This is a genomic window from Henriciella litoralis (genome assembly GCF_002088935.1).
GTDB classification, from domain to species: domain Bacteria; phylum Pseudomonadota; class Alphaproteobacteria; order Caulobacterales; family Hyphomonadaceae; genus Henriciella; species Henriciella litoralis.
On record NZ_NCSS01000006.1, the window covers coordinates 1112635 to 1169354 of the forward strand.

The following is a 56720-nucleotide window of genomic DNA, read 5'->3' on the forward strand; positions in this document are numbered from 1 at the left end:
CAGAAGCAGGCAAAGCGCAAGCGAGACGTCACCTGCCCGCAAACGGCGCAGCGCGCCTCCAAGCCCTTCTGTCGAAAAGCTGATCTGCAATTGCGGATAGGTCTCGTGCAGCGCGCGAAGACTTTCGATGAGGGGTGCGGTAGGGACCAGCGGATCGATGGCCAGCGCCAGTTCCGCCTCCATTCCTTGACGGGATCCTGCGGCCACGGCTTCAAATCTGGCAGCGCTCGCCAGCACCATTCGCGCTTGCTGCACCAGGATCCGGCCCGTGTCCGTGAGCTGCGGGCGGTGACCGCTCCGGTCGAAGAGCGTAACCCCCTGGGTCGCTTCCAGCGTGGCGACGGTCTGGCTGATGGCCGATTGCACCCGTGTCAGTTTGCGGCCAGCAGCGGAAAAACTGCCGGTGTCGGCAATCGTGACCAGCACACGCAGCTGATCAAGGCTCAGTGATGAAATCACAGCTATCACCTGATGTGATGGAAATCATCGGCATTATATCACTCCCGCTGGATAGTCGGAAGCCATATTCTCTTTCTCATGCTCCTATCAGGAAAAGGAATGTGGCATGACCAGACTTCTCGTTGTTGAAACCAGCCCGCGCGGCAACGCCTCGGTGTCGCGCAACATGACGCAACGCTATCTTGCGGAATGGCAGGCGCTGAACCCGAACGGCAAGATCATCCGTCGCGACCTTGCCGAAGAGGCACTCCCCCACGTCACGATGCCGTGGCTTGCGGCCTATTTCACACCGCCCGACGCACAGACACCGGAGATGAAGGCACAGTTGGGGCTTTCCGATACACTTGCTCAGCAACTTCTGGACTGTGACGAACTCGTTATCGCCACGCCGGTCTACAACTACAACATCCCCGCCGCGCTCAAGGCGTGGGTAGATCATATCGTGCGCAAAGGCTTGACGCTCGGCTTCGATGGCAGCGGCCTGGTCACCGGGAAAAAGGCCACGTTGCTGATCGCCTCGGGCGGCGAATATGGTGAGAGCTCCCCAATCAGGAACCGCGACATCGCCACGCAATATCTCAGAATGATCCTGAATGTGCTCGGAATCGAGGATGTCACGGTCGTTGCCGGCGGCGGTGCCAAAAATGTCGATCTAGGCGAAATCAGCATGGAAGACTTTGTCGGCAAACTCGATCTGCAGCTCAGAGAAGAAACTCTCGCCTGAGACGACGGCAAAACCCGCGCGGGCCAGCATCAATCGGTGCTTTCAGTCAAATGCGAGCCCGTCTCCAGCATCGTTAGGGTGCACCCTACCCTATCCAGCCAAATAGCTGACGCCATTCGCGGCAAGCGGCACCTCGTTGTGATTTGAAAGTCTGGCGATGATCTCGGGCGACGTTTTGAAGTTGCGGAACGGGTTTCGACGCACCCAATAACGCTAGAAGGTCGGGAACATCCGCTCAATTAGCAAATTGCGCTAACAATGCCGTCTCGATTGCGGGGATTTTCGCAAGACTGGCTGGCGGAGAGGAAGGGATTCGAACCCTCGATACGCGTAAACGTATACGCCCTTAGCAGGGGCGCGCCTTCAGCCACTCGGCCACCTCTCCCAAGCCAGATTGCCTGTCTAGTCAGAGACGTGCCCCCCCGCAAGAGGGCAAACGAGCTGACTGCAGTGCATGTTACGGCGTGACGACCGGGAACCAGAAATCCGGCGTCTCGAGCGCGCCAAGAAATGCCGCCGCCGCGCTCGCATCGCCCTCAATGCTCAGCCCGCCAGACTGCATCAGGCCCGGCACGGTCACCTCCTGCAGAATAAGGCGGTTGAAGTCCGCCCGGTCGAGCGTCAGGCGGGCAGCGCCCTCTTCATCGACCATGCGCGGCACCACAACATCCTTGCCGACGGAGACGCTGATCGTTTCGCTGACGTCAGGAAACTCGAAGACGATCGTGAAAGGCTCACGGGTCAGCTTTTCGGGATTGTAGCGCGTGGCGAGAGAATCAAAGAGATCAGGCGTCGGAACTGCCGCGAGAAACTCCGCATTGGCTGCCGTTGCGCGGCCTGTCTCTGGCAGGCCGTTGCGCAGTTCGGAGGCGGCGGTGAGGTAATAGCTGCGCCAAGCCCCGCTCTCGGCCTGGAACCCCTGCTGCTCATAGCTGGCCGCGAGCCACGCTTTCGCCGCTTCATTTTCTGGTTCAGCGAACACTGCATGGTTGAAAACCTCGCTCGCCCAGCGATAGTCGCCCGCTTCGAACGCCTCAATGCCTCGCTCGATCACGGCGTCAATGCCGCCCATCGCGTCAACATAACGGGCTGCACTCTCTTCATGTGGCAGGGCATTGAAGTCAGCGGGCACACCGCCCCACCAGCCAAAATAGAACTGGTAGACCGCTTTGGCATTGTGATTGATCGTGCCGTAATAATCGCGCACGGAGAAATTATCCTGGCTGAATTCAGGCTCCGGTATGGATTCGGCCGCTTCTGTAATCGTTGCCCCTGCATTGGCGCGGCGCATCGTTTGATCATGGACATAGCGATAGATATCGCGCTGCCCTTTCAGAAAATCCGAGACATTCTGCTGCTGCCAGGTTGGCCAGTGATGGGAGGCAAAGACGAGATCGGACTTGTCGCCATAGTCGATTAGCGCCCGGTCAATCACCCGGCTCCATTTCAACGCGTCCCGCGCCTTCGCGCCGCGCATCGTCAGCACATTGTGGAAGGTCGCTGTTGCGACTTCAGCGGTACACAATGCGCGCTTTTCCGGAAGGTAGAACATGAATTCGGCAGGCGCCTCAGTGCCGCTAGCGTCCATGAACTCAAAGGTCACCCCATCAATCACGCGCTCGGTGCCCCAGCCGCCGATCTCTTCGGTTGGCAGAACCAGTGTCGTCGTCCCTTGCGGCAGGGCCGGACCAAGGCCCGTCCCGACATTGCCGGTCGCCGACCGCCCAATCGAGCGGCCAAACATGAGGACCGCCCGGCGTGACATCTGATTGCCGGCGATAAGGTTCTCGGCGACGGCGCTTTCGGTAAATCCGGCCGGGGCCAGCACAGGCACGCCGCGCGCTTCGATCTCTTCCTCGGAGATGACCCCGCGGGCCCCGCCAAAATGGTCCGCATGCGAATGGGTATAGATCACGCCCGTCACGGGCCTCTCACCCAACGTGTCATTGACCAGCTTCAGGGCGGCCGCTGCGGTTTCTTTCACCGTCAGCGGGTCAACAATGATCCAGCCTGTCTCGCCTTCGATGACGCTCATCACCGAGAGGTCATAGCCGCGCACCTGCCAGATGCCGTCGGCGACCTCAAACAGGCCGTGCTTAGCGGCCAGGCCAGACTGGCGCCAGAGAGATGGATTAACCGTCGCAGGCGACTCGCCCTCTAGGAAGTCGAATTGTGGGATCGACCAGACAACGCTGCCATCCTCTGCAAGGATCGCATCATCCTCGATCGCGGCCAGAAACCCCCGGGAGGCGTCTTCAAAATCGCTGGCATCATCCAGCGGCAGGCGTTCGGCGACGGCGCGATTGGCGGCAGTGGTTGCTTCACTCGCCTCGCCGGCAGGTGGCGGAGCAGGAACGGCAGAGTCCGCGCCGCCTGTCTGTGCGAATGAGGGGGCTGTAATCAAGGCAAGTGCGAGCGCCGATACGGCCAGTCTGGATGTCATGCGTTTTCCTCCCGGATATGTTTTGGCGCCAGCCTATGCCTACGGCCGGAGTTGCGGAAGGTAGTTTTTGAAAAAGCGTCCCGGTTTTGAGTGGACCAAGCGGACGTGAACGCTCCTATCCCCACGCTTTCGGGGCGTCAGATCACCGTCAGGCTGAGGATTGTGAAGCCTGTCACGATCAGGGTCGGCACAAGGAGGGCGAGGACGCCCTTTGTCCAGTACGGCCCCTGCCTTACCCAGCGATCATAGAGAACATAGCCAAGTATGGGCGGCAGAGAGAAGGCAAGGACGATCACGCTAATTGTCGGCCATGATGCCGTCAGGCCGGTCAGCGCCTCAAGGCTCGCATGGATTTCGGCATAGATCCATTTGAAAAAGGCGAAGACAGCGCCAATCAGGAGGATAATGGCAAAGAATTTGAGGACTCCTTCGGCATCATCACCGTTCGAGGAGGTGCCAGACGCGGCCATTGAAGGCATTTTCGACGTAAAGCTACCACTCACCGGCGCGCCGACGCCGCCTGCAGACTTTCCGCCAGAAAAGGTGGACTTGCCACCGAATGTCTTGTTCTCGCGTTTGCTGCGAGCATGAGCCTCTTTTTCGGCCTTTCTGTCGCGCAGCGCTTGCTTACGGTCCAGTTTCTGCTGGCGTTTCTGTTCGCGCAGCCGCTTTTCGGCGCGTTTGAGGTCTTTTTTGGAAACGTGCGGCGTGGCGATGCCTTGCTGGCGCTGGCGGGCAGCTTCGTCTCCTAGTCGTTTGGTAAGCCCTTTCTGACCTTCCATCGTCGGGATGAAGGCGCCCTGCTCTCCCAGCATTTTCTGGGTCTCATTCCACTTTACCATGAGCCTTTCCCCAACCGCCTACGCCGCGTAACACACCAAAGCGTACCATGTGCGAGCCGAATGGCAAAGCACGCGCAAAAACGCGGTCCTGCAGTCAACATTACAGTTTCGCTTCATGGAGCCTGGCGAATGAAGCCGAGGGATTTGAAATGACCGCACCCGGAAAAGGTCATCTATGTCCCGGAAATGGCCAATCATGTTTTACGCAGCGTCCTGATTTCGACGAGCGGGAAAGCTGGCGCGCGGTCTCTGCGGTCACCCCGTAATCGACCGAACGCAAGCGGCCTCTTCAAAATCCGCGTCGACAGCAAATCTCATGTCTTCGCCGGTCCCCTGCACCGTCAGACAAGCGGGAAGTGCCAGCTCATCAGGCCAGATCACCGCGCCCTCCACGATGTGGCGCTGATATTGATCGTCGAACCGGTCTGCGAGCACAGCGCGCAGCGCGCCCTGGATTTCATCGTCGTCGAGCGTTTCGTCTGCATGGTCAATCAAGCCGGACAATACATCCGACAAATCCCCGCGGTTTGAAGCGGTAAGCTCACTGTTCCAGTTCAGCGCGAGAAGAAGTCCTTGCTGATAGGGCAGTTTTTGCAGCTCATCACTGTCCCAGATCCCGGCGGCTAGTGCTTCTTGGCTTGTCTCACGCACGGGAGAGTTCAGATAGGCTTCGACCATGTCATTCAGGTTCGAGACAAAGCTGTCGAGGTCAATCAAACCCGACTTCAGCAGCACGATCTGGGTGTAGTATTCGGTAAATCCCTCTGTAAACCACATCCGCTCTGGATCGGTGTCTTCATCCGTCTCGCCCATGCGCCGCGTGATCCATTCGTGCAGTATTTCATGCACGATCGTGTGGGTCAGGTTTTCTGCCTCGGCATTCTGGGTCGCAAGCAGCAGGAATGAGCGTGTCAGGCCGGTCCCGATAACGGCGGATCCGTCGGGCAGGTCAGGCAGTGGAAGCAACGCGACGAAGTAATCCTTAAACACATCGTCTTCGAAGAGCGCGGCCGCTTCGGACAGCACGGCCAGCGCCGTCAGCCCGATTTTCTGGTCGGAGAGCGCCCAGTCCCCCCGCACGCCGACCCTGACCTCATGTCCCGTCTCGCTGACCACAGACGTTCTGTAGTCGCCGATCAGAATGACCGAGCCTCTGATGTCGTCCAGTGCCACCGGTTCGCTGACGCCATCCTCAAGCTTGAGGCTGGACGCCATCGCGCCCTCGAACCCGGAAATGGACAGTCGGAACGGGCCTGAAACATCCACGTCTGGAACGAACGTATACCCGATCAGGCTGGCATGACCCGGCAGCGCGATTGGCCGCATGCCGGGAAGCCCCGCCTCGCCCCATTGCGGTTCGCCATCATAATCCTGTTTCAGCGCGAAACTCAGCTCAAACGGCTCAACAGCGTCATGCTCTACCCGAACGGCGCGGCCTTCTCGCTCGAGCGTCGCGCCAGTGCCTGCAGCGGAAACCTGGAAGTCGGACAAAAGGCCCGTGAGGTCTGTTTCAGGCCCCCACTGATCGGGAAAGAGAAACTCCACAACCCCGTCATCGTCAGAAGTGATCTCCACGCCGACGCGAATGGCACCGTCCTGTCCTGCCGCCGCGGGCTTCAGGCTGATCATGTTGCCCGGCAGGCGAGGCGCTTCGGCGGTCGATGCGCACCCCGCAAGCGAGGTTACGGCGACGGCGAACATCCAGGACAGCTTCAAGGCGTATTCTCCAGCGCAACTTGATGCCTGATTAACGGACGTGTCGTCGGTCAGGTCAAGTCAGCCCGCTGGTTCAGCTTTCTTCAGCGATCTTCTCGTGTAGCCAGGCTGCGTGGCGCGGCGCTTTCTTGGTCGCGCTCCATTCGGCCAGCATATCCTCTGCAACCGATTTCAGCTCACTCATCTGTTCGGGCGTGCCGATATCGCAGGCAAGCTCGAGGCGGTGGCCGTTCGGGTCGAAGAAGTAGATCGACTTGAAGATGCCGTGATGGGTCGGGCCCACCACGTCGAGGCCGCGGCTTTCGGCGCGCGCCTTGGCGTTCATCAGGTCTTCCATCGTGGCGACCTTGAAGGCGATATGCTGCACCCATTCCGGTGTGTTCTGGTCCCGGCCCATTTCAGGTCTGGTCGGCAGTTCGAAGAAGGCGAGCACATTGCCATTCCCCGCATCGAGGAAGACGTGCATGTACGGATCGGCTGCGCCGGTGGACGGCACCTTGTCTTCTGCAATGGCGAGCTGGAAATCCATGCCCAGCACGTCCTTGTAGAAATCCACCGTTTCTTTCGCGTCCTTACAGCGATAGGCGACGTGATGGACGCCATTTAGTTTGGGAGCATCGGCCATCTAGGCATCCTCCTCGACCTTCAGCGAACCGCGCTTGATCTGGTCGCGTTCCATGGACTCAAAGAGCGCCTTGAAATTGCCCTCGCCGAAGCCTTGCTTATAGTCACCCTTGCGCTGGATGAACTCGAAGAAGACCGGGCCGATCTGCGGCTCTGCAAAAATCTGGAAGAGAAGGCGTGGTTCGCCGCCTTCAGTCGTGCCATCAAGCAGCAGACCACGCGTTTTCAGCGCATTCTCGTCCTCTCCATGGCCGGGCAGGCGTTCGCCCAGCATCTCGTAATAAGTATCCGGCGGAGGCGTCATCATCGGAACGCCGCGCGCTTTCAGCCGGTCATAGGCCTCGACAAGGTTGTCGCAGATAAGGGCGATGTGCTGGATGCCTTCGCCATTATATTCTTTCAGGAATTCCTCGATCTGGCCTTTGCCGCCTTCAGCTTCCTCATTCAGCGGAATGCGGATCTTGCCGTCCGGCGCCGTCAGCGCCTGTGAGGTGAGGCCGGTATACTCACCCTTGATGTCGAAATAGCGGATTTCGCGGAAGTTGAAGAGCTTCTCATAGAAGTCCGCCCAGTACTTCATCCGGCCCTTATAGACATTGTGGGTCAGGTGATCGACCAGCTTGAAGCCAGCGCCTTCCGGGAATTTTTCGACGCCGGGCAGATATTCAAAGTCGATGTCATAGATCGACAAACCCTCTTCACCCTCATCAGCATAGCGATCGATGAGATAGATCAGCGAGTGGCCGATACCGCGGATAGCAGGCAGTTTCAGTTCCATCGGCCCCGCATGTACGTCGCATGGCTCAGCATCATTGGCGAGCAGGTGATCATAGGCCGCTTTGGCGTCACGCACACGGAACCCCATGCCGCACGCGCTCGGCCCGTGCTCTTTGGCGAAGTAATAGGCTGGTGAGCCTTTTTCGTAATTGGTGATCAGATTGATGCCGCCCTGGCGCCAGAGTTCGACATCCTTGGAGCGGTGGCGGGCCACCTTTGTGAAGCCCATGACTTCGAAGACCGGCTCAAGCTGGCCTTTCTCCGGTGCGGAAAACTCGATGAATTCGAAGCCGTTCAGGCCGGCTGGATTTTCAAACAGGTCTGCCATGTGCTTTACCTCCAATGATTGTGCTGAATCGATAATAGTTGCATTTGCAACTAATGCAAGTTTTGGAGCGTATACATCGAATGAATGAGGCCACCCGAAGTTCCGCGAATGAGCCCACGCAGACCCTTCAGCTGGACGGTTTTCTGCCCTATCGGCTATCGGTTCTGTCTAACGCCGTCTCACGCAAGATCGCGGATATGTATGAACGCGACTTCGATATCTCCATCTGGCAATGGCGCATTCTGGCCGTGCTCGGCGAGAGCGATGGACTGACCTCAACCGAGGTCGCCACCAAGACGTTGATGGACAAACCCGCAGTCAGCCGCGCCACTGCTGCGCTGCTTCAGCGCGGACTTCTCTCACGCAAGTCAGACAACAAGGATCGCCGCAAGGCAGAGCTTCGCCTCAGCGAGGACGGACGGAAGATCTATGATGCGATCATCCCGCGCGCCTTGTCTTATGAGCGCGACCTGCTCGCCTCGCTGAGTGACGAAGATGCCGCAACGCTTCACCGCTTGCTAACAAAGCTTTCGCATATAGCATCGCCTGAGCGCGAACTTTGGTCACAGCGCGGCGGGACAGATGACTAGCGACCAGGTCTTGAGGGGGACATGACATGACAATCCAGACAATGCTCGACGCCCAGTTTGAGCGGATGCGCAGCCAGCGGCCGGAATATGACACCGCCATCATTATCTGGCGCGACAAGCTGGAGCCTGTATTGGCTGACCTTGAAGTGCGCCGTAAGGCCACCGTGTCGAAGGCCTACAAGCACACCATCATCACGAGCCTCGTAATGCTCGCGATTGTGGTCGGTGTCGGCTATTTCGCCGGGTTTGGTTACATTTTTCCTTTTGGTATTTTCGCCGGCATCGTGCTGACGGTGCTGATCTCCGCTGTGGTGTGGATCCAGGTCTTCGCGGTCAAATCCCAGACCAAGCAGATCGTCGTCGGCGCAGCCTGCCAACCGTTCGGCTTTCAATACGAAACGCTGCATCCAGATATGGAGGGCGTTAAGGATTATCGCAGCTTCGGCTCGTGGCTGAAATCCAATGCCAAGCCGTTGAACCATGCAGACGAGCCACCAACGCCCGCTTTTGACGGATTGAAAAATGCAGGCCTGATGCCGTCCTACGACAAACGTAAATTTGAGGACCTCATCACCGGCAAACGCGCCGAAGCCAATTTCAGTCTTGTGGAATGTAAGCTCACCCAGGAACAGGGCTCCGGCAAGAACAGGCGCACGGTGACCAAATTTCAGGGCCTGTTGCTCGATGTCGAATATCCAGAGCGATTTCTTGGACGGACCATTCTCGCGCGCGATGGCTGGTGGAAGCGAGGCAAGGGTGCGGGCGACCTTCAGAAGGTCCAGCTTGTCTCTGTTGAGCTCGACAGGGCTTTCACCGTCTATTCAAACGATCAGGTCGAGGCCCGCGCCTTGCTCACGCCGGACCGAATGGAGCGCCTCATCGCGCTTGAACGTCATTTCAAGGGCGGCAAGATCCGCGGCGTCTTTGAAGAAGGCCACCTCACCATCGCCCTGGAAGCCAAGGACCAGTTCGAAGCCGGCTCTGTCTTCAAGCCTCTGGTTGATCCGCGCCGTTTCATCGAAACGCTGACGGAGATCGGCCTTGTCTGCGACCTGATCGACGGATTCCTGACCCGCGAATGGTATAAGGATAAGATCTAGCCAGCGTCCTGGCCCGGTTTAAGAACCGTTTCAAAATCACCTCAATTAACGCCCGAGCCGTCGGCTCAGAGGGCGGCCCATAACTTGCATTCTGTTTTAACCATAACAGCTGACAGGAATTGGGTTTCTTCGTGACCCACTGAATTTGTTTCAATTTCACCTATCTGCCTAAGGGGATATTGATCCTGTTCTGGCACAAGGCGATCTACGAAGAAGCAAGAGACAGACGCTATGGCCGACGGACTGACCAAATTGGGTGTTCCGGCAGAACAAAAGCCGCGAATGGGTCGACGGGACGTATCTCCGGCGCTGACCAATCCCGTGGTGGACCTGTCCGCGGGCGAAGCGCGTATCATTCAGCGCAGCCATGCGATCAACAGGAAATTCCTGAATGAGCTCTGCAAGATCGCCGACCTTGTCCTCATAAGCTGCGTCTCATGGTTCACGCTGACAATCGCTGGCTTCAGCGTCCTGCATTCGAGCGTCGCCGCGGTCCTGCCATTTGCGTTTCTGCCGCTTGTTTTACACTGGGGCTTGAAGGGCAGTGAGGCCTATACGCTCTCCTATGCACGTCCGGTAACGGAACACATGATCCGCGTCTGCATTGGGGCCGGTCTTCCCTTGGCAGCGCTTACATTTACGACAGCCCTGCTCTACTCCGGTGACCATACTCGATGGGTGATGGGGGCCTGCTATCTCTCATTTTGCGTTATCATGGTGGTGCACGCCCACATGATCGTCGCCTTCAAGATGCTGACCCGAAACGGCGTCCTGTCGGAAAACGTTGTACTGGTCGGCGCCACGCCAAACGCCCAGCGCCTGCTTGAGCGCAACAGCGAAACGCGCGAACTCAACATCGTCGGTGTTTTCGACGACCGCCTCTCACGCGCGCCCAAGAAGATAGGCGACGCGCCCGTTCTCGGCCGTCTCGAAGACCTGATGAACTGGGACCGCCTGCCTGATATTGATCGCATCGTCGTGACGGTGACGTCAGACGCACGCGCTCGGGTTCGCCAGCTCATTGATCGTCTGCGAGTGTTGCCGCAGCGCGTTGTGCTCCTGCTGGACCTTGACGGCTTCGACCCGGAATCGGAAAGCCTTGCCGAGATTGCCCGCTCGCCAGCCGCCTATGTCTCAGGTACGCCGCACAATATTCGCCGCGCCGTCGGCAAGCGCGCCTCCGACATCTTCTTTGCGATATTGATGCTCATCTGCTTTAGCCCGCTGCTTCTGCTGACCGCCATTGCCGTCAAGCTCGACAGCCCAGGCCCTGTCTTCTTCCGTCAGCGCCGCCAGGGCTTTAACAATCAGATCATCCGTGTCTGGAAGTTCCGCTCGATGCGCAATGACCCTGTTGCCGCCGAAAAGATGAGCCAGCAAACTACGCTTGGCGATCCGCGCGTGACCCGTGTCGGCAAGTTTATTCGCGCGACGTCCATCGATGAGCTGCCTCAGCTGATCAATGTGATCATGGGCGAAATGTCGATTGTCGGCCCACGCCCACACGCTGTCGGCATGACCGCAGAGGACGCCGAAGTCCAGGCGATCGTCGGCGATTACGCCCACCGCCACCGCGTAAAACCCGGCATCACCGGCTGGGCGCAGGTCAACGGTTCACGCGGACCGGTCCACACCCGCGAGGAAGTCCGAGAGCGCGTCCGCCTTGATATGGAATATGTGAACCGCTCATCCTTCTGGTTCGATGTGTTCATCATGCTCATTACCGCGCCTTGCCTTCTGGGTGACCGCAAGCACGCGCGTTAGGACAAATGGACATGCCTGACAGCGCCTTCCCTCCCCCTCCTGCCGAACGGGCAGCCTCTGCTATCGGCCGCACCGATGCCGGCGAGACCGTTCTGTCGAATGGGATCAGCGGCGAAGCTGCACTTACCATCTGCGTGCCGTGCTGGAAGGACAGCGCCGACGCGATGATCGCCATGCTCGTACGCATGGAAGACGCCCGGTCAGCAACACTCATTCTCTACGATGATGGCTCCGCCGACGACGCGATGTCCCGTAAGCTCGCTCATCATATCGCCCGCTTTCCCGGCCCGGCCCGGCTGGTGACCTCGCATAAAAATATGGGCCGCGCCCACGCTCGAAATCGTCTGATGGCACTGGCCGAAACAGACTGGATCCTCTTCCTCGATGCCGATATGCGCCCGGATGATGAGCATTTCATCGCCCGCTATCTTGAGGCTATAAACAACAGTGACGGCCCCGCCCTCATTGCCGGCGGCTTCAGCCTCCGACATGCCCGGCCAACCGCCGAAACTGCGTTGCACGCGGCCCAGTCAAACGCTTCCGAAATCGTCGACGCCGAAACCCGCGCCCGCGAACCAGGCCGATACGTGTTCACCTCGAACATCCTCGTGCACAAGCAAGTCATGGCCGATGTCGGCTTTGATGACGGATTTACCGGTTGGGGATGGGAAGATGTAGACTGGGGCCTCAATGTCGCCGGCAAGTTTCCGGTCATCCATATCGACAACCCGGCCAGCCATCTCGGGCTCGACAGGACGGATGCGATCCTCAGCAAATTTGGCGGGTCCGGCCACAATTTTGCACGCCTTGCTGAACGCCATCCCGATGCTGTCCAGTCCATGCCGCTTTATCGTATGGCCCGCCGGTTCCGGCAACTGCCAGCCCGCCCCTTCTGGCGCGCCATCACCCGCACCGGCGCCGGGCAGAACTGGCTTCCCATGAAACTTAGACTGGCCTGTCTCAAGACATACCGGGCCCTCGCCTATGCGGAGTATCTCAAATGACGACTGCCACCGAAACCGTCTACCAGCCAAGCACCGGCCTTCGCGCCAAAATCCGGCGCCGTATTACCCGCTTGCGCACAGCTAAACCGCTTCGGGCTGAGCCACTTCAGACGCGCATCTGCTTCACCTTCGACGACTTTCCGAAATCATCGGTGGATAATGGCGCCTCCATCCTGGACGCGGTGGGCGGAAAGGGTTGCTACTATGCCTGCACCGGCATGGCAGACACCCACAACCACCTTGGGGACCTTTTCGATGCCGATGATCTTCTGGAACTGGCCAGAACCGGCCATGAAATCGGCGCCCATACAGAAACCCACATGAACTGCGCCGAAGCCGCAGATGATCAGGTCCTGTCGGACATCGACACAAATCTCGCCCGTATCCGCGAGATGGGACACACTGATCCGGTCCGCCAGTTTGCCTGGCCCTATGGCGAAACCCGCTCGGATCTGAAACCAAAACTCGCCTCCCGCTTCGACGCGGTGCGCGGCATCTATGCCGGCGTCAACAATCGCGGCGCTGACCTGATGCAGCTCAAGGCCATGGAGCTGGATGAAAGTGATGCGAGCATCGAACGCGCTGCCGCCGCAATTGAAGCGGCCAGCCGTCATCCAACCTGGTTGTTTATCTTCACCCATGATGTCCGCGAAAAGCACAGCGCCTGGGGCACCACGCCGGGACACCTTCGCCGGCTCGTGCGCCTCGCCCGCGATACAGGCGCAAAATTACAGACGCCCTCTATGGCCCTCGACGCCATAACCGTTAAACACAAGGGATGACACCCGAAGACATCACAGTCGTGATTCCGACCTTCAATCGGCCGGACAGCCTGCATCGCGCGGTCGAAAGCCTGTTCTGGCAGGGCGCCCGCAAGTCAGGTTTCCGGGTCCTGATCGTCGACAACTCTGCTGATGCCTCAGCCCGTATGGCATTCGATACGCTCGAATCGGCTGCGCCCGACAAGATCAAGCTGACCTATCTGCACGCACCTGCGGCAGGCGTGGCGAATGCGCGTAACGCCGCCATGGACCGGCTGGAAACGACGCTCGTTGCCTTTCTGGACGACGATCAGACCGCTCCCATCCATTGGATCGAAGGTCTGGTCAGCGCCTATGAAGAGTTTGGCGCCGCCGTCACGTTCGGCCCCGTCCTGACCGCGATGCCAGAAGACATCAAGAAGCACCGCGCGTATTTTGAAAATTTCTTCGCGCGTGAACCGGCCCTCCGCTCAGGCTATATCGAGAAGCCCTATGGCTGCGGAAACTCTCTCCTCGATACCGCCCAGATTCCCGGCGAAAAACCCTGGTTCGATGCCCGGATGAATGAAGTCGGCGGCGAGGATGACGTCTTGTTTGCCCGCATCGCAGCCTCGGACGGACGCTTCGCCTGGGCCGCCAATGCGCCCGTCTATGAGCATCCGCTTCGTCAGCGCATATCGCTGTCCTACACGCTCCGCCGGGCGCTCGCCTATGGACAGGGCCCCTGCACGCTCGCCCGCAAGGCAGACCCGCCGCGCTATGGCAGCCTGTTGATGTGGATGGCGATTGGCGCAGGCAAATTTGTCCTGCACGGCACCATCTGGCTCGGCATGTTTCTCATTCGTCACCCTCGCCGCGCCTTTCAGCTCGACAAGGCTGTTCGCGGGCTTGGCAAGGTCCTGTTCTGGATTGAGATGAAGTTCTATGGCAACGCCACTGTCAGCCAGGCGAAACGCGCCGATCTACCGCGTCCGCAAGAGACCCGGGTTGCGGCGAGGCGAGACGAGACCAGCGCGACCAACTGAGGGCGTTGCAGCACCAGGTGGCACGCGCTCAGGCTGCTTCTTTGTCATGTCACGCGTCGTCAGGGCCGTCTTCGCAACGACAGTGACATAGGTTACCCAGACAATCGTATTCTGTTGAAGGGCGATACTCTCGGACAGGCTGAACAATAGATACTGTAGCGAGACGCCGAGCACGAACACGCCCATCCAGCTCGACACCGCAAGCCATGAGGCACGGATCATCAGCAGGAGATAGTTCATCAACAATGCCCCCACCCCGAGCAGCCCGATAGCAAGCGCTGTTTCGAGCCAACCATTATGAGCCGTTGGAACAAGCCATTCAGTCGCCATACGCACGCGGTAGGCCGGCATCGACTCCAGCCCCCAGAACGCGCCATATCCATAACCGAGCCAAGGTCGATCACCGATGGCCGAAATGAGGACGGCCCAGATGTCGGTCCGGCCGGTCAGAGTGGCGTCACGCCCCAGCAACTGAAAGATGACGCCGGGCGCGAGCGTCATGACGGAGGCAAAAAGTCCGACCAGAACGACGCCCAGCCAGATGCTGGAGATTGTCGTGAAAACACCGCGGCGCATCCATGCCGCGCCTGCCAGAACGCCAAAGCCGAGCAACAAGCCCAACAGCGCGGTTTTGGATGTCGAGAGCAACACCAATGCGATACAAAGCAGCGTGCCTCCGACCCATAGCGGGCGAAGCGGCTTGTCCAGCAGGACCAGGAAGCCAAGAATAAACGAGGCGCGCGCCATGTGACCGCCCAACGCGTTCTTTTCCCACCATAAGCCCTTCCAGGCCCCGGGATGGATCTCATCCATAATGGCAAATCCAGGCGCTACCAGCCCCGCGGTGAAGGCCACCAGCGCCATGAAAAACCAGACTGCCCCGAACAGCCGGATAAGCGTTCGCCAGTCATAGCGCACAGCCAGAAAAAGACCGGCCATCGTCGAAGCGATCACGGCAATTGCCCGCCGTTCTGTTACTTCAGGATCGATTGACCAGGTGGTTGAAGCCGCGACCAGCACGAGCAGAATGATCAGAAAAGGTAGCCGGATCGTGGTCTTAAATAGCGTTGGCAGTTTCCAGGCGCATCCGCCCAGAACCAGCAGATAGACCGGTATCCACATCTTGCGCAGGAAGGCGCTTGTATCGTTTCCATACTCGGTTGAAAAAAGGCGTGGCAGCAGGCCTTCCGTGAAGAGGACCAGGCAAATAAAGGCCGCAACAAGTTCCACCACCAGCAAAAGGGTGATGAAGGGCGACCTATCCTGCGAGGCGGTCTGCAAAGCGGGCATCGGCCCCTATCCTGTTCATCACAACACCGGCGACACGGCCGCCATGGGCCTCGATTTCATCGCGCAGGCCGATGACATCGGCTGCACCCGTGGAATCGGCCTCGAGCACAAGAAACACGCCGTCCATCTGGGATGCCATCGCAAGCCCGGCCTGCGAGCGCGACAGCGACGGTGCATCAACCACGACCCAGTCGGTGGCGCTGCGAACGCGCTTCCACCACTGCGGACGCGTGCGAAGCTGAACCTTCTGACCCTTTCGAAGGGCTTCATGGCGAAATCGCGTTACAAGCAGGCGGGAATTCTTGATCTCATGAACGCCCAGCAGTCGGCGCTCAGCTGCGCGCTGATGCTCGTCGACCACACTTGGCACGAGAGAGTAAATCGGATCGGTCCGCAGCGATGCATCATAGGCGCGGCCAGGCTTGCCAACACCCTTGCCAAACCCCTTGGCAAAGGCGGAATAGGCTTCGTTGCGGCGAAAATCGAGATCGATCAGCCAGGCAGACTTGCGCGCCTTTCCTGCCGCTATCAGCGCAAAGGACGCTGCAACACTGCTCGTGCCTTCGCCCTCGCAGGCGGACATGAACATCACGCACCGGCCACCCTCTGAAGGTGTCAGCCGGGTTGCTGCACGCCAAATCGGTTCAAGTTTGTGTCTGAGATCTTTCATGAGGCCCGTATATATTACAGACCTACGCCTAACATGCGGTTGGTTAACGCTTTTCTTAACTGGCGATCATGCCGCACTGAGAGACCCGACGACACGAAGGCCCGTCGTTCTTTCGACGGAGCGCGCGGTTACAAATCCGCGCCGTGTCAGCGCCCAGAGCAGTCCTGCGAGAAGCGCGGTAAACCCAGCAAACAGGAAGCCAAGCGCCGCGACAGGCGTGCGCAGGCTCTTGCCCTTGATCGGCACACGCGCCGGCTCAAGCACACGCACACTGTCCGCCGTCTGACCCGACAGCTCCGACAGCGCCCGCTCCTCAACTTCACGCACCGAGAAATTCTCAACATTGCGTTCCATCAGCGTCTTGCGGCGCTGCAATTCCTGCCACTCAGGCGTCAGTTCATTCAGCCGGCGCAGACGGGCTTCCACCCCGGCCAGCTGACGGCGCAGCTCAGCACCTTGCAACTGAAGCGACTGGGCTTCGGCATTCAGGTTCGAGGCGGCCTGCTCAACCTGCTGATAGACTGGGTTGGGCCCACGGCGCGTGGTGCCAGACAAGCCTCCACGACCATTCAGATACTCTTCAATCTTTTCGATCCGCGTATCGATGGCCTGCACCGCTCGCGACTCCGGCGTGTAGCGCGCCAGCAGGTCTTCACGTTCAATCCGCAGCTCGATCAGCTTCTGCGCAGAATTATCCTCGACATAGAGGTTCTGCTGCGGCTCCATCGTCGCCAGCTGCTGATTGTAGATATCAAGCTGGCCTTCAACCGCGCTCGCGCGGGACTGGTTGGTCAGCAGCTCGCCCGAAACCGTGGCGTAGAGCTGCTGCGCCGTCTGGCGCTCGCTTTCAAAATCACCGATTTCATTGGAAGCTAGGAATTGGCGAATTTCGTCTTCAACGTCCAGCAACTGGCCTTCGAATTTCTTGCGCTGATTTCCAAGGCTGGCAGATCCGTTTGTCGCGAATACCTCGTTTCGATAGTCGAGATATGCGCCAATCCAGGCATTCAGCAGTTCAGCCGAGAGCTGCGCATTTTCATGCTCCAGCGCCGTCCCGATCACAGGTGTTTTCGGCGCCGTCCCGGACTTGAAACTCTTGCGAAGCGTCGCGACGGCTTTCTGGAATGTTTCCTCGGCAATCGCATCATGAGCGTCTGGCGGCGTTTCAGCCATCTGCTTGTTCATCGCCTCGACGAGCTTGGGATAGACCCGCTCCAGCGGAAACTTTGCAAGCGCGCGTTCGGCCACAACCGGGCTGCGCAGGACTTCAAGCTCGGCCTGAATAAGCAGCTCCTCTTCCGGCGCGACCGGCGACTCCGAGCCCACGCGAGGGCGATAGACGTTCTCGTCGCCCATCCGCACATAGAGCCGCGAATTGGCTTCATAAGACTTTGGCATCTGGAGCGCAGCCAGGATGCCCAGAAGAAAAATTGGAATAAAAACAGCAATCATCAGCCATTTGGCGCGCCAAAGCTGAATCACCAATTCCATCGGACCGATCTTCGGGCGCTGACGCATAACGCCGGAATGATCTTTCGACCCGCCGGTAACGCCCCAGTCTGATGAACTACTCATAATGCAAACCCGTCCGGTTTATCTTGGTTTCCGAATTACTGACCCATGCGGCTTGATAATTCCTTAAACATTAACGTTGACCTTCAGCGCCTCGATATCCCACGTTCGCCAGGCAGGTGATTGAATGCGAAGTCTCCTCATTTCAACGGCCATCGTTCTTGGTGCGTGCCAGAACGTGACCCCGGTCAATTCGACTTATTTTCCGGTCGCGGACTGGCGTCATGAGGATGGCGCTGACCAGCCTTACCTGCTGGCGCCTGGGGACACGATTCAACTGGTCTTCCATTCAGCACCAGAGCTCGACCGCGAGGTCAAGATTGCGCCGGATGGCAGCATCTCGCTTCCCTTTATCGGCGCCGTGCAGGCTTCAGCGCGCACCTCCGATGAACTTCAGGACCTTTTGCTCACCGCCTATTCAAATGAATTGCGCGATCCGCAGCTCGATGTGATCCCGGTCGGGTTTGATAGCCAGCGCATCTTTGTCGGCGGCGAGGTTGCGACGCCAGGCATGATGGAGCTTCCAGGTCAGATTGATCCACTACAGGCGATTATCATGGCGGGCGGATTTACAGACCGCGCCAAGCCGCAAAATGTCGCTTTGATGCGGCGTATGCCAGGCGGCGAAGTCATGACAGCCGTGATCGACGTCAATGCCGGGATCAACGATCCGCGCCTGGCCAGCTTTACGCCGTTGCGGCGCTTTGATGTGGTGTATGTCCCACGTTCTGCGATCGCCCAAGAAAACCTGCTCATGCAGCAATGGTTTCGCTCTGCGCTACCGATCGACTTTTCACTCTACTATGACATTGCGGGCGGCCTGCGCCGCTAGGTCTTCAGCGCGGTCTCAGCCTGTCGCTGGCGAGACACTTCTGTTTCGGCTGCCGTCACCCCACGTCCGGCGAACCTTATAGGTTCAGATCCGCTAAACCATGCTGGTCGATATCGACATCGATCTGCACGTGCGGGATCTGTCTAGTTCATCAGGTTGAGCCAGTCGCGGGCAGACTTCAGCGCCTGCTTGATCTCTTCGCTTGAGAGAACCTCAGCCATTTGCTGGCGATATTCCTTGGCTTCTTCAGAGCCTTTGAGAACGGCAAGGTTAAACCACTTGTGCGCGGCAACCATGTCGACATCAACGCCGACGCCGGTCGAATAGGCAAGGCCGACACGATAAAGCTCGTCGCCCGTTGCGCTGTTGCAGCTGATCCCTGTTTCCGGCGCTACATCAAGCGCCATGTCTGAATATGGCATAGTCTTCTTCTTTCTACCCTTTGCCTCGGAAGTCCTCTTTTGGGACTTTTGATCCGGGCGGTTAAACCATCACGTCACGCCTCGGTGACAGGGTTGAGATTGAACTCAGACATTTGCGCTTTGGTTAACAGGAAAACCCGAAAAGCCCCTATGTGTTAATGGCTTAGCCCGATATCTTTACAAAGGACGCGAATGACGGGCCTTCTGTTACAGTCTTGGTGAACATCCAGCTTTGGATTGGCGGTCGCCGCGTCTATCCTGAAGTCTGGAAAGACCGGCCCGTTTGACGTTTCGCAGCCGGCCAAAAGCAGGTTAGACTGGCAAAATGACTGATTTCTTCGAACCGATCCCGTTTCCCCTTTGGAAAACCGACAAGGCAGCCTTTGCTGAAAAGCTTGGCCGCTCCTTCCGTGAAACAGGGTTTGCCGTCATTGCCGGCCATCCCATCGATGCAGCCGTCATCGACCGCGCCAATGATGCCGCGAAAGACTTCTTCAAGCTGGACGCCGACACGAAGGAAAAATACCACGACGCTCCGGGTGGCCGTCAGCGAGGCTACACGCCCTTCGCCACGGAAAATGCCAAGGGCCAGAAAGCCGCTGACCTGAAAGAGTTCTGGCATACCGGACGCAAGCTTCCCGAAGACTCCAGATATCGCCAGACGATGAAGGATACGCCCGTCGTGCCAGAAGTACCGACCTTCGATCCGGCCACGCGCGCCTTCTATGATGAGCTGGACGAGTTTGGCCGCACGCTGCTGCGCGCCGTCGCGCTTCATCTTGAGCTGCCTGAAGACTGGTTCGACGATAAGGTCGAGATGGGCAACTCCATCCTACGACTGCTTCACTATCCGCCGCAGGACAACCCGCCGCCCGCCGGCACCGTCCGCGCCGCCGCGCATGAGGACATCAATGTCATCACGCTCCTGCTCGGCGCCGAAGAGGCAGGCCTTGAGGTCAAGCACCGCTCGGGCAAATGGCTCGCCGTCAATCCGCCGCCGGACGCACTCGTCATCAATTGCGGTGACATGCTTCAGCGCCTGACCGGCGGCGTCCTGCCCTCAACGACCCATCGCGTCGTCAATCCTGAGCCAGCGCGCGCCAAATTTCCACGCTACTCGACGCCCTTCTTCCTGCATTTCAATCAGGACTTTGTGATTGAGCAGCTACCGCAATGCCTCGCAGAAGGCGGCAAGGCTGAGCCGCCGATCACCGCGCAGGATTATCTGATGGAACGCCTCCGCGAGATCGGACTCGTGAAGGCTTGAGCCAGACACCAGACCGCTTCTTCAACGAGGCAAAGCTCGCCCGGCTCTATGATGCGATCTGCGAAACGGCAGGCCGCGAAGACTACGACTTTTACCTGCCGCATATCGTGGCTGCAGACAGCGTGCTCGATATCGGCTGCGGCACTGGCACGCTGCTCGAAGAAGCTTGCACCGCAGGCCACAAAGGCAGCCTCACCGGGATCGACCCGGCAGAGGGCATGATGGAGGTCGCACGAACGAAACCCGGCATCGACTGGGTGTGCGGCTTTCTCGAAATGCAGAACTGGGAGAACCGGTTCGACCTCGCCATCATGACCGGCCATGCCTTCCAGGTCCTGATCGAGGATGCGGCCATCGCCAGTTTCCTTGCCGCCGTTCACCGCGCCCTGAAGCCCGGCGGCCGCTTCGCCTTCGAGACCCGCAATCCCGGCGCCCGCGCTTGGGACAGCTGGACCAGCGACCGGGCGAAAGAGATCACGGTCGACAATAAGAGCTACACAGATCGGCGAGACGTCATTCGTCCCTTTGACGGCCAGACTGTCACTTTTACCCACACATTCTCCGCGCCCCACTGGCCGGAACCAGAAGTGAGCACAAGCACGCTGCGCTTCATGTCCGTGGATGCTTTGAACGCAGCGCTCAATGAGGCCGGCTTCTCTCTCCACGCCCAGTATGGCGACTGGGATGCATCGCCCGTAACCGAAACCAGCCCCGAAATCATCACGATCGCCGAAAAAGCCTGACCTTCGCCCCCGTCGATGAAGGCAGCTCCCCCCGAAAACGCGTCAGATTAGTTCGCCTTTCGAAATCCAGCACCTCAGCCTGTCGTCATCCCGGACTTGATCCGGGACCCAGCTCCCCACATCCGATCTTCCCCGCGAAGGCGGGGATCTTAGCCAAGAAGGGCGCGACGCTAGGCTTACGAGGTCCCCGCCCCTCATCCTGAGCGAAGTCGAACCACGTCGGGGAGGATCGGACAATGGGTACAAGCCACGCCATCTCACAAAATCCATCCTGTGCCCCGAAGCCCTTGGCGACGGGCGTTCTGCGGGTTGGGGTAATCTTGAAGCGTTCCAATCAACACGCCGCAGACCCCTGCGCAGGCAGGGGTCCATGGACCAAAGTCTCGCCGTTGCGCATCAGATGAAGCTAACACCATGGATACCTGCCTTCGCAGGTATCTGCGGATCGTCTCGATAAAATCCATCCCACACCTTTGCGCCCCGTCTATAACCGCTCTCACCTCATCTTCTGACAGGGCGGTCCGGACCGGCCGGGTGGAGGTGAGGCGCGGAAACGACCGGTCGCTGCGGGCAGGGTTTAACGAAGCCTGCCAATGTGGTCCGGCGCCTGTAGTAAGCACCCGTGGGCGACAGCTCTCCCACGGACGGTCTCTCGGCGGCCTTGCGTATGATGCGTAGGGGCAAGGTTTCGCGGGCGCGTCTGGAACAGGCGCTTATCTAGCTGGCCGAAAGGCTGGCACTCCCATCAGCGTCCATTCAAGACGCGCCTGGCCCTGTCATCTTAGGCGGGGGAGTTCATGCGGAACGCCAGCGGGGTCCCGCGTGGCGATTTTGGCGCTTGGGGTCCCGGTCTCGAACATTGGGAAACTGTATACTTTCCGCAATCTCCTCTCCAGCGGGCAGGCTCCATAAAGGCCACACCAGACAAGAGCTGGAACCCAAAGAAGGAGACTATAAAATGAAACTTGCAGCAAAATCCGCCCTCACAGCCCTGTTCATCGGTGGCACCGCGACCGCTGGCCTCGCCATGGCGGACATTGAAGACGCCCGCGCCCTGTCCGAGGCCACGATAAGCCTCACGGACGCCATCGCGGCCGCGGAGACCCACACTGGCGGAACCGCCTACGAGGCTCAGATCGAAGACGATTCATTTTCGCCTGAGTTTGAAGTCGGCATTGTCGCAGACAACCTCATCTATGAGGTGCGCGTCGACGGGAATACCGGAGAGGTCATCTCGGCTCGCGAAGATCGCGACGACTAGCCCAATTCGACCCATGGATTACTTTCGCCCTGTCACCCATCTGGGTGGCAGGGCTTTCTAGCGAGGACTTGTCCGCATGCGCATCCTGCTAATCGAGGACGACCAGGAAACCGCCGACTACATCATGCGCGGTTTTCAGGAGTCCGGACAAGTCGTTGACCATTCCGTTGACGGTCATGACGGGCTGATGATGGCAACTGACGCCGCTTACGACGTTCTGATCGTTGACCGCATGCTGCCCCGGCTGGACGGGCTGAAACTCCTGTCCATGCTTCGCGCAGGCGGCAATACCAGCCCGGCGATCTTTCTGACGGCCGTTGGCGGTATTGATGATCGCGTCGAGGGGCTCGAAATCGCCGAAGACTATCTGGTCAAACCATTTGCGTTTGCGGAGCTTGAAGCGCGGGTAAAAGTGCTGCTACGCGACCGACAGGGGCAAACCGCTGAGGCCACCAGCCTCGCCACCGGCGACCTTACCCTGAACCGTCTCAACCGATCCGTTGAGCGTGCCGGTCAGGACATCAAGCTTCAACCAACCGAATTTCGCCTGCTAGAATTCATGCTGCGCAACAAGGGCAGCGTCGTGACCCGCACGATGCTGCTGGAAAACGTCTGGGACTTCAATTTCGACCCCCGCACCAACATCGTCGAGACCCATATCAGCCGGCTTCGGTCCAAGGTTGACCGCGGCTTTGACCGAGAGCTCATCCAGACGGTGCGCGGCGCAGGGTATCTCATCGAAGATGTATAGCTTCACCCGATCTTCCGGGTTTCGCCTGACGCTACTGGCGAGCGCCCTTTTCATTTTCTGCATGTCGTCGGTCGCCGTGTTTATCTATCTGGATGTCCGCGACGGGATGGAAGACCAGCTGCGAAGCCAGGTCGCAGCAGAGACGCGGCAATTGATGGGCGACTATGCTGATGATGGCCTCGATGAATTGCGCCACGACATCAGCGAACGTCTGGAACGCAATCCCGGTACCCGTTTGCGGTACACCTTGCAGAGCCCGGGCGGCGTCGCCCTGTTCGACAGGGTGCCCCTACCGCTTGAGGGCGGCTGGAGCCGGGTCGAACACCAGGAACAGACGCTCATTCAGCTGACGACTTCGCTGGACGAAGGCTACTTGCTCGGCGTCGCGGCTGACACCCGGTCAATCAAGGAGACCGCCGAGGCGCTTCGGCATGCGCTCCTGATCGTCATCATCCCGATGATTCTTCTGGCGGTCATCTGCGGCGCCATCATGAGTCGCAGATTTCTCTCCCGTGTCGAGCGGCTCCGGCAAACCGCAGACAGTATCGGCAAGGGGTCACTTTCCGCACGAATGGAGCTCAGCGGATCAGGCGACAATTTCGATGGCCTGATCTTCACGATTAACTCGATGCTCGACCGGATCGAGATGCTGGTTCACGAAGTCCGGCACACGGCAACCAACATTGCACATGACCTGCGGACCCCGCTCGGTCGCCTGCGCCAGCGCCTCGAAATCATCGAAGCGGACCAGACCGATGAGCACCTCCGCGAGAAAGTGCAGGATGCAACCGCCCTGCTGGATGAAACCCTCGAGACGTTTGCGGCAATGCTGACCATCGCAGAACTAGACGCGGGCGCGATCGGCAAAAATCGCGAAAAGGTTGACCTGCCTGCCCTTCTTCATCGCATGGCGGAAGCATTCGAGCCGGTGGCGTCAGAACATGGCAGTCACATAACTGTCGAAACAGACGGCCCGCAGGCGGCAACGGTCGATCGGGCTCTTTTTAACCAGTTGCTTTCGAACCTGATTGAAAATGCCCTCCGCCATAATGCTGAAGGCATTTGCATCACCCTTTCATGCGGCCATGAGAATGGGCATGACTTTGTCAGCGTCCGTGACAATGGACGAGGCATTCCGTCCGGTCAGCACGACACAGTCATCAAACCATTCCGGCGACTGGACCCCAGCCGAACGGCCGCTGGGAGCGGCCTTGGTCTGACTTTGGCAGCGAGCATTGCCAGACACCACGGAGCTGAACTCCAACTCGTAACTCATTCACCGGGACTGGAGGTCAGGATCGTATTTGGTGCGAACTAAACATACCAATCGTTGTCACCCGTCGTCGCGGCAGCTCTTGCATCCCGGCGCTATTGGTTCTGAATACGCAAACCGTCCCGCCAAGAGGACGCCTGCAAACAACTAGGGAGCCCGCGCAATGTTCGACAATAATGAATGGCTAAGCCAGCACCGCGAAGACGTGATCGATCCGGACCGCGAAATCGTCGATCCGCACCATCACCTCTGGCCGAAGGGCAATGCCGCCGGCCTCGTCTATGATCTGGAAGAGCTCTGGTCCGACACCGAAGACGGCCACAACGTCACCCAGACCATCTTCATGGAATGCGGATCATCCTATCGCGAAACCGGGCCGGATGAATTCAAGCCCATCGGCGAAACCGAATATATCGCAAAGGCGGCGGCCCTCTCGGCCCAAGACCCAAACAAGGCAACGATTGCCGCCTTTATCGGCCACGCAGACCTTCGCCTGCCCAATCTGGATGACATTCTCGACGCGCATATTGAGGCGGCCAATGGCCTCTTTCGCGGCATCCGCCATGCGGGCCCCTTCGACGCCGCCAGCGACCAGTTCACCATCAAACCGCGCGCGCCCGAAGGCCTCTACAAGGATGAAGCCTTCCGCCGCGGTGTCGCTCGGCTGGGTGAGCGCGGCATGACCTATGACACCTGGAATTATCACACGCAGATTCGCGACTTCGCAGACATCGCCGCTGCCGTTCCTGGCACCACAATGATCCTCGACCATTTCGGAACGCCGCTCGGCGTTGGCCCCTATACCGGCACGCACAAAGCGAATTTCGAGAAATGGAAAGACGACATCGCCGCCGTCGCGGAAAACCCGAACGTTTTCGCCAAGATCGGCGGGCTTGCCATGCCGGACAATGGCTTTGGCTGGAACACCCGCGACACGCCGGCGACCTCCGACGAGATCGTCGAGGCCCATGGCCCCTACTACCACCACACGATCAAATGCTTCGGCGCTGATCGCTGCATGTTCGAAAGCAATTTCCCGGTCGATCGTCTCTCGGTCAGCTACCGGGTCTACTGGAACGCCGCCAAGAAGATCGCCGCCGACTATTCCGAGCTTGAACAACAAGCCATGTTCAGCCGCGTCGCCCGCAAGGTCTACAAGATCGAACCGGAAAGCTGAGGCGCCATCATGTTTGAAGAGATCGTTTATGAAGTTGAGAGCGGCCGCGCCCGCATCACGCTGAACCGGCCTGACAAGCTGAACGCGCTGACGTTGAAAATGCAGGCTGAAATGTCAGAGGCCCTCTGGCAGGCGGACAATGACCGCGCCGTCCATTGCGTTATTATCAAGGGCGCAGGTCGGGGCTTTTCTGCGGGGTATGATCTTTCCGGCTCGGCCAGCGTACCAGTGTCCCGATTAGACGCAGAGACGAAAGCGACACGCGGCGGCCGGTCTGTCGATGATGATATTTGGCAACTGGAGCGCGCCCAGCGCTACCGCATGGCCATCTTCGACATGCACAAACCCGTCATCGCGCAGGTTCACGGCCCCTGCGTCGCAGGCGGAACCGACATTGCCCTCCTCTGCGACATGGTGATCATCGCCGATGATGCGACCGTCGCTTTCCCGGCTGGCCGCAACCTTGGCGCCCTGCCCAACCAGATGTGGCTCTACAATGTCGGCCCGCAATGGACCAAGCGCCTGATGCTGACCGGCGACTCTATCACCGGCACCGAAGCCGCCCAGCTCGGCTTTGCGATGAAATCCGTCCCGGCTGACAGGCTGGAAGCCGAAGTCGAAGGCCTCGCCGACCGCATGGCGCTGATCGACGCCGACATCCTTGCCGCAAACAAGCGCGCGGTAAATCTCGGCATGGAGCTGATGGGCGCACGCACAATGCAGCGTCTCGCCGCGGAGAATGATGTACGCGGCCACCAGGCCGCCAGCGCGCGTTCCTTCATCAAACATGTCGGCGATGTTGGCCTGCGTGAGGCTCTACGAGACAGGGATGCCCCCTTCGGCGATGGCCGCGCCCGTGTGAATGGCCCGGAAATCAGGGACAGCGATGGCAGGCTGGTTGAGGACTAAGCACCCGCGCCCTCGTCCTTCGACTTCGCTCAGGATGAGGGCTTATTGAGACGGTGGGACGGGGCTCATCCTGAGCGAAGTCGAAGGACGAGCCCGGGCATGCTACCTCGCCTGCCCCGCCATCCATGCCTCACGAGAAATTTCCCACACTTGAGACGCCCGCGTAGAACCATCTGGTCGCACGCTCTCGATATCGCCTTTGTATGCAAAACCCGTTTTCTGAAACAGCTTCTGGATACGGATATTATCAAGCGCGGTCGTATTGCAAAGGAGGTCCAGATCGAGCGTTTCAAACATCCAGGTGAACGTCCGCGCCATACCGGCGCCGCCCTGCCCCTTGTTCTGCACGTCTGGCCGCATCGCACCGGCCACTTCGCCCGCCGCCCATTCCGGCCAGACCCTGAGTTCGGAATAGCCCGAAATGTCTCCCGCCTCATCAAAGTTCAGGGAGAGCAGACCTTCCCCACACGCGTGTGCCGCAAGGTTCTTGTCGATCAGCGCCTCCACCGATGCCATCGTCAGGGGCCTCGGAAGCGAATAGATCCAGCGATTGACTTCCGGGTCCGCCAGAAACGCCAAAAGTTTCGGTACATCGGCGGGGGTCGCAATACGGGTCGATGCTGCCGTGCCGGGCAGCGCGTCGACACCGCGAACAGCCGCCCGGATAGCTTCTTCCCGTTTAGCAGACGTCCGATTTCGGCTGAAGGGAATATCGTCCATGCCGTCAACCTTGCGTCTTGAGAAAAGCCTCGACCTCTTCGCGCGTTGGGAGGCTCGGCTGCGCACCTTCCTTCGTCACAGCAAGCGCCCCGGCGGCCGAGGCAAACCTCAGCGCTTCGCCAGGATCCTGCCCTTCGGCCAGCGCAAGCACCAGCGCGCCGCAGAACGTGTCGCCTGCGCCTGTCGTATCGACAACAGGCACAGAGAAAACAGGCATGTGCACGAGTTCCTTCCCAGACCTGTAGAGCACCGCACCCGCACCGCCGAGTGTCAACGCAACAAGGCCATCGCCCCGGTGAAGATTGTCGCCATAAAACGCGGCTTCGACCTCGTTGACGATCAGAAGGTCGGCGCGTTCCAGCAGCCCGATTGGCGCGGGCATCGCGGGCGCGAGGTTTATGGCAAAAAGAGAAGTCTCAATGTCACTCGCCGCCATGACGGCTGCGACAGGCACTTCAAGCTGGCAGAGAACCGCGTCGCACGCCGACGTTTTCCTGACATCGCTGGCAGAGAGGTTAGCATTCGCGCCGCTCGCGACAACGATCTGGTTTTCCCCCTGCGCGTCGACGGCGATCAGCGCAACACCGGTGGCGTCGTCTTCGTCTTCAACAATACCGAAGAGATCGACCCCATCCCTCTTCAACAGAGCCAGTGCCGCCTCCGCGTTCGCATCCCGGCCAACGCGCGCGATCATCGACCCATCCGCGCCAAGCCGTCTTGCCGCAAGCGCCTGATTGGCACCCTTGCCACCGGGGTGCTGGGCGAAGGTCGCACCCGTCACCGTTTCGCCAGCCACTGGCAACGTTTCTGCCCGCGCGACCAGATCCAGATTGACCGAGCCGACGACCGTAATCTGCGGGGCCGTCATTCGCCGTACCGTCCGAGCTGTCCCAGCATTTCAGAAAACACGGAGTCGGCATCCGCCTTGTCATACCAGAGCACGTGGCCGTCTTCTGTGAAGGTCGGCACAGTCTTGCCGAAGCGCTCACCCGGTTCGGTCACGACCGTCACGGTCGCCTTGCGTCCTTCGAAAAGATCTGGCCGCAATAGCGAAAGCAAGGTTGACGGGTCATGCAGCGGCGCATGGCGCGCTTTCGCCTTCTCTTCCAGCTTGTTTGAGGCCGCCAGAAGGTCCGCTGCCGCCAAGGCCTGTTTCGAACCAAGCGCCCGCACCCGCTCCACCTGGTCATCGCTCATGCGAATCTGGTGGGTCACATCGAGATTGAGCACGCGCATGTCGATGCCAGACTGGAAGACGATCTGCGCGGCATGCGGATCGGCGAAAACGTTGAACTCGGCATGCGGGGTAATATTACCGCCCTCGCGGTCAGCGCCGCCCATAACCACGATTTCCTTGACGCCTCGGGCAATATCCGGCGCCATGGTCAGCGCCAGCGCAACATTCGTCATTGGCCCCGTCACAATCAGTGTTGCCGGAAACCCCTTCGTGGCGCGCAACGTGCGGATCAGGAAATTGACGGCATGGGTGCGTGACCCACGGATTTCAGGCTTGGGAAAATCAATCCCGCCAAGACCGGTTGAGCCATGAAAGTCCTCGGCGGTCACGGGATCACGCATCAAGGGCACCGGCGCGCCTGCACAGACCGGCACATCGCGGCCGCCGCCTGCAAGCTCGCGGATGATCCGGGCATTGAGATAGGTCAGTTTGCCGGGCACATTTCCGGCCACAGTTGTGATGCCAATCAGGTCCAGCCGATCGCTGGCCGCAAAGGCAATAAGCAAGGCGACTGCATCATCCAGACCCGGATCACAGTCGATTATGATTTGTCGTTTTCTCATTGTTTCAGAACATGAAGCCAGACTTTTAGTTCCGGCAAGGGCTGGCAGGCAGATTGTTTGCCCCTAAGTGTTTCAGGGTACGCTTAAAAAGGAGCCTCCACACATGTCGATCTCGACCAAATCCCTCGACTACGAACACGCCGGACAGACCTATGAAGGGTATCTGGCCCTGCCAGATGGCAAACCCAAAGCCGTTGTTGCCATCGCCCACGCATGGGGCGGGCAGGACGAATTCGACCACGGCAAAGCAAAAATGCTGGCCGAGTGGGGCTATGCCGGTTTTGCGATGGACGTTTATGGAAAAGGCAGACGCGGCAGCACCACGGAGGAATGCCAGGCCCTGATGGAGCCGCTCGCGTCCAACCGGTCAGAGCTTCAGAACCGTCTGAAACTCGGTCTGGAAACGGCGAAAAAGGAATCAGGCTGCGATACTGCGGCCGCAATTGGCTTCTGCTTTGGCGGCCTTTGCGTGCTCGATATGGCGCGCGCTGGCATGGACGTTGACGGCGTTGCCTCCTTCCACGGCCTACTCGGCGCCCCCGGCAACACCGATGGTCACAAGACCAAGTCCAGCATTCTCGTTCTTCACGGCTGGGATGACCCGATGGCAAAGCCTGAAGACGTGATGGCCTTCACCAAGGAAATGACTGAGGCCGACGCCGACTGGCAGCTGCATGCCTATGGCGGCACGATGCACGCCTTCACCAATCCGGGCGCAAACGACCCCGATTTCGGCACAGTCTACAATCCGAAGGCCGAACGTCGCAGCCTTGCGGCGCTGAAAGACTTCCTCGGCGAATTGTTCGACTAATCCTTAAGCACCGGACCTATCGCCCCGGGCGGTAGGTCCGCTCTGCATTCGCCTCCATATCTTCCCGGTCAATCAGGGCGATCCGGGTGTTTCCCGCGCGGCCTGGTGGCGAAAGAGGAATGAATACCACGCCCGTCAGCCAGAAACAGCGACGAGCCCAGCGAACAGATAGAGGCAGACGGCACCTGCGCCGGCCAGCAAAGCGTAGGGTAGCTGGGTGCGCACATGATCGATATGGTCACATCCAGCCGCAAGACTGGCGATAATAGACGTGTCAGAAATGGGTGAACAGTGGTCCCCAAAGACGCCGCCGCCGAGCACGGCTGCAAGCGCAAGCGATGGCGGAACGCCGCTCCCCAAAGCCAAGGGGAGTGCCACGGGCACCAGAATGCCATAGGTGCCCCAGCTGGTTCCCGTCGTGAAAGATGCTATCCCGGCAACCACGAAAATAATCGCCGGTAAGGCCCAAGCCAGCGGGAAGCCAGCGGCCAACCCTCCGAGGAATTCGCCTGTACCAAGCTCCTTCAGGCTGGCGCCGAGAATGAGCGCAAGGAAGATAACGGCAACGGCGGGCAACAAGTCCCCCATGCCCTTAAAGCCGGTCTCGATAAGGTTTTTCTCTGACGCTCGGCGCGTACGGGCGAGCATGATGAACGCCGTCGCCGTTGCAAGGCAAACCGCCCAGAGAATGGACTGGGACCCGGACCCTTCGAGGATGTTGCCGCCGCCTGTCCATACCATGAAACCGAGCGCGCCGAAGACGAGAACCGCCAATGGCAGGCCCATATTCATCGGGTGACCAGGCGCATCGCTCTGCTCATCAGTCGGGACAGGGCTGACGCGAACCTCAGCTTCCACACTCCGCAGCGGGCCGAAAGTGCGATCGGAAAACACGGTGACCCAGACCACGGCAAGGGTCAGCCAAGCGTAGAAATTGAGCGGAACAGTCGCAATGAGGACCGAAAGCGGGTTTGAGAAGGAATACTCGGAAATGAGCGCCAGAACATAAGCGCCCCAGCCGTTTAGCAGGATCAGGACGCTGATCGGCGCAGAGGTGGAATCGATGATGTAGGCCAGTCGCTCCCGGCTCATTTTCAGGCGATCAAACAGTGGGCGGCCCATGATCCCAGTGGCGAGCAGGCTGATATTGGTCTCGACGAAGATCAGCATGCCAACGAGCGTCGTCACCGCCCCTGCCCGGCGCCGCGTACCCGCTGCGCCGGTGCGCACCAGCCAGTCCACCATGCCTGAAATACCGCCTGACCGGCGCATATATTCGATCAGCGCACCGATGATCAGGCAAAACAGGAGGATACGCGTATTCCCGCCTCCGCCGAGCACGGACACGCCCCGCTCGATGCCATTCAGCAAGCCCATCGCCGGGTTGAAACCGGCCATGAGCGTCTCTGATAGCCAGATGGCAACGCCGAGTGCCCAATAGACATTGCGTGTCCATACAGCGATGGCGAGCGCAAGGATGGGCGGCGCGATTGTCAGCCAATCAGACATGTCCGCCGCCCTGCCAGCGCGCTATTTCAAGAGCGGCGGCGACGTCAGCTGGCTTGTGCGGGCAGCTTCGGCCTCCCGCAGCAGCCGGAGCATGTTGCCGCTCCAGAACTTCTGGACATCTTCCTCGCTATAGCCAGCTTCGAGAAGCGCAGCGGTCACTTTCGGCAGGAAGGTGATGTCCATCATACCTTCGACACCGCCGCCGCCATCCCAGTCGGCGCCCATACCGACATGATCGGGGCCAACAAGATCGAGGGCGTAGAGCGTTTGCTCCATGAATTTTTCAAAGCTGGAGCGAGGCGGCGGGAATTTTGCGTCCACGTCGCGGCGCGCTTCGAGGTATTTGGCCATCGTGTCGGCGTCCATGCTGGAAAACTCGCCATATTTGGCGGTCAGCCCCGCAAGCGCCTCGGAGCGCTCTGCCGAAGGCTCCAGTAGCTCAAGATAGGATCCAAGCGCGTTCATCTGGATCACGCCGCCATCTTCTGCGACAGCGATCAGCAATTCGTCCGGCACGTTGCGGAAATGCTCATACATCCCGTCGACGCCCGTGTGGGAAAGGATCAGCGGGGTGCTGGACACTTCGATCATGTCATACACGGTCTCGTCGGCGGCATGTGAGCCATCGAGGATGATGCCGAGTTCATTGGCCTTGCGGACGAGCTCTTCGCCGAGCGGAGAAAGCCCGCCAAAGGCTTCGGAGGACACATCCGTCGCGCTATCGGCGAACTGGTTATCGCGGCCATGAACCGGTCCGACCATGCGAACACCGCCAATGTAGAACGTTTCAAGCAAGGAGATATCCGTGCCGAGCGGATAGGAGTTCTCGATGCTCTGATAGACGACCCGTTTGCCTTCATCCGCAATGCGCTGCGCATCGTCGGCGGTGAACGCCAGCTCGACCTCATCGGCATATTTGCCTGCAAACTCGCGAATGGACATCTGACGCAGCAGCGCCGAGTTGCGCGCGGAGGCGTAAGACGCTTCATCCAGCGGCCCTTGCGGGGTGTAGATGACCCAGAAGCCGCCATCCAGACCGCCTTCTTTCATGCGAGGCAGGTCCACCTGTGTTCCGTTTTGCTCATAGGACTGGCGTTCAGAGAAGGTGTAGGCCGGCGTGTGGAAGAAGGCTGGCGTGTCGAGGTGGGTATCCAGGACCAGCATGCGCTGATGAAGGGCGAGGATATCCGAGGCGACACCGGATACCGGGACAATGGGTTTATCCGCCGTGTTGGCAGAATGCGGCTGAGCTTCCGGACTACCGGCTGGCGCCGACGGAATGATCTCGCTGCCGCTCGGCTCTGCGTCAGGGTTGCAGGCGGACAAAACTATCAGGCTACCTGCTGCTAGCAGGACGTATTTCAGGGGCGTCTTGGACATGGGACGAGCTCCGCTTCGATTTTCAGTTGGGGCGATACCACCAGAGTCTTGCCATTGCCGCAATGTAACAGTCTCAGGAAGAGCGCGTTTTACGCAAGTCTGCCCAACGTTTCAGCCGTTCGGCGATCGGACCTTCACGCCCTGCCCCCTTGGGCTGATAGAAAACCGGCCGATCCATGCCGTCCGGGAAATAGTTCTGACCGGAAAAGCCCTCTTCCGCGTCGTGGTCATAGGCATAGCCCTTGCCGTAACCTTCGCCCTTCATGAAGGCAGTCGGCGCGTTCAGGATATGCTTGGGCGGCATCAGTGAGCCGGTCTCCTTTGCGGCGCGCTGGGCAGCTTTCCAGCCGACATAGACGGCGTTGGACTTCGGCGCCGTCGCCAGATGCACGACAGCATGCGCGAGCGCGAGTTCGCCTTCCGGACTGCCAAGGCGCTCATAGGTCCGCGCCGCTTCGGCTGTGATCATCAGGCTTGTCGGGTCAGCAAGCCCGATATCCTCACTCGCCATGCGCACCAGTCGGCGGGCGAGATAAAGCGGGTCTTCGCCGCCTGTGATCATCCGGGCAAGCCAGTAAAGCGCTGCATCGGGGTCTGATCCGCGCACGGACTTATGCAGCGCAGAGATGAGGTTGTAGTGCTCCTCCCGGTCCTTGTCATAAGCTGGCGCGCGTTTCTGGAGGGCGGTGGAGAGCTGCTCAGCCGTCAGCGCCTTGCCATCATCAGCCAGCGTGAAAGCCTGCTCGGCCAGGTTCAACATGTAGCGGCCATCGCCATCGGCCATATCGACGAGCGCTTCGCGCGCACGCGGCTCAAGCGGCAGTTTGCGGTCTTCCAGCTTTTCGGCGCGCTGCAACAATTCTTCCAGCGCCTCTGGCGTCAGACGTTTCAGCGTCAGCACGGCGCAACGCGATAGCAGAGCGCCATTGATCTCGAAGCTTGGGTTCTCCGTTGTTGCGCCAACCAGCGTGACCACACCCGCCTCGACGAAGGGAAGAAACCCATCCTGCTGGGCACGGTTGAAGCGATGGATCTCATCAACAAAGAGCAGCGTGCCCTTGCCGGTGTTGCGCCGGTTCTCGGCCCGGTCAAAGGCCGCGCGCAAATCCTTCACGCCGGAGAAGACCGCGCTGATCGCCTCGAATTCGAGATCGGTTTCCTTGGCGAGCAGCCGCGCAATGGTCGTCTTGCCGACGCCGGGCGGGCCCCAGAAGATGATTGAAGAGAGGCGCTTCGTAGCGAGCATCCGCCCCAGCGCGCCGTCCGGCCCGATCAGATGATCTTGCCCGACCACTTCGGACAGCTTCGCCGGACGTAGCCGGTCCGCCAGGGGCCGAGGCGCCTCATCGGCCATACCAGATGCAGAGAAGAGATCACTCATGGCAAATCCCTAGCCCACGCCGCGCGCCGTGATAAGCTCGCAACTGGAGGAAACGCATCATGACACTGACCATAAAACCAAGCGGTCAGGCCTGCGGCGCAACGATTACTGGCCCTGACCTGTCAAAGCCGCTCGACCCTGAGACCATCGCCGACATCCGCTCGGCCTGGCTCGAACATCATGTCCTCGCCTTTCCGGATCAGCAGCTCAGCGACGATGATCTCGAACGCTTCACGCAATATTTCGGGCCGTTCGGGGACGATCCATTCATCGCGCCCATACCGGGGCGCGAGCATATCATCGCCGTGAAGCGCACCGCCGATGAGACCGGCCCTGTCTTCGCCGAGACTTGGCATTCGGACTGGAGCTTCCAGAACACCCCGCCCGCGGGCACCTGCCTCTATGGCATCACCATTCCGCCGGTCGGCGGCGACACGCTGTTCACCAACCAGCACAAGGCACTGGAAGAGATGCCCGGTGAGCTACGCAACAAACTCGAAGGCAGGATGGCAATCCATTCAGCTCGCAATGGCTACGGCAAGGCAGGGCTATATGGCGCCAAAGACGAGGGCCGCAGCATGGACATCAGATCCTCTGACGACGCCCTCGCAACGCAGCTCCACCCGATCATCCGCAAGCATCCCGAAACCGGAGAGGAAAGCCTGTTCGGCTGCGCGGGCTATATTATCGGCATTGAGGGCATGGGCGAGGAAGAGGGCTTCGCTCTGCTCACCGAACTCTATCGCTGGCAGACGCGGCCGGAGTTCCAGTACCGCCACAAATGGCAGCCAAACATGCTGCTCATGTGGGACAACCGCTCCTGCCTGCACATGGCGACCGGCGGCTATCAGGGCCATGACCGCCTGCTCCACCGCACGACCATCGGATCGCGCGCCGCCGCCTGAGCCCTCAGCTTTCCGCCCAGAGACGGCGCAGATTCGCGACGATCTTTGAAAGCGCGAGATGCTCGGGCGCTTCCTCCGGAAGGGAGCCGCGCATGGACGCTTTGAGATTGGCGAGGTCGAAGAGGATGTCGCGCTGCTCGCTGGTGCGGACCTGGCTCTGTACCCAGCCCACACAGACAATGCGTTGGCCGGAGGTGACCTGCTCCACCCGGTGAAGGCTGGTTGACGGATAGACAAGCAGGGACCCGGCCTCGAGCTTCATCGAATGGACCATGCCGGCCCAGTCAATGGTCAGCTCACCGCCCTCATAATCCTTCGGGTCGCTCAGGAAGAGCGTGAAGGAGAGATCGGTGCGGATGCGGTTTGCGCCGGTGCCCATCAGCGCATTGTCGACATGCGTGCCATAGCCCTGCCCCTCGCCGCTGCGGCTGACGAGCAGCCGAGACATTCGGGCCGGCTGGGCCGCAGCCTGAAAGACAGCGTTCTTCGTAATCGCCTCTTTCAGGCGGTTGCGTAGCACCGTGCCGGTTCGTGACTGAAGATCAGCCTGCTCATTGCGTTTGACCTTGGCCGCCTCAACACCGGCCGTCTTGCGCCCATCGGCCCAGCCAGTCTTCGCCAGTAGGTCGCGCACATCGGCGAGACCATCTGCATCCAGTATGTCGGGAATTGTGATCAGCATCTTGCGTTTGAGAATTATTTGCAGTTATAGCTAGCCATTCTTGAAGAACGCGCAACCATGAAAGTGCATTCAAATGGCATCGAAATACAAATCCCTCGCTGCGCTCGGCCTGTCCACCACTCTTCTTGGCGGCCTGGTAGCCTGCAGCAACGAAACCTCCGAGCCAACCCCCGCCCCAAGCGAGACGGCCGCGACTGAAACCCCGGAAGCTGGCTCCAGCGACCAGGCCGACGCACCGGCGACCACGGATACTTCCTATGTCATGTCGGGCGGCGAAGGCGAAGGAGAAGGTGGTGAAGGCGAAGGCGGCGAGGGTGAAGGCGGCGAAGGCGGCGTCAATATCGCTGCCGCCGCAGAAGACCCGGCTGTCTATCGCAGCGCCCTTGCCGTAACCGAGGCCCATATCCGCGCTGGCATCGATGCCCTGGACGCAGGTGAGCGCCGGGCAGCCGGTGAGATGTTCGCTCATCCGGTCAGCGAAATCCTGATCGACCTTGAACCGGTCCTCGTTCAGCAGGGTGTCGATCCGTTCGCTCAGAAACTGACCGACGCCTCGGCAGCTGTGTTCGCAGAGGAGTCGGCTGAAGATCTCCGCGCCCGCGCAGAGGATATTATCGCGACACTCCGCGCCGCCGCTGAGAAGGCTCCAGAAGGCGCCGACAGCACTGCTATCGTGGAAGCGAAAGTCATTGCCGACCAGATCAACCGCGCGACCGCTCAGTATGACTCCGCCTCGCGTACCGATGCCTATGAGCCCTATCTCGATGGCTATGGCTTTTACAGCACCGCTTCAGCCATGCTGAGCGACGACCGCGCCGCTATCGAAGCTGCGGCGCCGGAGTTCACCGCGCAAGCCGACGCGGTTCTCGCCCTCCTGGCCGATGCCTATCCCGGCGCAGCCCGTCCTGATGAACTCGATGCAGACCAGTCCGTTCTGACGGCTGCCAATTCGGAGCTGCAATTGCAGGCAAGCGGCCTCTAGGCCCTCCCGGGACTTTGAAAACCGAAAGGCCGGCTTCCACCAGATGGGACGCCGGCCTTTTTTGTGTCGGCGGGAACAGGTGTCCATCCGGCGGCATTCCTTTCCAGTCTGCACAGAAAGGAAAGACACCCCATGAGCCAGCTCAGCCTCGAGGACATCGCGCAGGAGATGCGCAAGATCGACATCACCATGATGTCCACTCACACAAGCGGCGAGGAAATCGCCGCGCGCCCGATGAGCAATAATCGCGACGTCGACTTTGACGGCACATCCTATTTCTTCGCCATGGACGACACGCGCACAATCTCAGACATCAGCAAGAACAAGAATGTTGGCCTCACCTATCTGGGCGATGACGGCTTGCAGATCGCGCTTGAAGGCGACGCAGAACTGGTCCGCGACAAGAGCGAGTTTGAAAGCCACTGGAACCCTGACCTCGACAAATGGTTCGAGGACGGCGTTGATACGGACGGCCTCGTCATGATCAAGGTCGACGCCACCCGCATCCATTACTGGAACGGACGCGAGGAAGGCGAGACCAAGGTCTGAGGTTTCCTGGTTCGCGTCGAACGTTTCGCCAGAAAGACTCGTTTCCAATTAGCCTCAACTCCTTCATGCGCCGCCCCCCGACGGAATCAGGTTTCCTGAAACGGTCTCATCGAGGCCGGACTGGCGTGCCCCTTTCCGAACGATGAGAGCGCAATTCATGTGACAAGGCGGTGAGGACAAGGCATATCTGGCGATGAGTAAGGGGGGGAAATGCAATGAAATCTATTTTCGCGGCGGCAATACTTTTGACCGTTGGTGCGGGGCCGGCTGTGGCCGAGGGGATCAAACCGGGGAGCTGGATTGCAGCAGGCGGCCAGTGTGACGCGCCCGCGCTGAGCTTTGGCGCTCCCGAAGCGAACGGCTATGCAATGGGCGCGGCGGTGATCGATGGAGCGAGGGTCGCGGTTAAGACCGGTGAGCTGTCGGCGCCAAGCTTCCTCGTCAATCCGGATACGGCGGACGAGTATCTGGTCCGCGCCGACTGGGACGGGACGTCAGTGCAGCTTATCCGCGTGCTTGGAGCACCAATGGATTCGGTGAAAGTCGGCGGGGTGAGCGTTGACGGGAAGACGCTGCAGACGCTGACGCGCTGCCCGGATGGCCAGCCGCCGCAACCCGCGCCGCCCCCGGCAGCCGCGACGGTCGACTTCCCGATGAGCAAGGCCGACCTGATTGGACACTGGGGCAGCAGCGACGAGAACGGCAACGCAGGCATGTTTCCCTGCACAGGCGACACGAAGTACGGTGTACCGGGCACAATGCAGTTCGAAGGCCGGAATATCGAGGTCTATGGCAGCTATGTCATCTTCGAGGGCGCGGACGGGCAGCTGTACAAGGGCAATCCGCACTATCTTAGCCCCATCCAGATCGTCAACCAGCCGGTCGCCTATGGTATCGCCTATCGGGACGGGGAAAATACCGTCGTGATGAAAGCAGTCAACGCCCTGAATTTCCGGATGGACCAGAACCGCGCAAAGGTCTTTGCGCCGCTCGAAGCGATGAGGAGCGGCAATGCACCAGACCCATCCTTCATGGTCTACAAGACCACTCAAACCTCATCCGAGGAGGACACCTCGCCTTTCACTGCACATGTAGTAAAATGCGTGGTGCGTTGATCGCACCACGCGCTTCGGCTGTCCCTACTCCGCCGCGCCTTCTGACGCAGATGCTTCCTGTATCGCGTCCGTCGCCATCTCGCCCTTCAGATAGGTGTCGAGGAAACTGACAAACGCTTCGGAGGCGGCGATGCGGTTCGCACGTTTCTGGAAGCCATGTCCCTCGTCAGGGAAGAGGACATACTCCACCGTCGCGCCATTTTCGCGCGCGGCAGCGACCAGCTCGTCGCTTTCCACTTGCAGAACGCGCGGATCGTTTGCCCCCTGGATGACAAGCATCGGCTTGGTGATCTGGTCGGCGTGGAAGAGTGGTGAAATCCGTTTCAAACGTTCAAGGTCCGTCGCCGGGTCGCCCATTTCATCGTAGAGCGCATCGCGGAAGCTGCCCCACCATGGCGGAATGCTCTCCAGTGTGCGCACCCAGTTTGTGACACCGAAAATATTGATCCCGACGTCAAAGACTTCCGGCTCAAATGCCAACGCGGCAGCCGTCATGAAGCCGCCATAGGAGCCGCCAATGATACCGATCTCATCAGGATTGATGCCTTCTATGCCTTCCAAATAAGTTCGCGCCCAGACGATATCCTGCAGATCGGCCTCGCCATGATTGCGGTCATCCATATGGAAGAAGGTTTTGCCATAGCCCGACGAGCCACGATTGTTCGCCGCCAGCACAGCATAACCATGGTTCACCAGATGCTGGATCGTCGCCGAATAGCCCTTGGTTGACTGACCGCCCGGCCCGCCATGCACCCAGACCAGCGCCGGCACCGGGTTCTCCGCTGAGGCCTGCTTCGGCATGTAAAAGATGCCCGGAATCTCCAGACCGTCGAAGCTTGGGTAACGAACTACCGTCGCCGTGACGAGGTCATCCTCATCAATACCGTCCGGCAGTGCATCGGTAAGGCGTGTCGCCATTCCGGTGTCCAGATCGGCGAGATAGAGATTGAAGGGCGACGTGTCGGTGTTCACGCCGAACGCAATCTGGCTCTCATCGCGGCTGAACCGGATCTGGCCCAGCTCCCCATCGGGTATGCCAGACAGGGAAACGTCTTCGCCGGTTTCATGGTCGTGAATCGTAACGTCGGTGACGGCGTCATTATTGACCGCAGACACCAGATACCGCCCGGTCGGGCTGTCAAACACGAAAGAAACGTCCCAATCAGCTTTGACCAGAGGGGCGCGATCCTTGGAGGCGAGGTTATAGGTCCAGGCCTGATTGAACTCACCAAATTCATTGGTCGCATAAATCAGCGTTTCGCTATCAGCGGTGAAGTCGTAGACGCCGTAGGCAATATCACCCTCATGTTCGCTGATCAGCACAGGGGTCGGTGCGTCGGCGTAAAGGTCCACGAGATAGATGTCAGAATCAGCGCTCGTGCGCTCCCTGGTCATGGCCAGCCAGCGCCCGTCGGGCGAAACATCGGCAATGGACATGCCCTCATTTTCGAAAACCAGCTCGCGCGAATAGTCCGCCGTTTTGTAGGCGTAGAGGTCGTCGGTCTCAGCGTCGCGTTCATTGGTGGCGATGTAGAAAACCTCGCCATCACCCCGCCAGCCGATGAAGCTTGCCCGCGTTTCCTCGCCGGGCGTCAGATCGACCAGGGTGCCATCCAGCTCCCGCACATAGACGTGGTCGATTTCGTTGCCACCGCCATCGGACGTCACGAGAACGCGGTCATCGCCCGGAAAGAAGGATTGCGCATAGACGGCATCACTATCTGACTCTGTCAGCGGAGATACATCGCCGGAGGCGTCCAGCGTGATAGCATTGTAGATACCGGTCTTGTCAGTTGAGGCCAGCATGGCGTCATCATCATGCGAGAAAATGAAACCGCTCGATGAGCCGAGCCTATAGCTCGTCGTTTCATGAAAGAGCGCCGCGGGATAGGTTTCAACGGAGGCGGCGACTGGCATCGCCTCTGCCTGCTGGTCGATGACCTCAGCAGACGTCGCAGCATCGTTTGACGGCGTCTGGGCACAGGCGACGGCCAATGCAGACGCGCCGATCGACAAGATAAGTTTCAGGGACATGCAGGAGCCTCCATAATCACAGTGCCCGAAACGCTAGCACTGTGATTATGAATTGGCGAGCCAGCCCGGCGAATTGCTAGAGGCGGACTGTTCCGCTGATCGAGCGGCCATTCCGGTCCAGTTCAATATCCCAGCTAGAGGTGTCCTGCTCCAGGATATCGGCGAGCTGCTTCAGGCTCTCAATCTTCTTGCCATTCACCGAAACGATGAGGTCACCCGGACGCACCACGCGCCAGGCATAAGCTCTCTGTTTGATACGTGTGACGAGGATACCGCTGTCGAACGGGTCGCGGCCAAGCTCTTCGGCCAGACGCGGCGAGAGCTCTGCCACTTCTGCGCCCGAGAACGGATGACGACCATCAAGCAGTTCCACTTCAGCTTTCGTTGCGCCCGGTGGCGGCGCGAGCGTCACGCGGACCTGCTCAAGGTTTCCGCCGCGCAGCACGGTCAGTTCGGACACCTCGCCCGGCGACCGCGTTGCGGCCAAGAATTTGAGGCCGCGCTCATCAAAGACTTCGCGGCCATCAATCATGGTGATGAGGTCACCACGCGATAGGCCTGCCTTATCAGATGGGCCATCGCCGAAGACTTCTGTCACCATAACACCAATCGGCCGGTCGAGCCCTTGCGCCTTGGCGATGTCATAGCTCACCGACTGCGCCTTCAGGCCAAGCCAAGGACGCACAATCATACCTTCGTTCACGGCGGCATCGACGACCCGGCGAACCATCTCGGCCGGGATCGCGAAACCAATGCCGTTGGAGCCGCCAGAGCGGGAGAAAATCGCGGTGTTCACGCCGACGAGCTGGCCGGTCGTATTGATCAGCGCGCCGCCAGAATTGCCCGGGTTCACGGCCGCATCGGTCTGCAGGAAGAAGGCATAATCCGACACGCCGACATCGGTTCGCGCCGTTGCGGAGATGATGCCGGTGGTCACGGTCTGGCCGACGCCAAACGGGTTACCGATGGCGAGGACGATATCCCCGACCTCGGTGTCGCGGGTGTCAGCATAATCGACGGTCGGCAGCGGGTCGCCGCCTGTGTCGATGCGAAGCACGGCGAGATCGGTCCGCTCATCAGCGAGGATCAGCTCAGCCTCGTACTCGCGCCGGTCAGACAGGACGACACGAAACTCGTCCGCACCGTTCACGACGTGATTATTCGTGACGATGACGCCGTCAGACGCGACGATGACACCGGACCCAAGGGAGTTCTGGACCTGCTCACGTGGGGCGCCGCCAAAGAACTGGCGGAAGACAGGGTCATTGGCGAAGGGCGACGCGTTCTGGCGCACCACTTTGCGGCTATAGACGCTGACCACAGCCGGAGAGACCGTCTTGACCAGAGGCGCGTAGGAGAGCTGGATTTCAGCCTGACTTTGCGGGACGCGCTTGTCCGGCATGAAGAAATTATCCGACTGGGTGGCCGCCTGCTCGACTTGCTGGTTGGACTGAGCGCCCGCCTGCCCAAAGGAAAAGAGCGGACTAACCACAACAGCGAGGAGCGCAAGAACGGCCACCGCTGTCAGGAAAAGCAATTTCGAAACGTGCCGTGTCATGGCTTTTGTATGGGTCATGAACATGGCTCTATTGCGGCGCACCGATGGACGCAATCGGGCGTATTATGAAAAGTCAGTCAGAATTCAACGGCGCCAACCAGTATCCAGCGTCTTCACTTACAAGCATTGATGGCCGCATTATTGGCTGCCGGGCCCCATTTCTTCAGACGCTTCCAACGCCCGAAGCTTGGTGAGATTGTCTTCATGGCTCGTCCGGCTGATCCGATAGAACGAGATACAGACAAGCATCAGCGCCCAGGAGGTCAACAAGCCGGCGGCATAGCCGATGCCGAGTGTACGTGTGGCGCCTTCAGTGATCTGGTCCGGAGCCATTCCGGCGGAGATGCCCGCGATTGACAGGATGATTGAGGCGGTCAGAACGCCTGCGCCCTGCGATAGCTTCCTGATGAAGCTGATGCCCGCAAAGAAGATGCCTTCCGAGCGGCGACCCGTCTGCACTTCGCTATCCTCGACAATGTCAGCGACCATGGAGCCGGCGAGCATCTGGTAAGCAATGATCAGGGCGACATCGAACACGGTGACGCAGAGCACGATAATGTAGAGTGCTTCGGTGCCGTTTGGCGGCAACAGTCCAAGAAGCCTTAGGATGACCGGTGCCGGGGCAAGTGTGAAAGCCACAATGCCAACCACGATCGCCCCGCGCTTTTTCCCGAACGTTTTGCCGACGATTGGCGCGAGGATCAGGGCAAGGACCGCCGAAGCGTAAACCCCGATCGTCAGCCCGGCGATCTGCTTGGGGCTGAACCCCCAATAGATCGAGTTGATATACTGATTAAGCGTGGCGGAAATACCCGTTGCGATAAGACCGCAAAGCGTTGCGACGAACAGGGCCCGGAAAGACGGATTAGCCACCGTTTCCATGATCTCGCCGAAGATCTTCCCGATCGTCAGCTGACGCGCGGCGGGCGGCGCTTTGAGATGCGGAATATGCCGGTGCGTGCCGAGCGCACAAATCAGCACCGCGAGCAATATACAGATCGACGCGACAAGGCCGTAAGTGTGCCAGCCCTGCAGATTGGTGAAATCGTTCTGAAGCAGAAACCAGAGCAACAGGATCTGAATGGACAGCCCGCCGAACCAGCCGAAGAAATAGCGAAACGACATCAAAGATGTGCGCGCATCATAATCCTGCGTCAGCTCTGCGGCGAGCGCCGTGCTCGGTACCTCGTAGAAGGTGAAAGCCAGCCGGACCAGTATCGTCATGGTCAGCAGCCACGGAAACAGGCCACTGCCCATCAGACCATCTGGCGGATTCCAGGTGAAGAAGTAGGCAAGCGCGACGGGGATCAGGGCGCCATACATGAACGGATGGCGGCGCCCCATTTTTGTACGCAGATTGTCAGACCAATAGCCGACGACCGGATCGGACACGGCATCGACTGCCAGCGCCAGGATCAGTGCGAGACCAACGAGACCTGCCGGGACGCCGAGGATCTGACTATAGAAAAACAGCAGGAAATAGTCGAAGCCGTTATTCTTGATTCCGTCGGCGGCGCCGCCAATGCCAAACGCCAGCCGAGTCGCAAGTCCAGGTTTCCGGAGCTCGGTCATCGCGCGTACCAGCTGTCAGAAATTATTCGACGATGTCGAAATATTCGACCTCTGGCTTTCCGGCGAGGCAGGCGCCGAGCTTTGGGCCTGCTGCTTTGAAATACTCTGTCTGTCCATGTGACTTCAGGGCGTCTTCGCTGGCATACTGCTCCATGAAGATGTAGCTCTGCGCCTCAGATTTTGACTTGTAGAGCTGATAAGTGAGGCAGCCGGGCTCGTTTGCCTTCACCTTCGCCATCAGATCTTTTCCGACCTGCTCAAATTCCTCATTCTTGCCGTCGACAACCATTAGCTTCACAACAACACCAATCATTCGTTTTCCTCCACTTGCGCCTCGCGCATTGATTTCGTGCACAGACCCTACCGGCTCGGCGGAAACCTACAAGGCATGACGTTACGACGGGTCGCGATAGGCCGTTACCTCGATCTCGATTTTCATTTCAGGTTCGATCAGGCCAGCGATAACCATTGTTGCAGCCGGTCGGATGGCGCCAAGTGCCTTTTCAAGCTCTGGCTTCAGCGCATCGAGAAGTGACCTGTCGACCAGCGTGTACTGGACCCGGACAATGTCCGCCAACGCAAACCCGGCCTGCTCCAGAACGCTTTCGATCGTGGCAAAACAATTGGCGGCCTGCCCTGCCACATCGTCGGGCAGCTCCATCGTTTCATAATTGTAGCCTGTCACCCCGGAGACAAAACACCAATCGCCCTGCACCACAGCGCGGGAGTAGCCCATCGTCTTCTCGAATGGCGAGCCGGTTGAAATGAGGCGTCGGGTAGAAGGCATAAGGTTGGTCTTTCCTGAGAGGCGTCAAACGCGTATCTTCTTATGTCATGAAGGTGAGGAGGACGCATTGAGAAAGCTTGTGCTGGCCGGGATTTTAGGCGTCGGCTTGCAATTGTCCGCCGCAGCTGAGCCATTTTATGGCAGTCTGGATGAAGAGGTTGAGGCCTTTCTAGGATCTTATGTGTATGTCGGCTGGGGAAGTGGGATGCCGACGCGGGACATTCTCAGCGCGCTGGAGCGATGCGATGACCCTCGCCCTGACGCCGAAGCCCCTGCGCCTTTCCAAACCGGCGATATCGCCGTCTACAGATTAGGCGACGATATCAAGATCGAGGGCGACCCGGTTGTTGGTGGACGGGACACGCTTAGCGTCTCGAACACTGTCGCCGAGCTTATCGACAATTTCACTTTCATCGGCAGCCATCAGACCGGCACAGTCGAACTCGCGCATTTCCACCGTGACGAAGGCATCTGGCCGGGCGTCTGGATAAAAGCCGATGGAAAGCTCGCTGGCGTCTACGCCACGTGCGAGGCCGTACGTCCGCGCCCAGTCGCGCAGGACTAGCTGCTTTCATCTTTCCGGGCGGCCAACCACCTCCAGCGCGAAAGCCGGAGGTGATCTGATGAGCTATCTAGCTACTAGCGCCCTTCGAACTTAGGCGCGCGTTTCTCGAGGATCGCGTGGACGCCTTCCATATGATCCTCGGTCTTGTGCATCAGCGCCTGCGAAGCGGCCGACAGCTCCATAATCGTCTCATAGGATGCGCTCTGGCCATGGCGCAGCAGCGTCTTGGCAAGGCGGAGCGCCTGCGGCGGCTGGGCAGCCATACGGTCGGCCAGTGAATAGGCAGAATCCATGAGCGCCGCGCCTGTATGCACTTCGGAGACCAGCCCCCAGTCGAGCGCCGTCTCCGCATCGATAACGTCACCGGTGAAAAGGAGCTGGGCAGCACGTGCATTGCCGATGATCCGCGGCAGGAGCCAGGCGCCGCCATCCCCCGGGATCAGACCGAGCTTCAGGAAGGTCACGCCGAATTTCGCCTTGTCTGATGCGATACGCACATCCGCCATGCAGGCGACATCACAGCCAAGGCCAATGGCCGCGCCGTTCACCGCAGAGATCAGCGGCACTTCCAGATTATAGAGTGATTTCACGACCATGTGGATGTTGCGGCGATAGCCGTTGCGAATGTCATATGGGCTGCCGCCAAAGGCGCCGGTTTCGTCGCGCATCGCTTTCACGTCGCCGCCCGCAGAGAAAGCACGGCCCTCACCTGTCAGCACAGCGACGCGAATGGATGGATCGGCTTCGATCTCGGCGCAGGCCGCTGCCACGGCCGGTCCGTCACCTTCCTGGCCGAGCGCGTTCATCATGTCAGGACGGGTCAGGGTGAGCGTCGCGATCGGGCCGGACTTTTCGAGCTTGATAACAGACATGCGGTCTCCAGTATTTTCAGGGTTCGTATCTGGCCATGTCTATTGCAGCGCCAAGCCTACTCTGTCGAGGCCTCCTCGTCTGACGTTTCGATCTGGCGGTACGTTCCCGTGAACCAGTCGTCCCAGACATCGGTCTCAGGATTGTATTGCTCAAAGGCCTGCGTGACCGAGCCATCTTCATTAGGTGTCCATCGACCGCGAAACGGAAATGTGGCGCCGCCCCGATAGGAAATTTCGCCTTCGAGCACCATCGCGCCGGCCCCGTTCAGGCCACCCGCATAGTCAATCGTTGCCCCTGGCGCGACCCAAACCTGTCGCCACTGGGCGAGGCCGGGATCGTAGAAATTGTAGCTCTGGCCCGTCCCTCCACTAGCCCCCGTCCATCGCTCCACAATGAGGCAGCCCGATTCTTCTGAGGTGATTGCGTTCTTGCCGGCAATCTGCCCGTCTGGGCCGGTCACGTTCCACTCTCCGATCCAGAAGTCAAAATCGCGATAGGGCTCGCCCTCACAAGGCACGGGCCGTGTCTGCGACGCCTCGCTTGTCGCGTCGTCTTGCGCCGCCGCGCCACCAGCCATAACCGCCATCGGGGCGCCAAGGCTCGCATAAGCAAGAATTTTCATGGCCGGTCTCCCTTGCAACAAAGCCCCGCCCTGCAGCATGGCAGGACGGGGCTATGCGTCAATAAATGATGGCCGGATAGTGGCTTATTCAGCCGCTATCGCCGTGTCTTCAGCTGTCAGGTTCGTGTAGCGGCGCATGTGAAAGTCGACATTGCCGTACTCGCTGTCGATCATGGTGAGGCGCTTGAAGTAGTGACCAACGGCCAGCTCATCCGTCATGCCCATGCCGCCATGGATCTGGATGGCTTCCTGGCCGACGAAACGTCCGCCCTGACCAATGCGCACCTTCGCCGCGGAAACGGCTTTCTTGCGAGTGGTTTCATCTTCGTCGAGCTTCAGGGTCGCCATATAGGTCATGGAAATCGACTGCTCATGCTCCATGAACATGTCGACCATGCGGTGCTGGAGCACCTGGAACTTGCCGATGGCGACGCCGAACTGCTTACGCTGACGTGAGTACTCAACCGTCATCTTGTGTGCGACGCCCATAGCGCCCATGGCTTCAGCACAAATCGCAGCGGTTGCTTCATCGACGATGGTCTCGATGAGGGGAAGGGCCTTGCCCTCCTCGCCGATCAGATTGCCCGCGGGAACGGACACGTTCTCGAAGTAGATTTCAGAAGCACGGCGGCCATCCACGGTTGGATAGTCACGCGTGGTGATACCGCTCGCATCTTTCTCGACGATAAAGACCGAGATGCCGTCCTTGTCGCGGCGATCACCGGACGTGCGCGCTGTCACGATGAGATGGCTCGCCCATGGCGCGCCGATGACAACGGCCTTGTGACCGTTCAGCGTGTAGCTGTCGCCGTCTTTCTTGGCCGTGGTCTCAAGATCGTGCAGGTCGTAACGGCCGCGCGGCTCAGCATAGGCGAAGGCGAATACACGCTCGCCGCCAATGATCGCTTCGAGGTGTTCTGATTTCTGCTCGTCCGTGCCAGCATGCTTCAGGAAACCGCCCGCGCAGACGACCGTCGGCACATAAGGCTCAACCACCAGCGCTTTACCGAACTCTTCCATGATGACCATGGAGTCGAGTGCGCCGCCACCAAGACCGCCATCCTCTTCGGAGAATGGTGCGGCAAGCAGGCCGAGCTCTGCGAATTGCTGCCACATCTCCGGGCGCCAGCCAGATTCGCTGGCGACAACTTTGCGGCGTGTGTCGAAATCATACTGATCGCGCAGAAGCCTCGCGAGGCTGTCGCGGATCATTGTCTGCTCTTCTGAAAAATTGAAGTCCATAATATTCCTCCGGGAAATCTCTCTAAATCGTTTTACTGCGCCGTCAGAAAGGCCGCGCAATTGCCGAGGTCTTCAGCCGTCTGGCCTGATCGCGGCGCTTCTTTTGGCGATGTTATACTCATGACGCGGTCGCTGGACGTTTCAGCCCAGTCAATCGCGACCGTGAAGGGTTTTTCGTCAAGAACGACGAGCTTGTGGCTCTGCTCCTCATCCTCAAATTCCATAAACACCTCATGAGCCGGATGCATCTGGCCCATAAGAAAATAGTTGGTTGCGGCTCCGACCCTGACGGCGCGGTCCCCATCATCGGATGTCAGAGCGACGGTGGCCCCCTCTTCAAGCGGGAACAGCGCAGCCAGGGCCTGGCGCTCTTCAGCTGTCGGCATGGTCTCATCACATGCACGGTACTCTGTGCCCGAAAAGATCATGAACAGATCGGACGTCTCCGTCTCGACGAAGTCATCGTCGAACTCGCTTTTGAACAGCACCCAGTCATCGCCGGTGGCGAGGACGCGTTCGTGATACTGATCCGACGTCCCTGCATAGGCGCTCGACCAGTACACGATCGAGCCACCGCCAACGTCCGGCAAGCCGGGCGCGGCCGAGACCGCGAGCGGGGCGGCACTTACAAATAATCCTGCAATTGCCGCCCTGACCATCAGCCTACAGCCCCAGGATCATCTTGGTGATGATATTGCGCTGGATCTCGTTTGAGCCGCCATAGATCGATGTCTTGCGCATATTGAAGTAGGTCGGCGCTGCCTGATGGGCATAATCCGGCCCGATCGGGAATTCGTTCGATCCGTCTTCCGGGAAGCCGCGGAAGTATGGATGACCATACATGCCGACCGCTTCAAGTGTGAGCTCCGTCAGGCGTTGCTGGATTTCCGTGCCCTTGACCTTGAGGATCGAGCTTTCAGGGCCGGGACCCTTACCGGCCGCTTCGCTGGCCAGCGTCCGCAGCTCGGTAAACTCGAGGGCCGTCAGGTCGATTTCGAGCTGGCTGATCTTGCGCAGGAATTCGTCGTCCTTGATCAGCGGCTTGCCTTCCAGAAGCTCAGTGGACGCAATCTTACGCAGCTTTTCAACGCCGCGCTTGGAGCGCGCGACACCGGCAATACCGGAGCGTTCATGCGCCAGCAGGAACTTGGCATAGGTCCAGCCCTTGTTCTCTTCACCAACGAGGTTGGTGACCGGAACACGAACGTCGGTCAGCCAGACTTCGTTGACCTCATGACCGCCATCGATCGTCTTGATTGGCTTTACTTCAATGCCCGGCGTCTTCATGTCGACGAGAATGAAGGAGATCCCTTCCTGCGGTTTGGCCGCGGTCGGGTCAGTGCGGCAGAGGAAGAAGCCCCAGTCGGCATGCTGAGCCAGCGTCGTCCAGGTCTTCTGACCGTTGATGACATACTCGTCGCCGTCGCGGACCGCTGTTGTCTTGACCGATGCGAGGTCAGAGCCGGCGCCTGGCTCGGAATAGCCCTGGCACCACCAGACTTCGCCAGACCGGATACCTGGCAGGTGCTCGTCTTTCAGTTCCTGTGACGCGAAGGTGTAAATAACGGGGCCGACCATAGAGACGCCGAACGGCAGTGGCATGATCGTATCCATGCGCGCATTTTCTTCAGACCAGATGTAGCGCTGGGTCGAGGTCCAACCTGTGCCGCCATACTTTTCCGGCCAGGCTGCAACGGACCAGCCCTTCTTGCCGAGAATCTGGTGCCAGGCGAGCATGTCTTCCTTGCTGAGATCCTCGCGGGCGCCAACACCGCGCAGCTTTTCAGGATAATTTTCTTCGATGAAAGCCCGCACTTCTTTGCGAAATGCGACTTCCTCAGGCGTGAATTCGAGATTCATGGGCTTTTCCTTAGCTATACGGTTTTGCGACGCTGCCCCCTTTTGCATGCATGGCTGCGCGAAAGCAAGTTGACGCGAACGTCAACGGAAAGCGACGCGTCGTCGCGGGCTGAAAGCTATGGTCTACTTAGCTGACAGGCTGGCCGAGAAACGGCGCACAGGCTGTCTTTAGGACGCCCACCGCAGCCGCCGACCCCATGCCGCCGCCGGTATTGAACTCGAACGGCATAAGAGGCTGCAGATCGATCCGCTCAAGCGCGGCCTGATGCGCCGGCCGGCGGGTCACGTGCGCCGCGCACACGTGGGAAACGGCGTCCGGATTGATCGCATGTACGACACCTGCAGCGATCGTCGTGGCAAACCCGTCCAGCAGAACCGGCACTGACTGAATTCGGGCCGCAAGTATGGCCCCGACACAGGCCGCAAGCTCGCGTCCGCCAAGACAGCGCAACGCTTCAAGGGGATCATCCAGTTGCCCGCGATGGCGAGCCAGACCCGCATTCACCGCTTCGGTACGCGCGGTGCTGACATCCTTTGGCGTGGACGGACCAGGGCGCACCCAATAGTCCGGAGTTCCACCATAAAGCGCACAAGCGACTGCGGCTGCAGCCGTACCGATGCCCGCGCCGACAACACCAAGCGCCAGCAGATCTGGCTTTCCCTCAAGAGCTTCAAAACCATAGGCGATGGTCGCCGCGCATTCGCGCTCAGTCATCGCCGCATCGTCCGTGAAGTCATTGGTGGGCTTTTCGATGGCGAGCTCAAACACGCGAATATTAGCACCATTCTGCGCCGCAATCGCCGAAAGTGGAGCTTTGCCTTCACGCAGCTCGTCGACCTTGCTGCGCGTGCTGCGATCGCTTGAAAGCGAGACACTGCCGCCGCCTGTCACACCGTGCGAGCCTGCAAAGATCGCCAACGTTGCATTCTCGATACGCGGCGGGTAGCGGCCCTGCCATCGGGCGAGCCATTCGGCTGCCTGCCCCAGCCGGCCAAAGTCGCCTTCGCGCCCCATGCCGAGCAGGGCTTCGCGCACTTTCGCGCCGCTGGCTTCGTCTGTCGAGACACTGCGTTTGGCAAGGTCGCGAACATCATCAAAGGGTGAGGCTGAAGGGGCAGTCTGGCTCAAGGGCGATCCTGTTTTCTGGGTTTTGCCGACAACCGCCTGAATCCCCCGTTGAAGTCAATGAAAGATTCTTGAAGTTTTGACATGATACATGCGACGCTTACACATTGGCACTCTGCCACGGACTTTTATGAAACCTATCGAAACGCCCTGCAAAAAAGTATGCGCTGTCGACGGGCAGACAGGTCTCTGCCTTGGCTGTGGCCGCAGCCTTCGTGAAATTGGCGGATGGACGACATTTTCAGACGAAGACCGCAGCCGGATTATGACACAGCTTGATGAGCGCATGAACCACTTGCGCTCACTCGGAAAACTGGGCGCATCGGCATGAGCACCAGGATCCTGTCCCTGCTGCTAAGCGCTGCTGCTGTCGCTGGCGCTGTTTCATTCTTCGTTGTCCCGAGGCTGGAAGACCGCGCCGAGCCGCCAAAGACCGAATCCGTCAACATCATCGAAGAAGCCGACATCGAGCCATCCATGCGACGGTCTGCCGTTATGCTCGTGCGAAATGATGGTCATTACTGGGCTCGCTCGCTGGTAAACCGCAAGGCCAGCGTCGATTTCATGGTTGATACAGGCGCCAGCACGGTCGCCGTTACACAAAAAGACGCGCGGAAGATGGGCTTTCGGCCTGAGGATCTCGAATACAACTCTCGCATTCGCACCGCTGGCGGCATCACCTATGGCGCCGACATCGTCATCGAATCGATCAAGGTCGGCCAGGTCGAAGTGAAAAATGTGCACGCGATCGTAATGAAGGAAGAGCTGACCCAGTCGCTTCTGGGCATGAGCTTTCTACGCGAGCTCTACTCTTACGAATTTCGCTCTGACCGCCTGATTATCCGGCAATAGTCTTCCACAGCATCCTGATCGATACTAAAACCAATAAGACGCCGAACAGCTTTCGCAGCAGGCCCGCATCGAGCTTGTGCGCGAGCGCGGCGCCGACAGGCGCCATCGTTACAGTGCAGGCCGATATCAGGAAGAAGGCCGGCAGATTGACGTGCCCCAGCGAGAAAGGCGGCAGACCTTCCTTGCCGATGCCATTGATGATGGCGACGATCGCGCCGGGCAAGCCGATGGCCACACCAAACCCGGCAGCGGTTGCCACGGCCTGATGGATTGGCCGGCCACATATCGTCATCAGGCTAACGCCGAACGTGCCGCCGCCAATCCCCATGATGGCGGACAGGATGCCTAGCGCACCGCCAAGCCCGGCCCGCGGCGCACCTGTGGGCAAGTCTTCAGCCAGCCTCCAGCTCGGACGCCCAAAATAGAGCTGCATGGCAAGGATCAGCAGCATCGAACCGAACACAATCGTCAACGCGTCCTTGGAAACAAAGCCCGCCACCATTTGTCCAAGGATCGCGCCGATCACGATCCAGGGCGCCCATCCCTTGATAACATCCCAGTCGACCGCACCACGCTTGTTGTGCGCCATAACCGAACGGATTGATGTCAGAATGATCGTCGCAAGCGAGGTCGCCACCGCGACATGCATGGCCGTCTGCTCATAGCCGAGCGCCGTTAGCAGAAAGTACAGCACCGGCACGATGACTGCGCCGCCGCCAATCCCGAACAGCCCCGCCGCCAGACCTGCCGCAACACCCGCCAAAGCGAGTGAGATTATAAGGACGCCATACTCGGCGAAAAAATCAGCCATCAGGCGTCTACACTTTCAAGATTGATGTGGGAGACGGCTTCATCGAGCACGTCCAGTCCGGCGCCCGTTTTCACCGCTTTTTCCGACAAGGTCCGGCGATAAGCGCGCGCCCCCGGCAATCCGGTGAACAGCCCCATCATATGACGTGTCATCGATGACAGTTTGGCCCCTGCCTCAAGCTGCTCGGCCATATAGCCCCGATACGCCGCAAGCGCGTCCATAGCCGCCTGCGCCTCATCAAAAGGCGCCGCTTCGCCTGTCTCTAAAAGGTGATCGACCCCGCCCAGCATTTGCGGCGTCTGATACGGCGCGCGCCCCAGCATGACACCATCGAAAACCTTCAAATGGTCTGCACATTCATCGAGGGTTTTGATCCCGCCATTGAGGATGATCGAAAGCTCTGGACGCTCGGCCTTCAAATCCGCGACCAAGCCATAATCCAGGGGCGGAATATCGCGGTTTTCCTTCGGGCTGAGACCGGATAGCCACGCCTTGCGCGCATGGACCGTGAAAACCTCGCATCCGGCATCGGAGACCTGATCCACGAAACCGAACAAGGTTTCGCGCGGCGGGTCCTCGTCGACAGCAACACGGCATTTCACGGTGACGGGGATAGAGACCGCGGCGCGCATCGCCGCAACACAGTCTGCCACGACCGCTGGCTCCTGCATCAGGCAGGCGCCGAACCGGCCAGATTGCACGCGGTCCGACGGGCACCCACAATTGATATTCACCTCGTCATAGCCAAACGCTTCCGCGATCCGGCTGGCTTCCGCAAGCTTGGCCGGGTCCGACCCGCCAAGCTGCAACACGACCGGGTGTTCGGCATCACTGAAGCCGATCAAACGGTCCCGATCGCCATGGATCACGGCATCGGCAGTGACCATCTCGCTCCAGAGCAGCGTGTTCGCAGAAAAGGCACGGTGAAACATCCGGCAATGCCGGTCTGTCCAGTCCATCATGGGCGCCACTGAGAATTTATAGGACTGATTGATTTTCATGATTGAAGTAACGTCTGAGGGCAATGCTCGGAACATGTACCCTCTTCCGTATGAATTTGCACACGATTGTATCGCTTGTGATCAGTCACAGCGTACGAATGGCGTCTATTACAAAACTTCCGTCCAGCGGACAAAGGGTGCGGACTCTAAGTCGTGCTCTATCCCGACATCGTCGCTGGGCAGGTCGACGAGGACCATGCAGGCACCTTCTTCCGATTTGGCCGATGATCCCCGACCTTTGTTGCCAATGTGCCGGTGATAGCGGGTCGAGCCCGTTCACTGGCGAGACCTATTTCTTTGACCGGCTTGCCGAATTTCTGACACACGACGCTGACGACGAAATCCCGAAGCCAATCAATCGCCCCATTGCTTTCGCCGCAATGCGCTGCTCAGGTCGCCTCAAACTTCACGGGCACTTTTTTGGGCCCGCTAATGAAGAGCGCAGGTATATTTCTGGGCTCGCCATTCAGGCGAACGGACCTCAACCTCGGCAGCAATTCCTCGAAGAGAATCTTCATTTCCAGCTTCGCCAAATGCATCCCCAAACACAGATGCGGTCCAAACCCAAATGAAAGGAGCGGGCTCGAGGAACGATCCACACGGAATGTGTCCGGGTCATCATAAACAGCCTCGTCGCGATTGCCTGACCCATAGCAAAGCATGATCCAGTCACCCTTGCGCATAGGCGCGCCGCTGACTTCGACGTCTGTTGTCGCAAATCTCATGAAACTCTTGATCGGAGTCGCCCATCGAATGGCTTCCTCAACAAGTCCGGGAATAAGAGCAGGATCGGCTTTCACTTTTTCGAACTCAGCCGGGTTTTCTGCAAGCTTCCACATCGCCATGGCCGTGGAGGCCGACGTCGTGTCGTGCCCCGCTGTGGCAACGGTGATGTAGTACCCCATTTCCATTTTTTCCTGGATTGGCTCGCCATCCACTTCCGCATTCGCAATGACACTGCTGAGGTCATCCTGCGGGGTCTCACGCCTCTTTTTGCTCAGCTCTCTGAAGTAAGCCTCAAAACCAGCAACCGTTTTGCGAAGATGTTCACCTTGCTGCTCGGCGCTCAGTATTTCCACTGCACCAGACATCTCTGGGTCCTGCGCCCCAAACAATTCCTGTGTCAGCTTGAGCATGATCGGCTCATCCTCAACAGGGACACCGAATATCGACATGATGACACGGAGCGGATAGAGCAGCGCGACTTCAGACACGAAGTCACATTCCCCCTCTGTCGCCATCATCTTGTCGACAAATTCACGCGCGATCGCACGGATATCGTCTTCCAGCTTCTTCACCGACTGAGGCATGAAATAGCCTTGCGTCAACCGGCGGTATTTGAAGTGCTCAGGCGGATCCATCGACACCAGGGAGTGGACCAGGTGGGGGTCACCCCCATTCATGGCCCGAATATACTCGTCGCTGCCCTTATCCATGAATGAAAACTGGCCATCACCCGAATGAAACGTCTCATTATCGCGGCTGATCAGCTTGATATCTTCTTGTCGGGTGACGACCCAGAACGGATCAAAGCCTTCCACGACGGCCTGGCCAAGCGGCATGTTCGCACGGAGCCACGTATAGGTGTCGTAAATGCGCCCATCTGCGTACGCCTGCGGATCTGTGAGGACCGCGGATCGCTCGTCCGGGATGATATGATTTTCAGCGGCGCTTAATTTATCAGACAATTTCGATCTCCCTCAGCTGACTTTCAGCTTTTTATTTTTCGCCGGACGCCGTTTATGTTTCAGCTAGAGCCCCTGGCGGCCTCCTGTCCCGGCACTTCAGTATTGTCAGTTCCAATGGGCGCAATGATTGGCCGAGCCGACTCGTCACAGCCGTGAAAGTCGCCGGCACGACCTGGGGCACACGCCGACGATGCTCGTCTTGCCCTTCATCCTGCCGAGCCACCCCCTGTGGAATTAAAACAATCGAATAACAATAGGCATGATACCCCCTTTGCACAAAGGCTTTTCTTGCGATTGATCTTTGCTCTTTTGATTTAATATGGGATCTGAAATTGCGTTTTCTGGAGATCTCCCAGGCGACCGCGCCCCCGCGCCCTCAACGCTCCCTGGACGAATGTGAGGACGCCACCTGCTTGAGGGGCCAAAACGAGAGCGACAGTCAGGAGAAACGCAAGCACGCATCATCAATGCCCCCCTCACGTGGGACGCCATCGGGGTCAATCTACTCCAGCGGAAGCTAGCCTATTCTTGAATCGGCGAGCTAAGGTCCGGCCTGCCGAGCCAGCTCGGCCTTCTTGATCTTCTTGGCGAGCGACCATTTGTGGACCTCAGTCGGCCCGTCATAGATGCGGAAGGCGCGGACTTCGCGGAATAGCTGCTCCACGATCGTGTCGCGGCTGACTCCCATCCCGCCCATCACCTGAACGCAGCGATCAGCAACCTTGAACAGTGCCTCAGACACGGCGACTTTGGTCATCGAGCTTTCGACATTGCCATCTTCCCCGCGGTCCAGCGCGTCGGCGCACCAGTCGATCATCAGAGAAGATTGCTGAAGGTCGATCTTGTTCTCGGCCAGCATGAAACCGACGCCCTCATGATCGATCAGCAGCTTGCCGAAAGCCTTTCGTTTGCAGGCATATTCGATAGCGATTTCCTGCGCCCGCATCGCAACGCCAAGCCAGCGCATGCAGTGTGAGAGCCGCGCCGGCGCGAGCCGGATTTGCGCATAACGGAAGCCCTCGCCCGGATTGCCCAGCATATCTGAAGCCGGCACGCGGAGATTATCGATCACGACTTCGGCGTGCCCACCGGGCATGGAGCTGTCGATTGTGTCGAGCACACGCTCGATCCGGACGGCGTCGTTGGGCAGATCGACGAGGAACATACAGGCGCCCTCTTCCGATTTGGCCATGATGATCCCGACTTTCGCCCCCATCGCGCCGGTAATGAATGTCTTGCGGCCATTGATCACCCAATGGTTGCCGTCCTGCACGCAGGTTGTTTTCATCATGGAGGGATCCGAGCCGGCGCCTTCGTCTTCAGGTGGCTCCGTCATGAAAAAGGCTGAACGAGCCCCTCCTGAAACCATTGGCTTCAGAAAACGCTCATGCTGCTCTTCAGTCGCGACCTTGCCGAGGAGGAACATGTTGCCCTCGTCCGGCGCCCCAGTATTGCAGGCCACCGGACCGAGCGGCGAAAGGCCGGTCTTCTGCAGAATGTAGGCCGTTCCTCGCTGCGACAGGTGCGAACCGTCCTCCAGGATATGCGGCGTCATCACACCGGCCGCGCGTGCCTTGTCGCGGATTTCCGTGACCAGTTCTTCGCTTGGGCCATGGTCCTCAAGCCGAGGATCGCGCTCATAAGGCGCGATCACATCACGGATGAATGTCTCAACGCGGTCGCCAATCTGCCTGGCAATGGCCTCATCTGGATAGCTCAACACGACACCTCTTTAATCTTCGCAATTCTGGCCGGCCGCCAGCATTTAGTACATTTGTTTCCATACAAGTCGCGCTTCTTAGTCAACTCCAAAGTCCAAGCATCATCCTGCGCGCACTCACCCAAACTACTCAACGACCATGGCTGTATATTTAATAGAGCATGTGATACCCAAATCATCACCTATCAGCGTGTGACAAAGTCAACCAAGCGGCGAATTGAGCTCTGGATCACGGCAACGAGTTCGTATAG

The 56720-nt window shown here is 59.2% G+C and carries 55 protein-coding genes and 1 tRNA gene (1 of these 56 running past the window's edge); 23 read left to right on the forward strand and 33 right to left on the reverse strand.

Annotated elements, in window-relative coordinates:
• Positions 1-459, reverse strand: the 5' portion of a protein-coding gene (locus B8783_RS08910) for a LysR family transcriptional regulator (RefSeq protein ID WP_084419820.1). It extends 441 nt beyond the left edge of the window; only the first 459 of its 900 coding nucleotides appear in the window; the start codon lies at positions 457-459; its stop codon lies beyond the left edge, outside the window.
• 106 nt (positions 460-565) lie between these two features.
• On the opposite strand from B8783_RS08910, the gene B8783_RS08915 reads away from it, so the two are divergent.
• Entirely contained in the window at positions 566-1183 is a 618-nt protein-coding gene (locus B8783_RS08915; protein ID WP_084419821.1) for an FMN-dependent NADH-azoreductase, read from the forward strand.
• 295 nt (positions 1184-1478) lie between these two features.
• Here the strand turns inward: B8783_RS08915 and B8783_RS08920 are convergent.
• From B8783_RS08920 to hppD, 6 genes are all read right to left on the reverse strand, one after another.
• Positions 1479-1568: transfer RNA gene (locus B8783_RS08920), tRNA-Ser, on the reverse strand.
• A gap of 72 nt (positions 1569-1640) precedes the next feature.
• Positions 1641-3626 (reverse strand): alkyl/aryl-sulfatase, encoded by a 1986-nt coding sequence (locus B8783_RS08925; protein WP_084419822.1) that lies wholly within the window; start codon positions 3624-3626, stop codon positions 1641-1643.
• 137 nt (positions 3627-3763) lie between these two features.
• Complete coding sequence (locus B8783_RS08930; RefSeq protein WP_084419823.1) at positions 3764-4468, reverse strand: hypothetical protein; 705 nt, start codon at positions 4466-4468, stop codon at positions 3764-3766.
• 255 nt (positions 4469-4723) lie between these two features.
• Positions 4724-6184: a M61 family metallopeptidase gene (locus B8783_RS08935; protein ID WP_084419824.1), complete on the reverse strand. Its 1461-nt coding sequence runs from the start codon at positions 6182-6184 to the stop codon at positions 4724-4726.
• A 73-nt stretch (positions 6185-6257) separates the two neighbouring features.
• Positions 6258-6809, reverse strand: coding sequence for a VOC family protein (locus B8783_RS08940; protein ID WP_084419825.1), 552 nt, complete (start codon positions 6807-6809; stop codon positions 6258-6260).
• Entirely contained in the window at positions 6810-7913 is a 1104-nt protein-coding gene (hppD, locus tag B8783_RS08945; protein ID WP_084419826.1) for a 4-hydroxyphenylpyruvate dioxygenase, read from the reverse strand. It lies immediately after the preceding gene.
• 80 nt (positions 7914-7993) lie between these two features.
• Between hppD and B8783_RS08950 the strand changes: the two genes are divergently transcribed.
• The 6 genes from B8783_RS08950 (at position 7994) to B8783_RS08975 (ending at position 14157) form a co-directional block, all read left to right on the forward strand.
• Positions 7994-8503, forward strand: coding sequence for a MarR family winged helix-turn-helix transcriptional regulator (locus B8783_RS08950; RefSeq protein ID WP_084419827.1), 510 nt, complete (start codon positions 7994-7996; stop codon positions 8501-8503).
• A gap of 26 nt (positions 8504-8529) precedes the next feature.
• Positions 8530-9603: a DUF3137 domain-containing protein gene (locus B8783_RS08955; protein WP_084419828.1), complete on the forward strand. Its 1074-nt coding sequence runs from the start codon at positions 8530-8532 to the stop codon at positions 9601-9603.
• A 231-nt stretch (positions 9604-9834) separates the two neighbouring features.
• On the forward strand, positions 9835-11367 hold the full coding sequence (locus B8783_RS08960; RefSeq protein WP_084419829.1) for an exopolysaccharide biosynthesis polyprenyl glycosylphosphotransferase: 1533 nt from the start codon (positions 9835-9837) through the stop codon (positions 11365-11367).
• 11 nt (positions 11368-11378) lie between these two features.
• Complete coding sequence (locus tag B8783_RS08965) at positions 11379-12371, forward strand: glycosyltransferase family 2 protein (protein ID WP_169711759.1); 993 nt, start codon at positions 11379-11381, stop codon at positions 12369-12371.
• Positions 12368-13153 carry a polysaccharide deacetylase family protein gene (locus tag B8783_RS08970; RefSeq protein ID WP_084419831.1) on the forward strand — a complete coding sequence of 262 codons (786 nt, stop codon included), beginning with the start codon at positions 12368-12370 and terminating at the stop codon, positions 13151-13153. Before B8783_RS08965 ends, B8783_RS08970 begins: the two co-directional genes overlap by 4 nt.
• Entirely contained in the window at positions 13150-14157 is a 1008-nt protein-coding gene (locus B8783_RS08975) for a glycosyltransferase family 2 protein (protein ID WP_084419832.1), read from the forward strand. The genes B8783_RS08970 and B8783_RS08975 overlap by 4 nt, the downstream gene beginning before the upstream one ends.
• On the opposite strand, the gene B8783_RS08980 is transcribed toward B8783_RS08975, so the two are convergent.
• The 3 genes from B8783_RS08980 to B8783_RS08990 all read right to left on the reverse strand — a co-directional run bounded on the left by B8783_RS08980 (position 14095) and on the right by B8783_RS08990 (position 17692).
• Entirely contained in the window at positions 14095-15447 is a 1353-nt protein-coding gene (locus B8783_RS08980; protein WP_084419833.1) for an O-antigen ligase family protein, read from the reverse strand. The genes B8783_RS08975 and B8783_RS08980 overlap by 63 nt on opposite strands.
• The gene (locus tag B8783_RS08985; RefSeq protein ID WP_233355725.1) at positions 15416-16030 is read right to left on the reverse strand and encodes a P-loop NTPase family protein; all 615 of its coding nucleotides are present in this window, start codon (positions 16028-16030) and stop codon (positions 15416-15418) included. Before B8783_RS08985 ends, B8783_RS08980 begins: the two co-directional genes overlap by 32 nt.
• Before the next feature lie 153 nt (positions 16031-16183).
• The gene (locus tag B8783_RS08990) at positions 16184-17692 is read right to left on the reverse strand and encodes a GumC family protein (protein ID WP_084419835.1); all 1509 of its coding nucleotides are present in this window, start codon (positions 17690-17692) and stop codon (positions 16184-16186) included.
• 124 nt (positions 17693-17816) lie between these two features.
• On the opposite strand from B8783_RS08990, the gene B8783_RS08995 reads away from it, so the two are divergent.
• The gene (locus B8783_RS08995; protein ID WP_084419836.1) at positions 17817-18521 is read left to right on the forward strand and encodes a polysaccharide biosynthesis/export family protein; all 705 of its coding nucleotides are present in this window, start codon (positions 17817-17819) and stop codon (positions 18519-18521) included.
• Between the two features lie 143 nt (positions 18522-18664).
• On the opposite strand, the gene B8783_RS09000 is transcribed toward B8783_RS08995, so the two are convergent.
• Positions 18665-18943, reverse strand: a complete 279-nt coding sequence (locus B8783_RS09000) for an SEL1-like repeat protein (protein WP_084419837.1) — start codon at positions 18941-18943, stop codon at positions 18665-18667.
• A gap of 325 nt (positions 18944-19268) precedes the next feature.
• On the opposite strand from B8783_RS09000, the gene B8783_RS09005 reads away from it, so the two are divergent.
• The 7 genes from B8783_RS09005 to B8783_RS09035 all read left to right on the forward strand — a co-directional run bounded on the left by B8783_RS09005 (position 19269) and on the right by B8783_RS09035 (position 26324).
• Positions 19269-20210, forward strand: coding sequence for an isopenicillin N synthase family dioxygenase (locus tag B8783_RS09005; protein ID WP_084419838.1), 942 nt, complete (start codon positions 19269-19271; stop codon positions 20208-20210).
• Positions 20207-20953, forward strand: coding sequence for a class I SAM-dependent DNA methyltransferase (locus tag B8783_RS09010; RefSeq protein ID WP_084419839.1), 747 nt, complete (start codon positions 20207-20209; stop codon positions 20951-20953). The genes B8783_RS09005 and B8783_RS09010 overlap by 4 nt, the downstream gene beginning before the upstream one ends.
• A gap of 958 nt (positions 20954-21911) precedes the next feature.
• The gene (locus B8783_RS09015) at positions 21912-22214 is read left to right on the forward strand and encodes a PepSY domain-containing protein (protein ID WP_084419840.1); all 303 of its coding nucleotides are present in this window, start codon (positions 21912-21914) and stop codon (positions 22212-22214) included.
• A 76-nt stretch (positions 22215-22290) separates the two neighbouring features.
• Positions 22291-22965, forward strand: a complete 675-nt coding sequence (locus tag B8783_RS09020) for a winged helix-turn-helix domain-containing protein (RefSeq protein WP_084419841.1) — start codon at positions 22291-22293, stop codon at positions 22963-22965.
• On the forward strand, positions 22958-24283 hold the full coding sequence (locus B8783_RS09025) for a sensor histidine kinase (RefSeq protein WP_084419842.1): 1326 nt from the start codon (positions 22958-22960) through the stop codon (positions 24281-24283). The genes B8783_RS09020 and B8783_RS09025 overlap by 8 nt, the downstream gene beginning before the upstream one ends.
• A 118-nt stretch (positions 24284-24401) precedes the next feature.
• Positions 24402-25415 carry an amidohydrolase family protein gene (locus B8783_RS09030; RefSeq protein ID WP_084419843.1) on the forward strand — a complete coding sequence of 338 codons (1014 nt, stop codon included), beginning with the start codon at positions 24402-24404 and terminating at the stop codon, positions 25413-25415.
• 9 nt (positions 25416-25424) lie between these two features.
• Entirely contained in the window at positions 25425-26324 is a 900-nt protein-coding gene (locus B8783_RS09035) for a crotonase/enoyl-CoA hydratase family protein (protein WP_084419844.1), read from the forward strand.
• A gap of 102 nt (positions 26325-26426) precedes the next feature.
• Here B8783_RS09035 and B8783_RS09040 read toward each other — a convergent pair whose 3' ends face one another.
• From B8783_RS09040 to B8783_RS09050, 3 genes are read right to left on the reverse strand one after another with little or no spacing between them, the layout of a single operon-like run.
• Positions 26427-27044 carry a GNAT family N-acetyltransferase gene (locus B8783_RS09040; RefSeq protein WP_084419845.1) on the reverse strand — a complete coding sequence of 206 codons (618 nt, stop codon included), beginning with the start codon at positions 27042-27044 and terminating at the stop codon, positions 26427-26429.
• A 4-nt stretch (positions 27045-27048) separates the two neighbouring features.
• Positions 27049-27912: a ribokinase gene (locus B8783_RS09045; protein WP_084419846.1), complete on the reverse strand. Its 864-nt coding sequence runs from the start codon at positions 27910-27912 to the stop codon at positions 27049-27051.
• A complete protein-coding gene (locus tag B8783_RS09050) occupies positions 27909-28844 on the reverse strand; it encodes a nucleoside hydrolase (protein WP_084419847.1) in 936 nt (311 codons plus the stop codon). Before B8783_RS09050 ends, B8783_RS09045 begins: the two co-directional genes overlap by 4 nt.
• A gap of 103 nt (positions 28845-28947) precedes the next feature.
• Here B8783_RS09050 and B8783_RS09055 point away from each other — a divergent pair, with 103 nt between their 5' ends.
• Entirely contained in the window at positions 28948-29655 is a 708-nt protein-coding gene (locus B8783_RS09055) for a dienelactone hydrolase family protein (protein WP_084419848.1), read from the forward strand.
• A gap of 135 nt (positions 29656-29790) precedes the next feature.
• Here B8783_RS09055 and B8783_RS09060 read toward each other — a convergent pair whose 3' ends face one another.
• From B8783_RS09060 to B8783_RS09070, 3 genes are all read right to left on the reverse strand, one after another.
• Positions 29791-31164, reverse strand: a complete 1374-nt coding sequence (locus B8783_RS09060; RefSeq protein WP_084419849.1) for a Na+/H+ antiporter NhaC family protein — start codon at positions 31162-31164, stop codon at positions 29791-29793.
• Positions 31165-31185: 21 nt separating this feature from the next.
• On the reverse strand, positions 31186-32544 hold the full coding sequence (locus tag B8783_RS09065; RefSeq protein ID WP_084419850.1) for a dipeptidase: 1359 nt from the start codon (positions 32542-32544) through the stop codon (positions 31186-31188).
• Positions 32545-32617: 73 nt separating this feature from the next.
• Positions 32618-33925 carry a replication-associated recombination protein A gene (locus tag B8783_RS09070; RefSeq protein WP_084419851.1) on the reverse strand — a complete coding sequence of 436 codons (1308 nt, stop codon included), beginning with the start codon at positions 33923-33925 and terminating at the stop codon, positions 32618-32620.
• A gap of 59 nt (positions 33926-33984) precedes the next feature.
• Between B8783_RS09070 and B8783_RS09075 the strand changes: the two genes are divergently transcribed.
• Entirely contained in the window at positions 33985-34830 is an 846-nt protein-coding gene (locus B8783_RS09075; protein WP_084419852.1) for a TauD/TfdA dioxygenase family protein, read from the forward strand.
• 4 nt (positions 34831-34834) lie between these two features.
• Here B8783_RS09075 and B8783_RS09080 read toward each other — a convergent pair whose 3' ends face one another.
• Positions 34835-35512, reverse strand: a complete 678-nt coding sequence (locus B8783_RS09080; protein WP_084419853.1) for a Fe2+-dependent dioxygenase — start codon at positions 35510-35512, stop codon at positions 34835-34837.
• A 73-nt stretch (positions 35513-35585) separates the two neighbouring features.
• On the opposite strand from B8783_RS09080, the gene B8783_RS18345 reads away from it, so the two are divergent.
• The 3 genes from B8783_RS18345 to B8783_RS09095 all read left to right on the forward strand — a co-directional run bounded on the left by B8783_RS18345 (position 35586) and on the right by B8783_RS09095 (position 38158).
• Positions 35586-36494 (forward strand): hypothetical protein, encoded by a 909-nt coding sequence (locus tag B8783_RS18345; protein ID WP_139792314.1) that lies wholly within the window; start codon positions 35586-35588, stop codon positions 36492-36494.
• Positions 36495-36626: 132 nt separating this feature from the next.
• A complete protein-coding gene (locus tag B8783_RS09090) occupies positions 36627-37043 on the forward strand; it encodes a pyridoxamine 5'-phosphate oxidase family protein (protein ID WP_084419855.1) in 417 nt (138 codons plus the stop codon).
• 215 nt (positions 37044-37258) lie between these two features.
• The gene (locus B8783_RS09095) at positions 37259-38158 is read left to right on the forward strand and encodes a hypothetical protein (protein WP_084419856.1); all 900 of its coding nucleotides are present in this window, start codon (positions 37259-37261) and stop codon (positions 38156-38158) included.
• 24 nt (positions 38159-38182) lie between these two features.
• On the opposite strand, the gene B8783_RS09100 is transcribed toward B8783_RS09095, so the two are convergent.
• The 5 genes from B8783_RS09100 to B8783_RS09120 all read right to left on the reverse strand — a co-directional run bounded on the left by B8783_RS09100 (position 38183) and on the right by B8783_RS09120 (position 44109).
• Positions 38183-40192, reverse strand: a complete 2010-nt coding sequence (locus B8783_RS09100) for a S9 family peptidase (RefSeq protein ID WP_084419857.1) — start codon at positions 40190-40192, stop codon at positions 38183-38185.
• Between the two features lie 76 nt (positions 40193-40268).
• On the reverse strand, positions 40269-41768 hold the full coding sequence (locus B8783_RS09105) for a Do family serine endopeptidase (RefSeq protein ID WP_233355726.1): 1500 nt from the start codon (positions 41766-41768) through the stop codon (positions 40269-40271).
• Positions 41769-41888: 120 nt separating this feature from the next.
• Positions 41889-43322: an MFS transporter gene (locus B8783_RS09110; RefSeq protein WP_084419858.1), complete on the reverse strand. Its 1434-nt coding sequence runs from the start codon at positions 43320-43322 to the stop codon at positions 41889-41891.
• 22 nt (positions 43323-43344) lie between these two features.
• Entirely contained in the window at positions 43345-43635 is a 291-nt protein-coding gene (locus B8783_RS09115; RefSeq protein WP_084419859.1) for a putative quinol monooxygenase, read from the reverse strand.
• Between the two features lie 81 nt (positions 43636-43716).
• Positions 43717-44109 (reverse strand): RidA family protein, encoded by a 393-nt coding sequence (locus tag B8783_RS09120; RefSeq protein WP_084419860.1) that lies wholly within the window; start codon positions 44107-44109, stop codon positions 43717-43719.
• Positions 44110-44176: 67 nt separating this feature from the next.
• Here B8783_RS09120 and B8783_RS09125 point away from each other — a divergent pair, with 67 nt between their 5' ends.
• Positions 44177-44674, forward strand: coding sequence for a hypothetical protein (locus B8783_RS09125; RefSeq protein ID WP_084419861.1), 498 nt, complete (start codon positions 44177-44179; stop codon positions 44672-44674).
• A gap of 74 nt (positions 44675-44748) precedes the next feature.
• On the opposite strand, the gene B8783_RS09130 is transcribed toward B8783_RS09125, so the two are convergent.
• The 6 genes from B8783_RS09130 to B8783_RS09155 form a co-directional block, all read right to left on the reverse strand.
• The gene (locus tag B8783_RS09130; RefSeq protein WP_084419862.1) at positions 44749-45546 is read right to left on the reverse strand and encodes a crotonase/enoyl-CoA hydratase family protein; all 798 of its coding nucleotides are present in this window, start codon (positions 45544-45546) and stop codon (positions 44749-44751) included.
• Positions 45547-45602: 56 nt separating this feature from the next.
• Entirely contained in the window at positions 45603-46169 is a 567-nt protein-coding gene (locus tag B8783_RS09135; protein ID WP_084419863.1) for a hypothetical protein, read from the reverse strand.
• Positions 46170-46253: 84 nt separating this feature from the next.
• Positions 46254-47411 carry an acyl-CoA dehydrogenase family protein gene (locus tag B8783_RS09140; RefSeq protein ID WP_084419864.1) on the reverse strand — a complete coding sequence of 386 codons (1158 nt, stop codon included), beginning with the start codon at positions 47409-47411 and terminating at the stop codon, positions 46254-46256.
• Between the two features lie 32 nt (positions 47412-47443).
• Positions 47444-48070 carry an ABC transporter permease gene (locus B8783_RS09145; RefSeq protein ID WP_084419865.1) on the reverse strand — a complete coding sequence of 209 codons (627 nt, stop codon included), beginning with the start codon at positions 48068-48070 and terminating at the stop codon, positions 47444-47446.
• Positions 48071-48074: 4 nt separating this feature from the next.
• Positions 48075-49271, reverse strand: coding sequence for an acyl-CoA dehydrogenase family protein (locus B8783_RS09150; protein WP_084419866.1), 1197 nt, complete (start codon positions 49269-49271; stop codon positions 48075-48077).
• Positions 49272-49398: 127 nt separating this feature from the next.
• Positions 49399-50400 (reverse strand): nicotinate-nucleotide--dimethylbenzimidazole phosphoribosyltransferase, encoded by a 1002-nt coding sequence (locus B8783_RS09155; RefSeq protein ID WP_084419867.1) that lies wholly within the window; start codon positions 50398-50400, stop codon positions 49399-49401.
• 127 nt (positions 50401-50527) lie between these two features.
• Between B8783_RS09155 and B8783_RS09160 the strand changes: the two genes are divergently transcribed.
• Both B8783_RS09160 and B8783_RS09165 read left to right on the forward strand, forming a co-directional pair.
• Positions 50528-50728 (forward strand): DUF1289 domain-containing protein, encoded by a 201-nt coding sequence (locus B8783_RS09160; protein ID WP_233355727.1) that lies wholly within the window; start codon positions 50528-50530, stop codon positions 50726-50728.
• Positions 50725-51249: a retropepsin-like aspartic protease family protein gene (locus tag B8783_RS09165; protein ID WP_084419869.1), complete on the forward strand. Its 525-nt coding sequence runs from the start codon at positions 50725-50727 to the stop codon at positions 51247-51249. Before B8783_RS09160 ends, B8783_RS09165 begins: the two co-directional genes overlap by 4 nt.
• Here the strand turns inward: B8783_RS09165 and B8783_RS09170 are convergent.
• The 4 genes from B8783_RS09170 to B8783_RS09185 form a co-directional block, all read right to left on the reverse strand.
• On the reverse strand, positions 51236-52060 hold the full coding sequence (locus B8783_RS09170) for a sulfite exporter TauE/SafE family protein (protein WP_084419870.1): 825 nt from the start codon (positions 52058-52060) through the stop codon (positions 51236-51238). The genes B8783_RS09165 and B8783_RS09170 overlap by 14 nt on opposite strands.
• Complete coding sequence (dusA, locus tag B8783_RS09175; RefSeq protein WP_084419871.1) at positions 52060-53061, reverse strand: tRNA dihydrouridine(20/20a) synthase DusA; 1002 nt, start codon at positions 53059-53061, stop codon at positions 52060-52062. Before dusA ends, B8783_RS09170 begins: the two co-directional genes overlap by 1 nt.
• Positions 53062-53450: 389 nt before the next feature.
• On the reverse strand, positions 53451-54749 hold the full coding sequence (locus tag B8783_RS09180; RefSeq protein ID WP_233355728.1) for a cytochrome P450: 1299 nt from the start codon (positions 54747-54749) through the stop codon (positions 53451-53453).
• A gap of 541 nt (positions 54750-55290) precedes the next feature.
• A complete protein-coding gene (locus tag B8783_RS09185; protein WP_084419872.1) occupies positions 55291-56469 on the reverse strand; it encodes an acyl-CoA dehydrogenase family protein in 1179 nt (392 codons plus the stop codon).
• Positions 56470-56720: the final 251 nt, after the last annotated feature.

Bases quoted from the DNA above. Each gene is read 5' to 3' on its own strand.
- B8783_RS09080 (WP_084419853.1), bottom strand. From the start codon at position 35,512: ATGCTGATCACAATTCCCGACATACTGGATGCAGATGGTCTCGCCGAT.
- B8783_RS09150 (WP_084419866.1), bottom strand. From the start codon at position 49,271: ATGAATCTCGAATTCACGCCTGAGGAAGTCGCATTTCGCAAAGAAGTG.
- B8783_RS08960 (WP_084419829.1), top strand. From the start codon at position 9,835: ATGGCCGACGGACTGACCAAATTGGGTGTTCCGGCAGAACAAAAGCCG.
- B8783_RS09000 (WP_084419837.1), bottom strand. From the start codon at position 18,943: ATGCCATATTCAGACATGGCGCTTGATGTAGCGCCGGAAACAGGGATC.
- B8783_RS09140 (WP_084419864.1), bottom strand. From the start codon at position 47,411: ATGGACTTCAATTTTTCAGAAGAGCAGACAATGATCCGCGACAGCCTC.
- B8783_RS08975 (WP_084419832.1), top strand. From the start codon at position 13,150: ATGACACCCGAAGACATCACAGTCGTGATTCCGACCTTCAATCGGCCG.
- B8783_RS09050 (WP_084419847.1), bottom strand. From the start codon at position 28,844: ATGAGAAAACGACAAATCATAATCGACTGTGATCCGGGTCTGGATGAT.
- B8783_RS09070 (WP_084419851.1), bottom strand. From the start codon at position 33,925: ATGAGTGATCTCTTCTCTGCATCTGGTATGGCCGATGAGGCGCCTCGG.
- B8783_RS08915 (WP_084419821.1), top strand. From the start codon at position 566: ATGACCAGACTTCTCGTTGTTGAAACCAGCCCGCGCGGCAACGCCTCG.
- B8783_RS08980 (WP_084419833.1), bottom strand. From the start codon at position 15,447: ATGCCCGCTTTGCAGACCGCCTCGCAGGATAGGTCGCCCTTCATCACC.
- B8783_RS09045 (WP_084419846.1), bottom strand. From the start codon at position 27,912: ATGACGGCCCCGCAGATTACGGTCGTCGGCTCGGTCAATCTGGATCTG.
- B8783_RS09115 (WP_084419859.1), bottom strand. From the start codon at position 43,635: ATGATTGGTGTTGTTGTGAAGCTAATGGTTGTCGACGGCAAGAATGAG.
- B8783_RS09160 (WP_233355727.1), top strand. From the start codon at position 50,528: ATGAAACCTATCGAAACGCCCTGCAAAAAAGTATGCGCTGTCGACGGG.
- B8783_RS08990 (WP_084419835.1), bottom strand. From the start codon at position 17,692: ATGAGTAGTTCATCAGACTGGGGCGTTACCGGCGGGTCGAAAGATCAT.
- B8783_RS09090 (WP_084419855.1), top strand. From the start codon at position 36,627: ATGAGCCAGCTCAGCCTCGAGGACATCGCGCAGGAGATGCGCAAGATC.
- B8783_RS09025 (WP_084419842.1), top strand. From the start codon at position 22,958: ATGTATAGCTTCACCCGATCTTCCGGGTTTCGCCTGACGCTACTGGCG.
- B8783_RS09015 (WP_084419840.1), top strand. From the start codon at position 21,912: ATGAAACTTGCAGCAAAATCCGCCCTCACAGCCCTGTTCATCGGTGGC.
- B8783_RS09135 (WP_084419863.1), bottom strand. From the start codon at position 46,169: ATGAAAATTCTTGCTTATGCGAGCCTTGGCGCCCCGATGGCGGTTATG.
- B8783_RS08965 (WP_169711759.1), top strand. From the start codon at position 11,379: ATGCCTGACAGCGCCTTCCCTCCCCCTCCTGCCGAACGGGCAGCCTCT.
- B8783_RS09075 (WP_084419852.1), top strand. From the start codon at position 33,985: ATGACACTGACCATAAAACCAAGCGGTCAGGCCTGCGGCGCAACGATT.
- B8783_RS08995 (WP_084419836.1), top strand. From the start codon at position 17,817: ATGCGAAGTCTCCTCATTTCAACGGCCATCGTTCTTGGTGCGTGCCAG.
- B8783_RS09130 (WP_084419862.1), bottom strand. From the start codon at position 45,546: ATGTCTGTTATCAAGCTCGAAAAGTCCGGCCCGATCGCGACGCTCACC.
- B8783_RS08985 (WP_233355725.1), bottom strand. From the start codon at position 16,030: ATGTCCGCCTGCGAGGGCGAAGGCACGAGCAGTGTTGCAGCGTCCTTT.
- B8783_RS09020 (WP_084419841.1), top strand. From the start codon at position 22,291: ATGCGCATCCTGCTAATCGAGGACGACCAGGAAACCGCCGACTACATC.
- B8783_RS09035 (WP_084419844.1), top strand. From the start codon at position 25,425: ATGTTTGAAGAGATCGTTTATGAAGTTGAGAGCGGCCGCGCCCGCATC.
- B8783_RS09110 (WP_084419858.1), bottom strand. From the start codon at position 43,322: ATGACCGAGCTCCGGAAACCTGGACTTGCGACTCGGCTGGCGTTTGGC.
- B8783_RS09040 (WP_084419845.1), bottom strand. From the start codon at position 27,044: ATGGACGATATTCCCTTCAGCCGAAATCGGACGTCTGCTAAACGGGAA.
- B8783_RS09005 (WP_084419838.1), top strand. From the start codon at position 19,269: ATGACTGATTTCTTCGAACCGATCCCGTTTCCCCTTTGGAAAACCGAC.
- B8783_RS09055 (WP_084419848.1), top strand. From the start codon at position 28,948: ATGTCGATCTCGACCAAATCCCTCGACTACGAACACGCCGGACAGACC.
- B8783_RS09145 (WP_084419865.1), bottom strand. From the start codon at position 48,070: ATGGTCAGGGCGGCAATTGCAGGATTATTTGTAAGTGCCGCCCCGCTC.
- B8783_RS09030 (WP_084419843.1), top strand. From the start codon at position 24,402: ATGTTCGACAATAATGAATGGCTAAGCCAGCACCGCGAAGACGTGATC.
- B8783_RS08970 (WP_084419831.1), top strand. From the start codon at position 12,368: ATGACGACTGCCACCGAAACCGTCTACCAGCCAAGCACCGGCCTTCGC.
- B8783_RS18345 (WP_139792314.1), top strand. From the start codon at position 35,586: ATGGCATCGAAATACAAATCCCTCGCTGCGCTCGGCCTGTCCACCACT.
- B8783_RS09120 (WP_084419860.1), bottom strand. From the start codon at position 44,109: ATGCCTTCTACCCGACGCCTCATTTCAACCGGCTCGCCATTCGAGAAG.
- B8783_RS08950 (WP_084419827.1), top strand. From the start codon at position 7,994: ATGAATGAGGCCACCCGAAGTTCCGCGAATGAGCCCACGCAGACCCTT.
- B8783_RS09100 (WP_084419857.1), bottom strand. From the start codon at position 40,192: ATGTCCCTGAAACTTATCTTGTCGATCGGCGCGTCTGCATTGGCCGTC.
- B8783_RS09095 (WP_084419856.1), top strand. From the start codon at position 37,259: ATGAAATCTATTTTCGCGGCGGCAATACTTTTGACCGTTGGTGCGGGG.
- B8783_RS09170 (WP_084419870.1), bottom strand. From the start codon at position 52,060: ATGGCTGATTTTTTCGCCGAGTATGGCGTCCTTATAATCTCACTCGCT.
- B8783_RS08925 (WP_084419822.1), bottom strand. From the start codon at position 3,626: ATGACATCCAGACTGGCCGTATCGGCGCTCGCACTTGCCTTGATTACA.
- B8783_RS09105 (WP_233355726.1), bottom strand. From the start codon at position 41,768: ATGACCCATACAAAAGCCATGACACGGCACGTTTCGAAATTGCTTTTC.
- B8783_RS09165 (WP_084419869.1), top strand. From the start codon at position 50,725: ATGAGCACCAGGATCCTGTCCCTGCTGCTAAGCGCTGCTGCTGTCGCT.
- dusA (WP_084419871.1), bottom strand. From the start codon at position 53,061: ATGAAAATCAATCAGTCCTATAAATTCTCAGTGGCGCCCATGATGGAC.
- B8783_RS09065 (WP_084419850.1), bottom strand. From the start codon at position 32,544: ATGTCCAAGACGCCCCTGAAATACGTCCTGCTAGCAGCAGGTAGCCTG.
- B8783_RS09060 (WP_084419849.1), bottom strand. From the start codon at position 31,164: ATGTCTGATTGGCTGACAATCGCGCCGCCCATCCTTGCGCTCGCCATC.
- B8783_RS08940 (WP_084419825.1), bottom strand. From the start codon at position 6,809: ATGGCCGATGCTCCCAAACTAAATGGCGTCCATCACGTCGCCTATCGC.
- hppD (WP_084419826.1), bottom strand. From the start codon at position 7,913: ATGGCAGACCTGTTTGAAAATCCAGCCGGCCTGAACGGCTTCGAATTC.
- B8783_RS08955 (WP_084419828.1), top strand. From the start codon at position 8,530: ATGACAATCCAGACAATGCTCGACGCCCAGTTTGAGCGGATGCGCAGC.
- B8783_RS08930 (WP_084419823.1), bottom strand. From the start codon at position 4,468: ATGGTAAAGTGGAATGAGACCCAGAAAATGCTGGGAGAGCAGGGCGCC.